Raw genomic sequence first — 46,985 nt, forward strand, 5'->3', positions numbered from 1 at the left:
ACCATCGAGAAGGACAAGGGTATCGCGAGACAGTTGCCGCCCAAGGAGCCGCCTACAGACGAACAAGTAAAAATCAAGGAAAAAAACCTCTTTATCGTTAATGTTAACAGAAGCGATCAATTGCTTGTAGAGGAAAAACTGATGGAGCTTAAAGATCTGCGCCAAGCAGCAATTGCTTTTCTGGATAACGGGGGAGCACCGGCCGGAACTGCAGAGTATTGCGATTATTGCAAGGGTAAAAGAGATCCAGAATCTTCCGATAATCCCGATAAAGCGGTTATTTCCGTTCAGAATGATAGGCTTACTTCCTATAAAATGTACATCGCCGTACAGAATGAATTGGTGGCGGCATACAATTTTTTAAGAGATCGGGAATCGCAAAGACTTTATGGTTGGAAATTTACCGAAAAGACCAAAGACCTTGATGAAGGAAAGATAAAAGGCGAAGCAGCAAAAGAAGCATTACAGGAAAAACTGGAAACCATTCAAAAGTTATTTCCTCAAAAACTTTCCGAAGCAGAACCTAAAAAATCCGGACAATAATATTTAGAATATGTCAAAATTTAAAAAGAAAAAAGACGGCGGATTGCCAGCCATTTCTACAGCATCCCTTCCGGATATTGTATTTATGCTCCTGTTCTTCTTTATGGTTGTAACAGTACTGCGCGATGACAATCTGCTTGTTCAAAACAAATTGCCGAAGGCCGATCAAGTTGAGAAACTAAAGAAAGACCGATCTGTATATATTTACGCAGGAAAGCCAAGTTCCAGATATCAGGACAAATACGGCACCGAGCCTAAAATACAAATAGGCGATAAGTACACCGATCTTTCCAATATTAAGTTTGCATTGACCGAAGCCCGTCAAAAACTACTTCCTGAACTTCAGGACAAAGTGATGGTGGCCCTCAAGGTTGATGAAAAGACAAATACTGGAATGGTTACCGACATTAAACAGGAATTGCGCGATCTGAACATGTTAAAGATCATCTACATTACCACTCCTGGAAATGAAATAACGCAATAGCGCTATTAAACGCTGTTTTGAAAACGCCTTGTCCTGAGGTTTTTGGGATCAAGGCGTTTTTTTGTCTCTTTTATTCTGAAAAATACATTTATCTTTATGGGTATGCAAAAGGTATTTAGAAGCTGCTTCACATTTTTTATGGGATTTGTTTCCCTTGCAGCCTTGGCGCAGGATAGCATTCGCCATGCTTCAGTCGATTCACTTTATAGAGAGGATCAATTTTATATCGGTCTAACGTATAACGCCCCTTTAAATATGCCTTTTGGGGTGAATACCCGGGGTCTTTCAGGCGGTGTTCAATTTGGATTTGTTAGGGATATGCCTATTAACAAACAACGAAATATTGCGGTTGCCATAGGCGCCGGAATCGCAATCGACCAATTTGGGGAGAACCTTTTTATAGGAGAAACTTCAAATGAAGAAACAATTTTCAGGGTTCTGGACGGGAATGTAGATTTTACCCGGAACCGATTCAATATGGCTATCATTGAAGCTCCCCTGGAGTTTAGATGGCGAACCTCAACACCTTCAACCTATAAGTTTTGGAGAGTCTATGCCGGGTTTAGGGTAGGATATGCATATTGGTACAAAGCAACTTTCAAACAACCGGGAAACAATATAAACCAAACAAAAATCCCAGAGTTTGACCCGCTTCGACTGTCTGCCACCCTCAGTTTTGGGTACAGCACCTTCAACTTATTTGCTTCCTATAGTATTAATCCCTTCTTTAAAGATGCAAAGACTATTGAGGGAGAAACGGTTGATTTTAGGACGCTCAAGCTTGGGTTAATGTTTTATATTCTATAGCCAAAGATTGAAAAGAATCAATTGCGGCAGTGCTCCCAAAAACAATCCCACGCCTAGTTCGGGGTACGTGTGCGAATCGTTGTTAAGCCTGGAAGAAGCAACCCAGCCATTTACAAAAAGGAAGAAACTGATAGTAACAAGCAGGTTAATCTTGAAATGTGCGCTCAGCCCCACCAGAAACATCAAAATACCCGCAACGCCCATTTGGTGAAGGCTGACTTTCAATTTAAAAAAAACCATTACCAGCGCGCTGAAGGCCGAAAAAAGAATTCCCACAAAAAAATAATACAGTTCAGGGTCTTCGTAAGGATCAAAAACCATTTTAATGATAAGCAACAACAGAATGCACTGTATCATCAATGGAAATTTACGTTCCTTGACTTCTTTTAAATAGATGGTTTCCACAACCCGTAAATTTTTCAAAAGAAAGAATATTACAATGGGAATTAGGATGGTAATAATAGCAATTGCAAAAAGTTCTACCCGGACCAATTGAGGGTCTATATATCTGGGCGTAACACTGTAATAGAGAATGGTGCCCAAAATAGGCATCAACAAAGGGTGAAATAGATAGGAGGCGGCTTTTAGAAATAAATTCATCAAATTTCTTTTCTGAGTCTTGCCACTGGCAAATCCAATTGTTCCCGGTATTTGGCAATGGTCCTGCGGGCAATGGGATAGCCCTTTTCCAATAAAATTTTAGCGAGTTTATCGTCAGTAAGCGGTTTCCGTTTGTTTTCTTCGGAAATGGTAATTTCAAGAATTTTCTTGATTTCCTTGGTAGAAACATCTTCGCCCTGATCGTTTTTCATCGATTCGCTGAAAAATTCCTTTATCAACTTTGTTCCGTAAGGCGTGTCAACGTATTTACTGTTTGCAACACGCGAAACCGTGGAAACGTCCATATTTATTTTGTCGGCTATATCTTTCAAGATCATCGGTTTCAATTTCCGCTCATCCCCGGTCAAAAAATACTCTTCCTGATGGTGCATAATGGCGTTCATGGTAACGAAAAGCGTTTGCTGTCGCTGTTTTATGGCATCAATAAACCATTTTGCGGCATCGAGCTTTTGTTTGATGAACATCACAGCATCTTTCTGCGCTTTCGATTTGTCTTTGGATTCCTTATACCCCTTCAGCATGTTGGTGTAATCGTGGCTCACGTGAAGCTCGGGAGCGTTTCTGCCGTTCAGGGTTAAATCCAATTCGCCATCCACAATTTTTATCGCGAAATCGGGTACCACGTGCTCCACGATCCTATTGTTTCCGGAATAGGTGCCGCCCGGTTTTGGGTTCAGACCTTCAATTTCGTGAATGGCATCGCGAAGCTGATCTTCGGTAATATCAAATTTCTGAATGAGTTTTTTATAATGCTTTTTGCTGAAATGATCGAAGGAATCATCCAATATGTCAATAGCCAACGCAACGGAAGGCGTTTGTTCCCTTCGTTCCAATTGAAGCAATAAACATTCCTGAAGATCGCGGGCCGCAACGCCGGCGGGATCCAGCTCCTGAACCACTTTTAATACTTTTTCTACTTTGTCCTCGGTGGTGTAAACATTCTGGGTAAAGGCCAAATCATCAACAATATCCTGGATTTCACGGCGTATGTAACCGCTTTCGTCCACGCTGCCCACCAAAAACTCCGCTATTTCTTTTTCCTCTTCGTCAAGGCGATAGGTACTCAATTGCTGCATTAAATGCTGGGTAAAGGAAGTACCCGCCGCATAGGGCATTTGGCGTTCCTCGTCATCTGCGCTGTAATTGTTTGCGGAAAGCTTGTAGCTCGGCACTTCGTCATCGCTCAAGTAATCATCAACGTTTATATCCGTTTCAATTACTTCGTTGCCTTCGTCGTAGCTATCGTCAAATTCATCATTGCTAAATTCATCATCAAAGTTTTCACTTTCCTCTTTTCCGCCTTCCAAAGCGGGATTTTCTTCCAATTCCTGCGCAATCCGCTGCTCAAAAGCCTGCGTGGGCAGTTGTATCATCTTCATCAACTGGATCTGCTGAGGCGATAATTTCTGGGAAAGTTTAAGATTTAATTGCTGCTTTAACATAGGTCTAATTACTACTTCATAAAGTTAGGTAAAAGCCCCCTAACCCCCAAAGGGGAAACCAGACTAAATTTATAGTGCATATTTCTTTCCCTTGGCTTTAAAACTCTGCGTTACCCGGAGTACGTGGGTAAGGAATTACATCGCGAATGTTGCCCATTCCCGTCGTGAACTGTACCAAACGCTCAAAACCGAGCCCAAAACCACTGTGGACCGCGGTTCCAAATTTACGCAGGTCTAAATACCAATACAGTTCCTCGGTGCTAATGTCCATCGCTTCCATTTTTTGTTTTAGCACGTCATAACGCTCCTCACGCTGTGAGCCGCCAACGATTTCACCGATACCGGGAAATAGTACGTCCATGGCGCGAACGGTCTTGCCATCGTCATTCAAGCGCATATAGAAGGCCTTGATCTTTGCGGGATAATCGAAAAGGATAACGGGGCTTTTAAAGTGCTTTTCAACCAAGAAACGCTCGTGCTCGCTCTGTAGGTCGGCGCCCCATTCCTCGATTATATATTTGAATTTTTTCTTCTGGTTTGGTTTCGAACGCTTCAAAATATCAATCGCTTCGGTGTAGCTTACCCTTTTGAAATTATTCTCCAAAATAAAACGAAGCTTTTCCCGTAGTTTCATTTCGCTGCGTTCGTCCTGCGGTTTGTTCTTCTCCTCTTCCAGCAAACGGTTTTCAAGGAATTCAAGATCGTCGGCACAGTTTTCCAACGCATAATTGATTACATACTTGATGAAATCTTCCGCCAAATCCATGTTCGCGTCCAAATCATTGAAAGCAACTTCTGGCTCGATCATCCAGAATTCGGCCAAGTGGCGACTGGTGTTTGAGTTTTCAGCCCTAAAAGTAGGGCCGAAGGTATAAACCTTTCCGAGCGCCATTGCATAGGTTTCGGCTTCCAATTGCCCGCTAACGGTAAGATTGGTTTCCTTTTCAAAGAAATCTTCCTTAAAATCTACGTTGCCGTTTTCATCGAGCGGTGGATTTTTGGCGTCCAAATTTGTAACGCGGAACATTTCGCCTGCGCCTTCGGCATCGCTTCCGGTGATGATGGGTGCGTGCATATAATTGAACCCGTTTTGCTGGAAATATTCGTGCACTGCAAAAGCAAGCTTTGAACGTGTACGCATCACCGCGCCAAAAGTATTGGTACGGACCCGCAAATGTGCCTGCTCGCGCAAGGTTTCAAGGGAGTGTCTTTTCGGTGAAAGAATGGTAAGCTTTACGTCTTCAGGGTTTGCTTCGCCCAAAATGGTCAATTTTGTCACTTGTATTTCCACGGTTTGGCCTTGGCCTTGGCTTTCCACAAGTGTGCCCTTAACTTCTATGGCCGCGCCAACGGTTACTTTTTTAAGGAGTTCTTCTTCAAAATTTTCAAAATCCACTACACATTGCAGGGTTTTGATTGTTGATCCGTCATTTAACGCGATGAACCTGTTGCTTCTAAAAGCGCGCACCCAACCACGAATTATTACTTCCACGTGGGTTTTTTCGCTTTTCAACAGTTCGACTATTGTTTTGTCTTGCATGGTCGTTTTTTAAGAGGAGCAAATATACTTTTAAATAAAATTCAAAAAAAGTAAAAGGGCCAAATTCCAAAATGGGCATATCGCAATTGGAAAACCGATTTCAAAACCCAAAGCAGGGATTTTGGAAAGATTTAACTGAATATTGCCATAGAAAATTGATTACTCATTTTCATCGTCATCACTCAAAATCTCAATCGCAGGTTTTTTCATTGTTTCCTTATTTGCGATACTTCTTTCAAGTGAAAGTAGGAGCGTGGGCAGCAATAGCAGATTGGACAGCATTGCAAAAAGCAAGGTTATCGAGACCAAAGCCCCCAAGGCCACCGTACCTCCAAAACTGGAAATGGTAAATACTGAAAACCCAAAGAAAAGTACGATGGAAGTGTAAAACATACTAACGGTACTCTCGCGAAGTGCGGCAAAAACCGACTTCTTGATCTTCCAGTTATTGGCTATGAGTTCCTGCCTGTATTTTGCAAGGAAGTGAATGGTATCGTCCACCGAGATTCCGAACGCAATGCTGAAGACCAAAATAGTGGATGGTTTTATGGGAACGCCTACAAAGCCCATCACTCCGGCGGTTATAATCAGAGGTAGCAAGTTTGGGATAAGTGAAATAATAATCATTTTAAAACTTCGGAACATCCACGCCATAAATAGGGCTATTAATAAAATGGCCAAAGAGAGTGATAAAATCAAATTGTTTACCAAGTAGTGTGTCCCTTTCTGAAAAACCAACGCCTTTCCTGTTACCGAAACATTGTAGCGTTCCGGCGGAAAGACTTTATTGATTTCTTTGTGAAGATCTTCCTCAATCCGGTTAAACCTATCGGGCTTGGTGTCCTTCATAAAGGTGGTGATGCGCGCAAATTGCCCCGTACTGTCCACATAGCTGCTCAACAAATTTGTGTTCGTATTGCTGCTTTTGGCGTAACTGAGTATAAAATTCTTCTCTTGGTTGTTCGGAAGTTGGTAATATTCAGGATTGCCGTTGTAGTATGCCTGTTTGGAATACTTTACCAATTCCACCACCGAAATAGGCTTCGCAAATTCCGGAATTTCCTTAATATGGTCTTGCAGCTCGTCAATTCGTTTTAAAGTGGAAAGGCTCATCACCCCTTTTTTCTTTTTCGTGTCCACCATTATTTCCAGCGGCATAATGCCTTCATATTCCTTTTCGAAAAAGCGGATATCGTCAAAAAACCCTGTATTCTTGGGCATATCCTCCAGAAGGCTTCCTGAAACCTTAATTTGGAAAATGCCCACGATACTTGTGCAAAGTAGCAGTAGTGCCACAATATAGATGGTAATGCGGCGCTCCCGGACCATCCGTTCAATCCAGTGCATAAACTTGTTTATCCACTTCTTGTTTAAGTGTTTTAGGTGCTTGTCCTTCGGCACCTGCATATAGCTGTAAATAATGGGAATGATCAGCAAGCTCAACAAAAAGATAGCTACAATATTTATGGAGGCAACGATACCAAATTCACTCAACAGCTCACTCTTTACCAAAATAAAGGTAGCAAAACCCGAAGCGGTCGTCAGGTTCGTCATTAAGGTCGCGTTCCCTACTTTCGTGATTACGCGCTGCAACGATTTTGCTTGGTTACCGTGCAGTTTTATTTCCTGTTGGTATTTGTTGATGAGAAAAATACAGTTCGGAATCCCGATGACGATTATCAGAGGCGGAATCAAGGCCGTTAGTACCGTAATTTCATAATGCATCAGCCCCAAGAATCCGAAGGACCACATAACCCCGATAATCACGGTACACATAGAAATAAACGTGGCGCGCCAAGAGCGGAAGAAGAAGAAAAAGATGAGCGAGGTAACAAAAAGCGCCGCCCCAATAAACAATCCAATCTCGTCAATGATACTTTGCGAATTCAGCGTGCGTATGTATGGCATCCCCGAAGTATAAACCTTTACGCCAGTTTCCGCCTCAAATTTTTTGATCAGGGGGATCAAATCCTGAATCACAAAATCCTTCCGTTCAGAAGTGTTTACAATATCCTTTTTCATGTAAATCGCCGAGCGGATGCTCTGTTTGTCCGGGCTGTAAATAAGCCCGTCATAAAAAGGAAGTTTGTTGAAAAGCTCGTCTTTGTATTCCGCAAGATTTGCATCCGTAAAAACCGAATCTTTTATAAAGGGCACCAACTCAAAGCCCGTCGTGTCGGTTTTCTTCTCCAGCTTTTTCAGGTTGCCCACGGAAAGTGTAAGTTCCACCTCGCTGAATTTGCCAATGTCTTTTGAAAGTTGGTTCCAGGCCTTAAATTTTTCAGGTGTAAAGATGGAGGTGTCCTTTACCCCCATAACAATCAGGTTGCCTTCTTCGCCAAAATGCGAAAGAAATTGATCATACTCAAGATTGATGGGATGATCGTCCGGCAGCAAATTCGCCTCGGTATAGGTAAAGCGCATATTCTTCCATTGCAGCGCCAGCAGTACCGTAACACTTATGATAACCAATAAAATCCAGGTACGGTTCCGCAAGATAAAGCGGGCCACCCAGCTCCAAAACCCAATGCTGAAAAGTTTGTTCAAAGCAATTTTTTAAAAACTCCACAAAGGTACGTATTTGCGATAAGTGGAAGAGTTTATTTTTCAGGGTATTTTGGAAAGGGTAAAAGTGTTGCAAAAACATTTTTGTAGATTTACGGGAATAACTATATAAGCGTGTTGTAAAGCAAAAAAAATGAAACAAATAGGAATCAAAGCAATAACTTAATTATGAAAAAGATAATTTTTACTTCAATTTTTATAATATTGCTAATTTCGTGTAGCAAAAGCGACAATGACAATGATAATCAAATGCTTATTGATTGTGCTAACTTTAGAATAGCATTATTGAATTTTGATTCGGAACAATTGAATATTGAAGTGAATAAATTAACTTCAGATTTGGCTCCAAGTCCAGATATAAATGATAGAATTGGACATTTAAAGAATCTTGATATATTAATAGAAAGGTTAAATTCTGAATGTACAGATATTATTGCTGCGAAGGAATGTTATGCCTGTATTGAAACTAACCCTGTTCAATCAGAAATTAAAGTTAAATTAGATTCATTCGGAATCCAAATTGACAGAATAATAGATATCAATACTTCCGAAGCTGACATTCTAAAATCAGTCCGTGTTCATCCCAAATTATGATTTCGTAAGAATAACGATTTACTACACTGGTAATAGTTGCACAACCTTCGCTAAGTCATGTTTACAACGTGTGCCCGCAAAGTTGCTTAGAATGTGCAGTTTTGCCAAAGGCAAGGTACGCATTGCAAACGCGCACCAGCCGAAGTGTTGTTTATGAACATGTTGTGATTCATTAAAAGAAACTAAAATTTGAAATGGTTAACTGACATATTCGGGAGTAAAAAGCAATCTAAAAGGAAGGTTGACTATTTTCAAATTACAAGTGATTGGAATGCTCACCCAGTATCTCCAGAAATTCAATTAGAGATTAATGGAGATAGCTTGACTATGGAAATATCTGTCAATCATTTGGTATTTGACGATTTTGAAGAAGGAGATAAAGCAAAAATTACATTTCAAAACTGTACTATTTATTCCCTGAATCACTGTAATGATGAAGGATATTATTATGGTCAATATCGGACAAATCCAAACGAATTACCTTGGGGGGAATTCTACGAAATAAAAAGTGGACTGGATAGAATATTCCCTGAGCCTGTAACAATAATGAATAAGGAACAAGAAGGGAAAAGACACTATATTTTCTTCTTCAAAGATGAGACTTTTGAATGTTTAGCCGACGATTTTAAACTTGAACTACAAGACGAGAAGGGTAATCGAAAAAGATTGAATTATAGCTACAAATTAAGACCAGCTTATAATTCAAGTGAACTGCTTATTGAATTTGTTAAAATCGGAGATGCGGACAGATTTATTGAAAGGTTACTTGACTTGTTATCCAAGAACGGATTTTCATTTGATGATATAACAGATGTCTGGATGAATGATGAAGTTTGGATTCATTTAAGGTCTTCTAATGGTAAAACGACAATTACCAAAGACATTTGGGATATGATTTTCATTCTCGGGGAAGAGAATCAAACGGATATCAAAAAAATAAATCAAATATTAATAGATTCTGGAGAATTTGAAAAGGTTGAGGTAAATCCAGAAGATTATAAAAAGAAAGAAAACGAAAGCACAACAAAGAACTGAGGTAAAAAACAAGTCTTTTCTTTTCTTCAAAAATTTTACCCTGCCAGCGCACGTTTGCAACGTGTGCTAGCAAAGTTGTTTATTGCTCGCAGTTTTGTAAATGTCAGACGCACAGCAGCTCAAGGTAGCTGACAACCGCCTAAATCTTCAAATTAAAAGTAAACTTAAAGGAGACATTGTCCTCAAAGCTGGGCAAATTGTAGTAGCCGTATCGATAAGCAAAACTAAGCCCAAAGCCAAGTGCAATCTTGTTCAGTTCTAACCCGGCTTCATTATAAGGGTGGTCCAGGGTATTAAAGGGAATCCCAAAATGGCGGGCCGGATCGCTCATATCGCCGATGGCGTGGCGGGAAATTACCACCATTTCCGGTTTCCAGTTTTTGGCCAGCTTAAACCTTCTAAAGGTGTGCTTTATCTGTAGCATCGCCAATTTATCCGAATAAAATTCCCCAAAATACATCGTCTCAAAACTCTGTACCCCGGCCACCGAAAAGCGTTTGGAAAGTTTCTCCTTAGTAGGCTGATTTGGGAAAGCGTGATACAAATGCGTCAACGGAACATCGCCCGTGGCCAGGACTCCCTGCAACAAAAAGCTCGTGTTGGATAGGTTCTTCCGTTCAATTTCATAATCAAACTTCAGCCCAAATTTCGCATAATCAAAGTCGCTTCCTGCAATTCCCTTAAACCCTTTTGTGATTTGGGCACTTACCTTCGGCAAAACATCGGTAGCCACCTTCTTCCCATCATCATTCACAATAGAGTCTGTCTGCAACTTTATCCGAAACGAAAGGACAGCTTCCGCAAGTTGATACGTTTGATATCCCTTGCCATCTTTTATAAAATAGTAATCCTCAAAATTGCTAACATCGCTATGCTGCACCCGCAGTTCCGTTAGTATTTTTGGTGAAAGTTCGCTCTGTATGTTGGCCTGCCATTGCGTGTATTTGTAAAACTGGGTAATATTCAGCAACCGTGGCTCAAAAAGGGAATAGAACCGGGCATCCGTCAAAAAATCATAGGTGCCGATCTCCTTGATGTCGTCCGTGTAATACAAGCTCACCCATGCCTTTTTTTCTTTGTTCAAAAGCACGCTCCCACCCAGGCTATACTTATAAGTTTCGTCCTTAAATCCGTAAGCGATGTAACCGCCCAATTTGTAGTTTTCAAAAAGTTTTTCATTGGTCACGCCGCCGATGCCCAAACGCAAACCTTCGTGGACATTATATTTAAAAAGCGATTTAAGATCAATATCAAAAAAACCAACGGGAAGGTAGCCGGTTGTAAAGGGATGCCCCTTTTTCTCGGAAAATTCAGAAATGGTTTTCTTTATTCCGGAAACCGAATCATTTTTGGTTTCATTGTTTTGTTGCGCAAATGCCGAAAGTCCTATCAGCAGTGAAAGTAGATATAATATTTTGCGCATAGCGTTTAACGGGAAAGGTTCAATTCACCTAAAAGTAAAAAGAAAGCGGCACAGCTGCCGCTTTATTGTATTTAGTTTAACGAAAACGCCTATTATACCGTCATTATTTCCTTTTCCTTTTTCGCCAAAATCTCGTCAATCTTTTTAATGTGCTGGTCGGTCATTTTTTGGATGTCATCTTCCAAGCTCTTTTTGAGATCTTCTGAAATATCCAAACCTTTAAGATCGTTATTGGCGTTTTTTCGATCGTTGCGAACCCCAATCTTTGCTTCCTCGGCAGCTGCTTTGGCCTGTTTTGCCAGTTCCTTTCTGCGTTCCTCGGTTAAGGGCGGCACGTTGATGATCACGCTTTCCCCATTGTTCATTGGGTTGAAGCCAATATTTGCAAGATGGATTCCCCGTTCAATTTCAGGAATCATTGCCTTTTCCCATGGCTGGATGGTAATGGTCATCCCGTCTGGCGTACTTACGTTCGCAACTTGGCTCAATGGGGTCTGGCTTCCATAATAATCTACCATTACGCTCCCAACCATAGCGGGTGAGGCCTTTCCGGCACGAATGTTTATCAATTCCTTTTCAAGATGCCTTAGGGCATTGCCCATTGCTTCTTTTGTGCCGTCAATTATAAAATCTATTTCGTCTTCCATGGGATTCGAGATTCAAAATTTAAAATTCAAAATTCAAGGTTTTTTCGCCACGAACCCGCCTGCCGGGCAGGTTCACGAATAAATTATATAAAATTCGTGAATTCGTGGCAATTTTTTTACAAATTCACTTTTGTGCCAATTTTTTCTCCGGAAACCACTTTCAGCAGATTTCCCTTGGTGTTCATATCAAAAACGATGATTGGCAATTCATTTTCCTGGCTCAAGGTAAAAGCGGTGGTGTCCATCACTTTCAAACCTTTCTGCAGCACATCTTCAAAACTGATAAAATCGAATTTGGTTGCAAGCTTGTCTTTTTCAGGATCGCTGGTGTAGATTCCATCTACGCGGGTTCCCTTTAAAATAACATCCGCACCAATTTCAATGGCCCTCAGAACCGCTGCCGAGTCTGTTGTAAAATAAGGATTTCCCGTTCCCCCGCCAAAAATAACAACGCGCCCTTTTTCCAAATGTCGGATTGCTTTTCTGCGGATGAAAGGCTCCGCAACTTCATTGATGTTGATGGCGCTCTGCAAACGCGTTGGCACATCTTCATTCTCCAATGCGCTCTGCAATGCCAGTCCGTTGATTACGGTTGCAAGCATTCCCATATGGTCGCCCTGTACGCGGTCCATGCCGCTGCTCGCTCCAGCCAAGCCTCTAAAAATGTTTCCGCCGCCAATAACGATGGCTACTTCTACCCCTTTTTCGGTAATCTGTTTTATTTCGTGGGCGTATTCTTTCAATCGAACAGGGTCAATGCCGTAATGTTGATCGCCCATCAAGGCTTCGCCGGAAAGTTTCAAAAGGATTCTTTTGTAGTGCATAGCAGATTTTTACAGCGCAAAAATAAAGAAAATTATTGATGCGGTGGAAGGAATTGAAAAAGTAGTTTTTGGGAAGTAGCTGGTAAGAAAAACATAAAGAATATTTTTTATGATGACATTTCCCCGATCATTCGATATATAAATAATGCAATACAACTAATCCTTAAAAATTTCAAATTATGAAAACACATCTATTTTATTTATTGTTGGGCGTTTCTGCCCTTACGTTCGCCCAAAACAAGACATTAACCGCCCCTGCATCCTCGGTTACTTTCCATCCTGTCGAGATGCCGAAAACAGAATGTATTACAGATGTGCAAAGACAAGAAGTTATGCAGGAAATTGAAGCCAACAAACAGATAATCCTTCAAAAGAACCCGAATGCCTTTCAGCATCGCGGCGGACATCCGCTATTTATATTGCCCTTCCGCCCAAAAGCGGGATTTGGAGATTATGGATATTATTCCCTTTTCAACCAAGTGGACCAAGACTTGACCCCGAATAACCATTTGCTGGATTACAATTGCGGAGAAAGGACTTATGACTGGGTAAACGGCAACCACGCAGGAACCGATTATGTGCCCTGGCCGTATCCGTGGAAAAAGATGGAGGAAAACGTTATGGAGGTAATTGCTGCCGCGCCAGGAATAATTATAGACAAACGCGATGGAAACTTTGATCGTAATTGTGAGAATAACGGAAATCCGAATTGGAATGGGATCATTTTAGAGCATCCCGATGGCTCACGCACTTATTACTGGCATTTTAAATCGGGCTCTCTAACTTCAAAAGTGATAGGCGATTCAGTGGAGGCCGGAGAGTTCCTTGGCACTGCAGGAAGCTCTGGGAGCAGCACGATACCCCACCTTCATTTTGAAGTGCATGATTCAAACGCAAACCGGATAGATCCGTATTCCGGACCTTGCAACAGTATGAACCCTGACACTTGGTGGATAGACCAACCTGCTTATTTTGTTCCTGAAATATTGACGCTTTCCACCCACAATTCAGATAATTTTGATTCGGAATGTGCCGTTGTTGAGAATACGTACCAAGAGCTGAACTTCGATACAGGTGAAATGATACGGTTTAGAATATTCTATCGGGATATCCAAACGGGTTCCACTACACATATAACGGTAACCAAACCCGATGGAAGCATCCTTTACGATTATGATTTTGTATCTACCTGGCCAGATTCTGTGGTAGGCTGGGGGCAGTGGAATTTTCCAGTGGATAACACTTGGCCAACAGGAGTCTATACCGTTACGGCCCAATTTGGCGGGAATAGTTATCAAACCATTTTTGGCGTACGAACAAATTTGGGAATCCAGGATTTGCAACAAACCGAAATAGCACTTTATCCGAACCCTGCCTCAAACAAGGTATTTGTTGAAGCAAATTCACAAATTGAAAAGATTGGGGTTTTTGATATTATGGGAAGAAAAGTTTTGGAAGTTTCCCCTTTAGCTGAAAAAGGGGAATTGAACCTTTCCGAATTGAAAACTGGCGTTTATATGGCCGTTATTTCTTCCGAAGGGAAACGGGTTGTGAAGAAAATTGTGAAGGAATAGTCATTTTAAGATTTTAAAAGCATAAAAAAAGTAGGCGCGCGATTCATCGCACGCCTACCTATTTTAAAAATATGTTCAAAAGCTTACGCCAAAGAAACCCTCTTAAAGCCCACAACTTCAACATCGCCATACGTTTTTACGTACTCGGCAACGCTCTTTTTGTCGTCTTTAATAAAGTTTTGGTCAAGCAGTGCCTTTTCGTGGTCCAGCGTGGTGTTGTCGCTAATGAAACGCTCCAATTTTCCGGGAAGGATCTTGTCCCAGATTTGCTCTGGCTTGCCTTCCGCTTTCAGTTCCGCTTTTGCATCCGCTTCGGCCTGTGCCAAAACCTCAGGAGTCAATTGCGCTCTTGAAATGTATTTAGGCACGTTTTTAAGCGTTTTGCCCAAACGGCCCAACTCGATATTCTCTTTTTCGATAACAGCGATTCTCGCCTCGGTTTCAGAAGCCACAAACTCTGGATCAAAATCTTTGTAAGATAGCGTGGTTGCACCCATGGAAGCCACTTGCATAGAAACGTCCTTCGCCAATTCCTCAGCATTGTCAACCTTCTTTGAAAGACCCGTTAAAGCAGCAATTTTGTTCCCGTGAACGTAAGAGCCTACAAACGGAGCTTCCAAAATTTCATATCCGCCAATCTCGATTTTCTCACCGATAACGCCAGTTTGCTCGGTCAATTTTTCGGCAACGGTAATGGTATCAAATTTAGAATTCAAAAATTCTTCCTTTGAAGAAGTGTTCAGAGCAATCTCGGCCATTTTGTTTGCCATTTCAACGAAAGAGTCGTTTTTTGCAACAAAATCGGTTTCGCAGTTCAATGAAATAGCAACACCTTTTGTGTGGTCGCTGTTCACTTTTGCGGTTGCAACCCCTTCACTGGAGTCGCGATCTGCTCTTTTTTCAGCAATTTTTTGTCCTTTTTTTCGAAGGATAGAAATTGCTTCTTCCATATTTCCACCTGCTTCAACCAAAGCGTTTTTGCAGTCCATCATTCCGGCGCCGGTGGTTTGTCTTAGTTTATTTACTTCTGCGGCTGTTATGTTTGCCATTTTTATGAATTTTTATGGTTGAGGTGCACGAGCCGTGCGCCTTTACTTACTTTTTTTATTATGGTTTTCGTATGAGATGCACCTCCGTGCTTCCCTTATTGAGACGCACGTCCGTGCTTCCCTTTTGAGACGCACGTCCGTGCGTCTCTTCTATTCTTCTTCTTTAAGAACTTCTTTTTTCGATTTTTGACGTACGGGCTTTTTTGCTTCTTTCATAACTTCTACGTCATCTTCGTCAGTTGAAGGAACTTCAACCTTTGCTTTTTTTGCAGGCTTGGCATCCTTGTCTTTCTTAGGTGCTTTCGCCTTTTGCTCCATTCCCTCTTCATCGTCGCTATCGTCTCCCCCAGATTTTCTTTCGGAAAGCCCTTCAATAACGGCTTCTGAAACAAAACTCATAATTGCTTCAATAGATTTTGAAGCATCGTCGTTTGATGGGATTACGTAGTCAATAACGCGCGGGTCGCTGTTGGTATCTACCATGGCGAAGATTGGAATGTTCAATTTCAACGCCTCTGCAACTGCAATGTGTTCGCGGGTCGTGTCCACCACAAAAAGTGCCGCGGGAAGGCGGCTCATATCAGAAATGGAACCAAGGTTCTTTTCCAATTTAGCGCGAAGACGATCTACCGCCAAACGCTCTTTCTTTGAAAGGGTGTTGAAAGTTCCGTCCTGCTTCATTCTATCAATAAAGGCCATTTTTTTAACGGCTTTACGGATAGTTACAAAGTTGGTAAGCATACCGCCCGGCCATCTTTCAGTGATGTAGGGCATGTTTGCGTTCTTTGCTTTTTCAGCAACAATGTCCTTTGCTTGTTTTTTGGTAGCTACAAAAAGGATTTTGCGTCCACTGGCTGCAATTTTCTTAAGGGCGGCATTAGCCTCCTCGATTTTTGCAGCGGTCTTGTAAAGGTTGATAATGTGGATCCCGTTGCGCTCCATATAGATATACGGCGCCATGTTTGGGTTCCATTTGCGGGTTAGGTGGCCAAAGTGCACACCAGCTTCAAGTAAGTCTTTTACTTCTACTTTTTTTGCCATTTTGTTTTAGTTTACGTTCTGTGAAAGGATAGCAACCTGTTCCTAAATTTTGGATTTGGTTTAGATGCTAAACTAACTCCCGGATTTTTCGGGATAACAGCTTTTTTAATTAATAATGAATATGAACTTATAAAATGTCGTACCGCGCTTGTCGCGGTACCGCAATAAATGCGGTACGACAAGTAATTTAAAATACTATCTCTTAGAGAACTGGAATTTCTTACGCGCTTTCTTCTGTCCGAATTTCTTGCGCTCTACCATTCTTGGGTCTCTTGTAAGCAAACCTTCTGGTTTAAGAATGCCGCGATTTTCATCGTTAAGCTCGCACATAGCGCGGGAAATTGCAAGACGGATGGCCTCTGCCTGTCCTGTGATTCCACCTCCAAATACATTTACAGAAATGTCGAAAGTTGTTTCGTTATCGGTAAGTGTTAAAGGTTGTTTTACTTTGTACTGAAGGGTTCCAGTAGGAAAGTAGTTTTCAAACTCACGCTTGTTGATAGTGATGTTTCCTTTACCTTCTTTAAGGTACACACGTGCAACAGCGGTCTTTCTTCTGCCTATTTTGTGAATTGTCTCCATTACTTGTTGTCGTTAAGGTTAATAGTTCTAGGTTTCTGTGCTTCCTGTCCGTGGTTTGCATCTGCATACACTTTTAGGTTTCTGAACATTTCTGCGCCCAATTTGTTTTTAGGGAGCATACCTTTCACAGCTTTTTCAACAAGCCTTGCAGGGTCTTTTTTGTACATTTCGGTAGCGGTAAGGCTACGTTGCCCACCGGGATAACCTGTGTGGCGAATGTACGTTTTGTCATTCCATTTGTTGCCTGTAAGCTTTACGTTACCGGCGTTAATAATAATTACGTTATCACCACAATCTACGTGAGGGGTGAAACTTGGCTTGTGCTTTCCACGAAGTAATTTAGCAACTTCGCTGGCAAGACGACCCAATGCCTGGCCGTCCGCATCTACTAGCAACCATTCTTTTACAACGGTATTCTTGTTAGCAGATACTGTTTTGTAACTTAATGTATCCATTAGTTTTTTGTCAATAGGTTAATAAATCATTGTTTCTCACCCTTTAAACAAAACGGATTTTGTCTAAGAGGGGTGCAAATGTAGTGTTATTTATTTGAAAAGCAAGGGGTGGAATAAAATTTTAGACATAAGACTTAAGACCGCTTCGCTAAAAGACTTAAGACTTTTGGGGAAGAACGTAAAACTTCGCGTCTTTGCGGCTTGGCGAGAGAAAAGTTTCACGCAAAGCCGCGAAGGCGCAAAGCGTTTCCTTTCAACTTGAACTTCGATTTCAGTTTAGATTTCCAAACATTATTCCTTCACAAACTTCTTCAACGCCACATTTTTCCCCGAATAGAGCTGCACGAAATAAACCCCTGAGGCTAAGCCGGAAACATCCACAGTCGGGGAAACGGTGTCAACATTTAGTTGCAATACTTTGCTGCCCGTTATGGTGTAAATATTCACTTGGTTTATGGTTTTATCCTGAGTGTTGATTTGTAATTTATTTTTTACGGGGTTGGGGTAGAGGGTTATTGCTGTTGCGAAAGGGTTTTCTTCTATTCCTAAGGTTTGGGCGTGTTGCACTATCCAATAGTCATAACCTCCTCTTGAATTTTCGGTTTTATCTAATGAAATATCTGATTCTGATTGCCCCGCAATAAAATAGCTGCCATCATTTGCCTGAAATGCTTTAGGAATTCTTTCAGAAAAGGATCCGCCAATGGTATTTTGCCATACAATAATTCCTACACTATTTAATTTAATTACCCAATAATCTGCCTCGTACGCAGGTTCATTTTTATCTCCAGATATATCTGAATCTGAATAGCCAGTTATAAAATAACCACCTTCAGCAGATTCAATTACTGAATAACATGCGTCTCCATTATTACCTCCAATAGTATTTTGCCATTCAATACTTCCATTAGAATGAATTTTCAAAATCCAATAATCATCCACCCCATTAGAGTCTTCTGTTTTATCATTAGCAGCGTTGGAATCTGAAAAGCCGTTAACAATATAACCGCCGTCTGAAGTAGAAGTTACATTAGTAAGAGTGTCAAAAGAATCTCCTCTATAACTTCTTTGAAATGTTTGAGTACCAAATTCATTTGCTTTGATTACATGATAACAATATCCATTGCTTGTGGGTATTGTTCCTCCCAATATATAACCACCGTCCAGCGTTTTGGTAAATTTATTTACGGTGAAATTAGCTCCATGTGCTTTTTGGTGAATAATATTGCCAGATGCATCAAGAAAGACCACCCAACCATCCTGAAAGCCTGAAAGACCAACGGTTCTATCTCCTGAAAATCCTGAGCTTGATGATCCGCCAATTATATAACCGCCATCGTTTGTTAATGAAACACCTTGTGCTCTTTCATAAGAATCGCCACCAATAGTATTTTGCCAAGTAATATCGCCTATAGTATTTAATTTGAGAATCCAATAATCTGTTTCTCCTTGTGAAGCCTCTGTTTTATCACCCGAAATTCCAGAAGCCGACGTGCCAACCGCAATGTAGCCGCCGTCTGGAGTTTGTTTAATTTCATTTAATCTATCATCTTGATCGCCACCATAGGTTTTTTGCCATTCTATTTCATTGACATTATTTAACTTTATAATCCAATAATCAACTCCTCCTCTTGAATCTTCAGATTTCTCGCCAGAGATATTTGAATCTGAATAACCTCCTATTATCATTCCGCCATCGTTGGTTTTTTCAATACTTGTTAGAAACTCAGAACCACTCCCCCCAATAGTCCGCTGCCAAAGAATGTTTGGGTCTTGGGCTTGTGTAATGATCGTTGAAAGGAGAAAGGCTAAAAGGGTGATTAATTTTTTCATAAGAATCGGATAGGGGTTTATCTCAGTTTTCGGGGTGCAAAATACATATTTCCTACTATAGAAAAAGCACAAAAGTTAAAAATCTCTTAAAAGAAAAGATCCTTAAATTCTTCGTAAAAACCCTTAAACCTTTTATAAAATAGTAGTTCCTGATTGGTGAAAGTCTTTAATTTGGAATTCCTAACAAGTAAAACGATAGTATTATGAAACGATTAATGAGTGTATTGCTTATCGCAATTTTGTTCGCGTCCTGTTCCTCAGATGACGATAACAATGACCCTCCCCAAGCCACTATCGTAGGCGCATGGACACTTACGGAGGCCAATGTTGAAATCCCTATGGACCTGAACGGCGATGGCACAGCCGACCGTAATTTTATGAACGAGGTTCCGTGTTTTGTGGGTACTGTTGCCTTCACGGGAAATGGTACTTTTTCCCAAACTTTTAGCACGTTGGAAGAAGTGGTGGTAAACGGCCAGACTACCTACACCTGCAATGGCACTACCGCCACCACGGGAACTTATACCTTGAACGGCAACCAGCTTACAACGACCACGGATGAACCAGATCCCGTGACCACTACCACAACAATCAATTTAAGCGGAAATACCTTGAAAGCCACTATTGAATTTGGTAATTTTGGCGATGTGGAATTGGTTTACAGTAGAAATTAAAACCAATTTTAAAACCTTAAATAACAAATCCCAACTTCCAACGTATCTTTTTGGAATTTGCTATTTGGAATTATTATACTGTCAACTGCTGCTGAAAACTTACAACTTTTTTATTGTGGTCTTTTTTTATATGAAATTGGATTTATAAATTCTACTCCAATTTTACTGTCTCCCGAAGTATAGTATTTTTAACATCTTCCCAATTTAGCGGTTTGGTCATTATGGGCATTCCCTCTTTCTCGGCATCTTCAAAATAAGCCAGGCTTTTCAGAACTAAAAATTGGGAGCCATCTTCATATTTTTCATTATAGAGCCCTATCATTTCTTTTAGGGAAAATGTTTTTAGTAAAAAATATAAATCAATAAAATCCTTTTTGCTCCCGCGTCCCGAAATGGCGTTGAGCTTCATTGCGGCAATATCTTCCAAGGAAAGCAAACGGATTGAATCTACTTTTTTGGTTTTTTTCAAAAGAGGATAATGATAGTTTACAAAATCCACTTTTATACCATTTACGGAATAAACTATGATGTTTTTACTTTTTTTTAAAACAAGGGGATTCCCAAATCTGGAAAGTTCTCGATTAAATTCCAGTTCGTTTATTTCAGAATTTCCAAACATGTCAATATCCACAGAAAGACGGTGTCCAATCTGAAGTGCCAGTGCCGTGCCACCCACAAGATCGAAACCCTTAAAAATTTCAGATTTCATAAGCCCTTTTAAGAGTTCCAAAAGCCGGGCGTTGACATTTTGTTTGTATAACATCTAAATTCTTTTTTGTCAATATTGAAGATGGCCGAAAGAAAGGCGAGCGTTACATCGTCCAATTCCCTAAATTGAAGTGAGATTTGCTTGATGGTTTCGAGGCCGTATATTTCTTTAATTAGGTTCCAATCTTTCATCAGCCCATACTCCAAAACCCGATGGATAATGAATTCCTTGGATTTTTCAAAATCAAGTTTTTCACTGTCCACATCCCAAAAAAGATGCTCGGAAAGTTCGGATATGGAATGTGAAGTTGTCATTTATAGGCTATGGAATTTACGTATCAAAAATACCAAAAATAATAAGGATGGAAGCCTCTTTTGAAATTTGGAACCTGGAATATAATGCGATTCCTCCTGCGTCGGAATGACACAATCAGCATTGACTTAATTTTTTGACTAATTTCGGACAATCATTTTTTTTTGGTCACTTAGTTCCCCCCTTTCGGGGGTTAGGGGGCCTAATGCGCCTCCAGCCAATTTGCCCCCACGCCCAAATCTACATCCAACGGCACGGTAAGTTTATAAGCGTTTTCCATTTCATGCTTTACCATCGTTTTTAGTTTTTCAAGCTCAGGTTTGTAAACGTCAAAAACCAATTCATCATGCACTTGAAGCAGCATTTTGCTTTTGTAATTTTCCGCTTCCAACTTTTTGTGGATGTTTATCATCGCAATTTTAATAATATCCGCCGCACTTCCCTGGATTGGGGCGTTTACGGCGTTTCGTTCAGCGGCACCGCGCACCACTTGGTTTCTTCCGTTGATGTCCTTTAGGTAGCGTCTTCTTCCCAAAACCGTTTGCACGTAGCCATTTTCGCGGGCGAAATCTATTTGCTCGCTTATGTAATTGCGAAGTTTTGGATAGGTTTTATAATAGGTGTCAATCAAATCCTTCGCCTCTGTTCGGGACAGGTCGGTTTGGTTGCTAAGGCCGAAAGCAGAAACGCCATAAATAATCCCGAAGTTTACGGTTTTGGCATTGCTTCGTTGCTCGCGGGTTACTTCATTTAAAGGCACATTGAACACTTTTGAAGCCGTCGAGGCGTGAATATCCTCGCCATTTTTAAAGGCCTCAATCATATTATCCTCTTCGCTCAACGCGGCAATAATGCGGAGTTCTATTTGCGAATAATCCGCTGCCATTAACACGTAATCCTCGTTTCTGGGGATAAACGCTTTTCGCACCTCACGTCCGCGTTCGGTACGGATTGGAATATTCTGCAAATTTGGGTTGTTGCTGCTCAAACGGCCCGTGGCCGCGACGGTCTGCATATAATCTGTGTGAACCCTGCCAGTCGTTGGTTCCACCTGTCCGGGAAGCGCATCAACATAGGTGCTTTTCAGCTTGGTGAGTCCACGGTATTCCAAAACATCGCGGATTATTTTATGGTCTTTCGCCAAATAGGAAAGCACGTCCTCGGCGGTGGAATATTGGCCGGTTTTAGTTTTTTTCGGCTTGTCTATCAGTTTCATTTTTCCGAAGAGAATATCGCCCAGCTGTTTTGGCGAGGCGATGTTGAAGGTTTCGCCGGCTTCTTCATAAATGTGTTTTTCAAGTTGAAGAATGTCCTTGTCCAATTCCACGGAAAGTTTTTTCAGAAATTCTTTATCGAGGTTGATGCCTTCCAGTTCCATGGCTGCCAAAACCCGAAGCAGCGGCACTTCAATTTCATCAAATAACTTTTGGGTATTGGCCTCGCCCAGTTCTTTCTCGAAATGTTCCTTCAACTGAAATGTTACGTCGGCATCCTCCACGGCGTATTCGGTCTGTTTTTCAATTTCAACATCGCGCATATTGAGTTGGTTCTTTCCTTTTTTTCCAATCAATTCGGTGATGGAAACGGGTGTATAATTCAAATACGTTTCGCTCAAAACGTCCATATTGTGGCGCATATCCGGATTTATGAGATAATGCGCGAGCATGGTATCGAACAATTTTCCTTTTACCGAAATGTTGTATTTCGCCAAAACCTTGATGTCGTATTTTAAATTCTGACCAATCTTTTCAATGGATGCATCTTCAAAAAACGGGCGGAGTTCTTCCAAAAGTCGTTGCGCTTCTTCACGATTTTCGGGAAAGGGAATGTAAAAACCTTTTCCTTTTTCCCACGAAAAAGCGATGCCAACAAGCGCTGCTTCCAAAGGATTAACGCTCGTGGTTTCGGTGTCAAAACACACACTTTGCTGCTTCATCAAATTCTGAAGAAAGAGCTTGGTGCCCATCCCCGGTTGTACGGTCTGGTAAAAATGTTCGGTGTTTTCTATGGTTGCACGCGAACTGTAGTTTTTTATGGTTTGGGCAGTATCGCCATCATTGCCGAAAAGCGAGAATTGGCCTTCGCCTGCCTTCTTTCCACTTTGAAGGGGGGTTGAGGGGGATGTTCTGCCAGCGGTTTCTTTTACTGATTTGTCTTGACGATCCGTGCCGATGGAAGCCATTCCTTCTATGGAAAAAGCATTCAGGAAATTATCTTTCAGCCTTCTAAATTCAAGTTCATCAAAAATTTCCAAAACCTTTTGAGTATCTGGCGGGCACATCTCAAAATCGGCTTCGTTGAACTCTACGGGCACGTCCAGCATAATGGTTGCCAACTTTTTGCTGAGCAGACCAATTTCGCCATTGGCCTCAACCTTTTCCTTCATTTTGCCTTTTAACTGTGCAGTGTTTGCCAGTAGGCCTTCCATAGAGCCAAATTCAGCTATAAATTTCTTGGCGGTTTTTTCCCCAACGCCCGGAAGCCCGGGGATGTTGTCGCTACTATCGCCCATCATTCCCAGGAAATCAATTACCTGTAATGGGTCTTTTACCTCAAATTTTTTCTGGACCTCTGGAATTCCCCAAGTTTCATAGCCGCCACCAAAAACGGGGCGATATATAAAAATGTTTTCGGAAACCAATTGTGCGAAATCCTTGTCTGGCGTAACCATATAGGTGGTGTAGCCTTCTTTTTCGGCTTTTTTTGCCAAGGTGCCAATAACGTCATCGGCCTCAAAGCCATCCTTTACCATGATTGGAATATTCATGGCTTCCAGAATATTATAAATGTAGGGAATGGCAAACCGTATGGCATCTGGGGTCTCATCCCTATTGGACTTGTATTCGGGAAACATTTCGTTTCGGGCTTCGCTGCCGCCTTTGTCAAAACAAACGGCCAGATGGTCTGGGCGTTCCCGTTTCACAACGTCTATGAGTGAGTTCATAAACCCCATAATGGCTGAGGTATTTTGACCTTTACTGTTTAAGCGCGGGTTTTTTATTAAAGCGAAATAGCCCCGGAAAATAAGAGCATAGGCATCAACAAGAAAGAGGCGTTTTTTTTCTGACATAATTTTGGATAAGGATGTGCTTCAAAAGTAAAAAGAAGTATTTGGAAAACGTGCATGATACCAATAAAAAAAGCCGCTCCCCAAAGCGGCTTTCTTTTCACAAAACTAGTTGAATCATGAAATCGCAACTATTCTTAATTATCTGGACAAGTAATTTCCTTACCGACCAAATTACCTTTGTCATCAGTCTGAAAACGGAAACATTTTCCTGCCGCGCTCTTCATAATGATGCCACGGTGTAGGTTATTTATAAATACATCGCCATCGGTTACTTCCAATACGCTTTTGGGGTCTGTGGTGTTTATCCCCACACCGCCGCCACTGCTTCCGGTATTTGTTGTGGGGTCGTTTTCACAGGCATCACCCACGCCATCATTATTGGTGTCGGTTTGAGAGGCATTGGCAAAGGTGGGGCAGTTGTCGCACACATCGCCCACGCCGTCGGCGTCGGTATCTAATTGGTCATTGTTTGCCGAACTTGGACAATTGTCTTGGGAATCAAGAATGCCATCATTGTCGCTGTCTATTTGGGTGTTCTGGCAATAGGGTATAATGGCCGAAAAATAATTGCAGTTGGTACTGTTTCCAAAAGCACTAATGCTCCCATCCACGTGCGAAGTGCCATTTATAAAATTGATAAGTACACAGCATTCATCCAGCAAAGGGTTGTTTTGGAGTATGATATTGCTCTTGATATAATTAATGGCCTCCATGCTGGATATATCAACCAATAGCGCATTATTAATAGCAATAAAGCTACCATTTATATAACTCAGGCTCGCCATACTGGGAAGGATGGTTAGCGCATCGTTATTATTTATGTTAAAGTCGCCTCCTATGGTTTCAAGTGAAGAAATTTCCAGAGTAGCCAATGCGCCATTATTTTGAAGAGTAAGACCAGCGGCCACTGATGAAAGCGCGGGTAAATTAAGGGTGTTCAGGGAGGCATTGTTATTTATGTTAAGGTAATTGCCCACCGTTGAAAGCGCATTGAAATTAACAGTCGTTAAATTTGGATTGGCAGCAATATAAAAAAAATGGCCAACGGCTGTGAGTGCATTGAGGTTTAAAGTGGTTAAGTTGGTGTTGTTGTCAAAATCCAAATAATTTCCCACGGTGGCCAGTCCCGTTAAATTTACGGCACCGGCACTGTTGCCGTGTATCCATAATGAATTTCCCACGGTGTTTAATCCCGCTAAATTGATGGTGCCTCCAGAATAGGCCGTTACCTCTAAATTATTGCCGACGGTATGAATATTTTGTAGCCCATTCAGTGAGATACTTGAGGTTGTAATCGTAAAATTTCCCGTTATTGTCGTAAGAAATGAAAGCCCAGAAAAATCGGTTGCTGAACCACCTATGATCAAGCTTCCGTTAATAGTATTGCAACCGGTGCCGCCATAGGTTGCAACAAAAGTATTCACCGCGGCCTGGTTTGGCAAACTTATGTTTCCGGTAGCACAAACTTGTGAAATTGCAATTTGTGCAAAAAGCAAAAGGCTTATTAAAATAGTATTTTTCATAATCACTTCTTTTAAAAAGCAAGGGCAGGTTAAGTTCTATGGACAGCCTCTTTTTGAGCAAAAAGGGATGATTAATTACTATAAAAATATTGCAGTTGATCTTTGATGGGAAATTTATTTAGCGGAGCGGGCCCTTTTTTTAGTGAAAATCCTTTTTGATGAAAAAAGCTACTATTCTTGAAGTCGAGATAGCAGCATATCTTTATGGGAAGCACTTACAGGAATTTCTTCTTCACCTAAATAAACGGTTGAAGGAGTAGTGGAAGAAATTTTTTTAATATTTACCCAATATGAGCGGTGGGTCTGTATAAAATTATCGCGGTTTAGTTTTTCGGAAGTTTTCTTTAAGGTGTGCGGCACCAAAAAAGTATCTGAAGCCGTAACCACATAGCAATAATTGTCAAAGGCTTTCAAATACAGAATGCTGTCTTGGTTTATTCTATGGGTGCGCCCTTCGGTTTTTAGCAGTATAAAATCTTGATTGGTCAAAGAAAAATTATGCCAAGCCAGTTCAATGTTGCTCCGCAATCCATTTTCGGTAAAAGGTTTTACAATATAGCCCAACGGTTGCGTTTCCTTAACTCTTTTTATGGTTTCAGGATCGGTTTGCGATGTGAGGTATAGATAAGGAATGGCGCGTTTGTCCAGGGCTGAGGCAAGGTCTATTCCGTCTTTTGCGCCTTCCAGTTGAATGTCCACCAAAACCAGATCGGGTTGGGTGTTTTCTATTGCGGGCAAGGCTTCGTCATATTCATCGCTATCGCCAAGCACATGAAAGCCGTGCTTTTTTAAAGCCGAAGTTATCGTGGCTACAATAAGCGGCTCGTCCTCTACGATATAGATTTTTAATGCTTTCAATTTTTTGCTTTTCTGAAAGGGAAGCTATGGTTAACAGATAGAATAGGCTTTAAGTTTTTAGTGAAGTTAATTCTTTTTTTAGTGAAACGGATCTTCGGAATGATTTAAAGTCATGCGAAATATCATATTAAAGCTCATTGAACCGATGAATTTCAATAGTGGCCAAAGTTCCTTTTAAAGTCCCTTTTGAGAAAGCTACGGTCGCTTTTAATTTTTTTGCCAAAGCCTTTATTAGCTGGATGCCAAATGAATTTTCCTTAACCTCCGAAGGCATCCCTAAACCGTTATCCTCCACTTGAAGTTGAAGTGATTCTCCACTTTTTTTGAACCTAATTTGCATTTCGCTTTTTTCGGAAACTGGCTTAAAGGCGTGTTTTAAAACATTGGTAATCAGTTCGTTCAATATGAGGCCCAATGGCGTGATGGTTTCTATATCCAAGACCAAGGGCTCCACATTTAAACTGTATTTTATTGCGCTTTCCTCAAATTGGTGGCTTTCAAAAATATCCTTGGTCAAATCGATAAAATATTCTTCGGTGCTAATGCCCACCAATTGCTCTTTGCTATACAATTTTTGATGGATCAAAACCATGGAGCGAACCCGGTTCTGCGCTTCCTTCACGGCCAATTTCGCCTCTTTGTCCACAATATTCTCAGATTGCAGATAAAGCAATGAGGACACAATTTGAAAACTGTTTTTTACACGGTGGTGCGTTTCCTTCAACAACACATTTTTTTCATCTACGGTAGCTTCCAAGAGTTTTTTCTGTTTTGAGAGCTGCTTGTTTTTACGTCTGTTTTTAAGAAAAAAGAAAACCAAAAACCCAAACAGAACCAAAATGGAACCCAAAACCCAAAACAATAGTTTTTGGGCCGCTTCCTTTTTGTCCAACTCGCGTTGTTTTTTTTCGGTTTCATATTGTGCTTCCAGTTCAAAAACAGTTTCGTCGCGTTGTTTTTCTTTTATTTCCTCAAAAACGTTTACATAGGCATCCCTATATTCAAGTGCTTTTTTATAATTTCCGGTGAAAGTGTAATAGTCCGCCAAGCTCCGAAGCAACAAGCTTTTATCTCGTATTCCCACGGTATTTACGGCGGCCTCGGCACGTTTTAAAACGCCGTTCATGTTTGTGCTGTCCCGTGATTTTGCTTTGGCGGAAAGTAAAAAATAGAGGTTCAATTCAGAATCTGGGTTGTCAGGATTTATTTCCGTGGCTTTTTCAATGTAGGGCATGGCCTCGGCAAAATTTTCCTGTTTGGTCAATAGATTTCCCAAATTGGCGTAAATACTGTAATCCAGTTCTTTGCGCACGGCTATTTCCAAACTTTCGCGCATGTACTTTTTAGCTTCCTCAAAATTTTCAAGGGAAGAATTAACGGAGCCCATGTTTATCAAGCACTTTTTCTGAAGCTCCAAATCATTGCTGTTCTTCGCCAGGTCATAGGCAATGGTGTAATATTTTAAAGCGTTTTCATAACTGTCCGTTGTGTGGAACATAACGCCCAATGTATGGTAAATTGAAGCCGAATAAGGCAACTTATATTCCTCGCAAATAGCAATGCCTTCAAAATAAAACTTGCTCGCCTTTTCATAATTACCGTCCACAATTTCGTGGTAGAAGCCTTTGGTTTCCAGTGCGATGGCTTGGCCCAAAGGGTATTTTTTTTCTTTGGAAAGTTTAAAGGCCTTGTTGGCATAAATTAGCGCACTGTCGTTTTGGGTATTGATGTACTCCCAAGCCAGATCGGTATAATGCTGCACTTTTTCTGAAGTATTGCTGGTTGCCTCTATTGCAAGTAAAAGGCTTTTCTTTTCAGAAAGCGCACTTCCGTTTTGGGAAAAACCGAGACATCCGAAAGTAAGAAAAATACAAAGCGCAGCTATTTTCAATAGAGAATCAATTGGTTAGAATTTTCAAGGTACAATTTTTTTTCAATTTCTTTTCGGAAGATATTTGATCGCAATTCGTATTTTTCGCCTTTAATAAATAATAACAATAATGAATAAAAAATATTCCATAGCCATCCACGGCGGTGCCGGAACGCTCGTAAAAGGATTGATGACGCCCGAAAAAGAGGAACAGTACAAAGCCGCTTTAAATGAAGCACTTGAAAAAGGATATGCCGTTTTGGAAAACAATGGCTCTGCAATGGAAGCCATTGAAACTGCCGTGATCCATTTAGAAGATTCCCCGCTTTTCAATGCCGGAAAGGGAAGCGTTTTTACAAACGACGGCACCCACGAAATGGATGCCGCCATTATGGACGGGAAAACTTTGGACGCAGGCGCAGTTTCATTGATAACGGGAATTAAAAACCCAATCTCCTTGGCGCGCGATATAATGGAAAAAACCGAGCACGTTTTTTTGGCAGGCGAAGGCGCGATGCGGTTTGCAAAAAGCTTGGGCTATACATTGGAAACCCCGGAGTATTTCTATGACGAACACCGCTACCAGCAATGGCAAAACATAAAGGATAGCGACAAATTTCAGTTGGACCACAGCATGAAAAGGGAAGGCAAGTTTGGCACCGTGGGGGCAGTGGCCTGCGATAAAAACGGAAATATTGCCGCCGCAACCTCAACCGGCGGAATGACCAACAAGCGCTGGGGCCGTGTGGGCGACAGCCCGATGATTGGCTCGGGAACCTATGCAAACAATAAGACCTGTGCGGTAAGTTGTACGGGCAGTGGTGAATACTTTATCCGCGGCGTGGTTGCTTATGATGTTTCCTGTTTGATGGAATACAAAGGCATGACCGTGGAAGAAGCTGCCACCGAAGTTATCAATAAGAGAGTTTTGGAAATTGGCGGCGATGGCGGCCTAATTGCCGTTGATACCGAAGGAAACATCGCAATGCCCTTCAACACCGAAGGGATGTACCGTGCTTTTAAAACATCCGAAGAAAAAAAGGAGATAAGTATCTATAAGGATTGATGCTGTGGATCCAATTGATTTTATCGTAATTAACAATTAACAATTACAACGTTTCAACATCTGTCATTTCCAGATGGATTGGGGAGATATGAACGCGCTTCTCCTTAATGTCCAGTTTGTCACCGTGGGCCAAAATATGTACTTTCAGATTCGTTATAGACATAGGAGAACCCTCTGGTATCGCCTCTCGGTTGTTGTGTATCAGCCTGCGAGGATCAAAAAGAATGACCATTCCTGAACCTATCACTTCACAATTGTTGCGGTTTTTTATTACCAAACCGGTGTCTTCGGCCAGTCCGATTCCTATTTTCATAGGAAATCGAGCTACCGCTTCAGCCAATCGGCCAAAACGCCCACGGCGGATAAAGTGTGAATCAATAATAAAATTTGGTATAAAACCCATTCCTTGGCCCATGGTTACCGCACCTTTGGTAAATGCTTCCTGCACGCCACCGCCAGTTATCATTTCTTCACTCATGCACATGGCTCCTGCGCTTGTTCCGGCAATTACGAACGCTTCGTTTTCGTATTTGTCTTTTATAATCGCATCTAACGCAGTGCCGCCAATATATCTTACGATTTTTGATTGGTCCCCGCCAGAAAACATCACACAGTCGGCTTTTTTCATCAGATTGAGGAAGTCTGGATTTTCGGCTTCCTCACGGCTTCTAATGTCCATAATATGAACGTTTTTACAGCCCAGCTTATTAAAAGCATCCAGATAATTTTCGCTTACCTCCACCGGAATACTGGAGGCGGTGGGAATTACTATAATCGTCGCATCTACGCCACCGCTCTCGCGAACCACGCGGGAAAGAATACCGCGTTGTATATATTCTAAAGTATATCTTTCGTTTTCTCCATTTCCTTTGTCTTCATTTCCACCTATGGGGATCAGGGTGCCTTTTACGCTCATGAATTTATTTGATTTGCGGACAAAAATACGGTAATTGTTAGAAAAATTAATCATATATTTATCAAATTCATACGAAACCAACAAATCCGTCAACTTATGCGAATTAGAGAAATCAACGCCATGCGGGGGCCAAATTACTGGTCTATACGCCGCCATAAATTAATAGTAATGGTCTTGGACCTGGAGGAAATGGAAGCGCTTCCCTCCAATAAAATTGAAGGATTTAGTGAGCGACTTAAAGCTATGTTCCCGAGTATGTACAGCCACCGCTGCAGTGTGGGTGAACCGGGCGGATTTTTCCAGCGTGTGGAAGAAGGTACGTGGATGGGGCACGTTATTGAGCATATAGCGTTGGAAATACAAACCTTGGCCGATATGGACACCGGCTTTGGAAGAACGCGCGGTTATGGCGAAAAGGGCGTTTATAATGTGGTTTTCAGTTATATTGAGGAAAATGTGGGCCGCTATGCCGCAAAAGCCGCCGTTGAAATTTGTGAAGCATTGATTGCTGGGAAAGATTACAACTTGGAAGCCGATATCCAAAAAATGCGCGAAATCCGGGAAGACGAACGCCTGGGGCCAAGTACAGGTTCCATTGTTGAAGAGGCTGAAAGCAGAGGAATTCCATGGATTCGTTTGAATAAATATTCGTTATGCCAATTGGGCTATGGCGCCAACCAAAAAAGAATCCAGGCCACGGTAACTTCCGAAACCAGCAGTATTGGCGTGGAATTGGCCTGCGATAAAGAAGATACAAAATACCTTTTGGAACAGGCTGAAGTACTTGTGCCTCGGGGTGATATTATCGGTCGCGAAAGCAGTCTGGAAGAAGCCTGCAGATATGTTGGCTTTCCTTTGGTAGTAAAACCCGTTGGCGGAAATCACGGCCGCGGCATTACGGTAAACGTTAAAAACTATGATGATGCTTTGGTGGCATTTCACGCCGCGAAAAATGTTTCCTCAAAAGTGATTATCGAAAAATATATTACTGGCGAAGATTACAGATTGCTCGTTATAAACAATGTGCTGGTAGCAGCGGCAAAACGCACTCCCGCAAATGTTGTGGGCGATGGAAAATCAACCATTAAAGAACTGGTGGAAGAAGTGAACAAAGACCCGCGTCGCGGGTATGGCCACGAAAATGTACTTACCAAAATCACGATCAATGATTTAACCAGAACAATCATCGCTGCCAAGGGCTATACCGAAGATTCTGTTCCCCCAAAAGATGAAGTGGTAATTTTAAAAGATACCGCGAATCTCAGTACGGGCGGTACGGCGGAAGATGTTACGGATATCGTTCATCCTTCCAATGTTTCCATGGCCGAACGCATTTCAAAAATAATAGACCTCGATATTTGTGGTATAGATATTATGACCACAGACATCAGCCAACCTTTGGAGGAAACCGGGGGCGCTGTGCTGGAAGTGAACGCAGGTCCTGGCTTTAGAATGCACTTGGCCCCAACCACAGGTCTGCCCCGAAATGTAGCTGCTCCAGTGGTAGATAAACTTTTTCCAAATCACGGCGATACGGGGCGTATTCCTATTATTTCCATAACCGGAACCAATGGAAAAACCACCACTACCCGCTTGATCGCGCACATTGCAAAAATGAAAGGCTATCGCGTGGGCTACACTACCAGCGACGGGGTTTATATCCAAAATAGATTATTGATGAAAGGCGATTGCACCGGTCCCGCAAGTGCCGAGTTTGTGCTGAAAGACCCAACGGTAAACTTTGCCGTTTTGGAATGTGCCAGAGGCGGATTGTTGCGCGCCGGCCTTGGTTTCAAAAAATGTGATGTGGGTATAGTTACCAACGTTGCGGCAGACCATTTGGGATTGAAGGGAATCCACACGGTGGAACAACTGGCAAAGGTAAAAGGCGTAATCCCGGAAACGGTATTGCCCGATGGCTACGCAATTCTAAATGCCGATGACGATTTGGTCTATGAAATGCGGAGAAGCATCAATTGTAACCTCGCGCTTTTCTCCATGGATGAAGAAAATCCGCGGATAAAAGCACTTCAAAAACTTGGCGGAATTACGGCTATTTATGAAAATGGATATATAACAATTTGCCGCGGCACGTGGAAAATGCGCATTATGAAAGCTGAAAATATTCCGTTGACGTTTGGCGGAAAGGCAACTTTTATGATACAGAATATTCTTCCCGCCGTTATTGCAGCGAACGTTCGCGGAATCGGAATTGAAGATATGAAAGTGGCTTTGGAAACCTTTATCCCTTCGGCTTCGCAAACACCCGGCAGGTTGAACCTTTTTAAGTTTGAAAATTTCACTATTTTACTTGATTATGCCCACAACCCGGCGGGAATGAGAGCGCTCCAGAAATTCACGGACAACCTGGAGGCGACGGTTAAAGTGGGTATCATTGCCGGAGTAGGCGATAGAAGGGAAGAAGATACCAATGAACTGGGAAGCATTGCCGCCGAAATGTTTGATGAAATAATTATCAGGCAGGACAAGCATTTGCGCGGAAAATCGGAAGAAGCACTCATCAAAATGCTCAATGACGGTATCAAAATGAAGGATCCGAACAAAAAAACGACCGTGATTCCTTCAGAAAAAGAGGCCATTACGTATGCGGTTAAAAACGCAAAGAAAGGATCACTCATTATATGTTGTAGCGACGTAATTCCGGATGCTTTGGAACTTGTAATGAAATTCAAGGAACAGGAAAGCAAGGGCGAAATAATCTTTGCGCAATAAAAAAGCAAAAGCCGCTCCTCCTCAAAAGCGACTTTTCTTTTCAATACTGAAATTTGAGGTTAACGTGATCAATGTTACTTTCAATTTCAAAAATAATACCTTGGCATTACCTTCTCCTTAATTCAGTATCGACAATAAAATATTTTAAAAAGGCCGCACCCCACAGCGGCCTTTTTAATTGAATTCAAATAAAACAATTGACACTAGGCCCAAAGCCAATGCGGTAATTTCTTTATTTGAAAGTGTTTCACTATAAACCATCCAGTTTATAAGAGAAAGCAGAATTACGTTAAAAATTAAAAACATTACTGAGGCTACAACAATATTTTTAAAGGTAAAACTGTAAGCTAAAAAACTTAACCCAATTACATAAAAGAGCATCCCTCCCGCAAAATGTATTTTACTATTGCTGATTACCCAAGTTTTCATCAATAAATCGCCAAACGTGTCAAAAAGAGCTCCCGCGGTTATATAGATAAGTGCATTGTTCATGAGCGAAAATTTAAACAATTCGGGAGTTAAACTTTCTCTAAATGTATTGCATGGATTTTTTTACAGCGATAAATTTTTAGTGAAGGGCACGATTTTTTTAGTGAATGAAAATTTACGGCCTAACTATTTGAGTGTGCGGCTCTTTATTCTTCCAAAAATAAAAATGTAGCCATAGCAGGCAATTATAAGTAGAAGCGCAACTTTAAAACCTACATTGTCAGTTAAAAAACCATAGGCAGGCGGAATAACCGCTCCGCCCACAATGGCCATACAAAGCAGCCCGGAAGCTTGCGGTTTTAAATCGCCCAGCCCGTCAATCGTTAAAGCAAAAATGGTCGGGAACATAATAGAGTTGAAAAGTCCTACTGCCAGAATGGACCACATAGCCGTTAAACCTCCCGTGTTCATCGAGATTAGCAGCATTATAATTGCCAAAAAGGCAAAGATGGAAAGCACCTTTGTAGGTTTCATAATTCGCGTGAGATAAGCGCCTACAAACCTGCCAACCATCGCGCCGCTCCAATAGAAAACTACAAAGGCACCCACAATGGCCTTGCTGTCAATTGTGCCCAAATCGGTATTTAAAAGATTCTCGGCAAGGTATTTCATGCTTTCGTTCTGAAGAATTATTTCAGAAATATTCATGCTCATAAAATAATTCACCAAATAACTGCCAATGGCAACTTCGGCGCCCACATACAGGAAAATGCCGAGCGCGCCGAGCATAACGATTTTGTTTTTCAGCAATTTTCCATAGCCGCCCACAGGGTTTTTTTCCAATATCTTCGGAAGTTTTATAAATACGAATAACAAAGCCAGAAGCCCGATAAACGCTGCGATAAAAAGAAAGGGTGTCTGCACTGCGGCGGCTTCGGAAACGTAATAGGAACTTCTGTCCACATCTGTCAAAACCGAAATTTCTTCCGAAGATTTAATCGTATCGCTCAACAAAAACGACGCTCCTATCAATGGCGCGATTGCCGTTCCCAAGGAGTTGAAGGCTTGTGAAAGATTCAATCGGCTGGAGGCGCCATCCTCACTTCCCAAAACCGAAACGTAGGGATTGGCGGCCACTTGCAGCACGGTTATTCCGCCCGCGAGCGTGAAATAGGCCACCAAAAATATCCAAAACACCCTTTCGGATGCGGCCGGATAAAATAGCAGACAACCCACGGCCATGGTAACCAGGCCCACAATTATTCCTTTTTGATACCCGATTCGCGAAAGCAAAGCTCCCGCAGGAACCGAAATTACCAAATACGCCAAAAAGAAGGCAAACTGAACCAGTCCGGCTTGAAAGTAACTCAATTCAAAAACGTCTTTTAAACGGGGAATCAAACTATCCACCAAAACGGTAATGAATCCCCAAAGGAAAAATAGCACGGTAACGGTTATAAAGGCGGAGCGGAAGGATTTCTTTTCGGTCATGGTTAGTTGTTGCTGTTGATACAATTGTTTCTACCTCTCTGCGATCTTTGCGTCTTTGCGGTGATCATTTAACCGCAGAGGCGCAGAGAACGCAAAGCAAATTAATATTTATCATAAAAATCCGAAGGGATATTTTCGTTTTTGCCATTTTGGTATTTCGTTACCCAAAATCCGTCGTGGATGGAATAATAGCCTGTTTCACCTTTTTTGTTCACCGCGATATACCCCACTTGAAAATCTTTGTAATTCGGGCTTTTTTTGATGATTCTTCCAATGGCTTCCTCGCAAGCCTGTTGCGGGGTTTTACCCTGTCGCATCAATTCCACAATCAAAAAACTGCCGACGGTTTTTAAAACTTCCTCGCCAAGACCGGTTGCCGTTGCGCCCCCCACTTCATTATCGATAAAAAGACCGGAACCGATTATTGGCGAATCGCCTACGCGGCCAGCCATTTTGAATGCCAAACCGCTCGTAGTGCAGCCACCCGAAATATCGCCGTTTTTATCGATGGCCAGCATCCCGATGGTGTCGTGGTTTTCAATGTTGATAATTGGTTTGTATTGTGAGGTTTTTTTCCACTCCTCCCAAGCTTTTTTGGATTTTTCCGTAAGCAAATCCACAGGCTTAAAACCTTCGGAAATCGCAAATTGTTCTGCGCCTTTCCCTGCCAAGATTACGTGCGGCGTATCTTCCATAACTTTTCGCGCCACCGAAATGGGGTGCATAATATGCTGAAGATAAACCACGGCCCCATAGTCGCCATCCTTATTCATAATACAGGCGTCCAGCGTAACGTTGCCATCGCGGTCGGGCAGGCCGCCAATGCCGACCGATTGGCCTTCGGCGTTTGCTTCTTCAATGTTGCAGCCTTTTTCCACCGCATCGAGGGCAGATTTTCCTTCCTGCAAAACACGCCAAGCCTCGGCGGTGCTTTCGTTTACGTTCCAAGTGGCGATTACCATTGGAAAACCGGAAGCTTCGTTTTTTGGGCTCTTTTCTTCTGAAATGGAAGTTTTGATTTCCGAAGCAAAAACAGAGGTTCCCACTGCAATTCCCAAAGTGGAAAGCGAAGCGTTTTGGATAAATTTTCTGCGTTTCATAAAGATAGTTTCAAGTTTATGGTTTGGAGTTTCTCTCAAACCTAACCGGTTTTTAAAACCTGTTAGGTTTAGTTCTATTTCAAGGGTTCTACTTTCCCCCTTCGGGGGTTAGGGGGCTTATTTCATCCACAAAAAGCCACGCTTTTCCGCCAAAGCCCAAATGTCCTTTTGGAAGAGCTCCGAAGTTTTTAGCTGAAATTTTAATGAATTGGATATTTTTATCTACTTCAAATTCTATTGTTTTTATTTCAGTTTCGTCCGAAGGTTTTTCAACTTCTATTTTTTGGATTGGCAAGTCGGTAAAATCCGTTCCATTTTCCGAAACCGAGCAGATAACTTCCGTGGGATAAAAAATCCAGCTCCGTTGGTCCTGCAGAAAATTTACCGAAACCGTTTTTACTTCCTTTAAAGAGCCCAAATTCAGGGTCGCTTTTAAATCTGTATCATGGTAGCCCTGCCAAGTTCCGGTTCTAAAATCATTGGTGCCGTGAATGCCATCAATCAACGCGTTTTCGCCGCCGCCGTTGTATTGGTTGGCGTATTCGGTTTCCAAAGTAATGCTGAGGTCTGGGTCTATTTTGTAAAAATGGGTTTTGAGCAGAGCGCTCCGTTTTCCGAGATTTCTGGCAGATGGCTTTTGGGGAAGCTCCTCCGAATAGCTTCTCAAAATAGTTTCTTCCGAAATAGTAAAAGGTTGTGTGTATTTCTTGAATTCTGAATCATTTAGCGAGTAATAAATCTCGGTCCGGTTGCTGGGCCCTTCGACTGTGCTCTGGATAAACTTTACCGGGGCAACGTCGAGTGAAATTTCAGTTTCATTTTTAAAAGCCACTTCCCCTTTTGCGATAAATGGTGCGGGAACAATCAGGTTTTCGATAATTTCGGTTTTGGGGATTTCGTCATCTTTCGTGGCCCACTTGGAAGGCTTATCGGTCATTTTGAAAACCAATTTTCCGCCAGCCATAATTTCGGAATGGGTTATAAAACTTCGGTGCAACGATTTTCCGTTCAGTTTTGCCGAAGCGATATATTTGTTGGCTTCGGAAAGATTTTCAGCTTCAATTTTAAAAGTTTTCCCTCCCGACTTTTCTCGGGATTCCAGATTGATTGTAGCACTTTCAAACAAAGGCGTCCCGATTATATACTGATTGCTCGCGGGCGTTACGGGATAAAAGCCCAACGCGCTAAAAACGTACCACGCACTCATCTGTCCGCAGTCTTCGTTTCCCGAAATTCCGTCGGGAGCGTTTTGGTACAATTCAGTTAAAATTTGATGGACTTTTTCCTGTGTTTTGGCAGGCTTGTTCACAAAATTATAGAGATAGGCCATATGGTGGCTGGGCTCGTTGCCGTGGGCGTATTGGCCAATAAGCCCCGTTATATCTACTTGATGGCGACCGGAAGTTTCTTGCTTGGCTGTGAAAAGTTTATCGAGCTGGTTTTCAAATTCGGCCTTTCCGCCCATTAAATTTATCAATCCCGAAATGTCCTGCGGCACGTAAAAACTGTATTGCCACGAATTGGCTTCGGTATAGTTGAAATTTACCTCGTACGGGTCAAAAGGCGCAAACCAAGTGTTTCTGAAACGCCCGCGCATAAATTTGGTTTCGGGGTCGAAAACGTTTTTGTAGTATTGCGCCCTTTCAGAAAAAATCTCGTAATCTTCAGTCTTTCCCATTGCCTTTGCCATTTCGGCGATGGTCCAATCATCGTAAGCGTATTCCAGCGTTTTTGAAACCGATTCGCTTTCTTCTTCCACGGAAATAAAGCCAAATTCCTTATAACTTTTCAGTCCCAACTTGTCCTGCGTTGCGCTGTGTTTCATCGCCGTAAATGCTTTTTCGGCATCATAGCCGCGAATTCCTTTTAAATACGCATCGGCAATAACGGGCACGGCATGGTAGCCAATCATACAGCCCGTGTAATTGGCCGCCAATGGCCAAATGGGAAGAATTCCGCCTTCGTCATATTTTGCCAAAAGGGAATTTATAAAGTCGTTGGTGCGTTCTTTTTCTATGATTGTATAAAGCGGATGCGCCGCACGATAGGTGTCCCAAAGCGAAAAGACGGTGTAGTTTTCAAAATCGTGGGATTGATGGATTTCCAAATCCATACCGCGGTAACGGCCATCAACGTCTTGATACAGATTTGGTGCAATCATCGTATGATAAAGCGCCGTGTAAAAAATGTTCTTTTGACTTTCAAATTTGTTCTCCCTTTGGGGGGCGGGCGGGCTTTCGATTTCGATTTTGCGCAGCTGGTTTTCCCAAGCAGTTTCGGCTTCTTCTTTTACTTGCTGAAATGTTTTATTGCCAATTTCGGCTTCCAGATTTTTCTTTGCGCCAGCTTCGTCAACGGCTGAAATTGCTATCTTAATTTCGAGTTCGTTTCCTTCGGAAGGGTCGAATTCAAAGGCGATTTTCGTAGCTTGGGGATTACCCCCCTGCCCTTCTAAAGGGGAAACACCCCCCTGCCCCCCTAAAGGGGAAACACCCCCCTGCCCCCCTAAAGGGGGGAATTGTTTGGAATTTTTAAAAGGCCGGGAAAACTGGATGTTGTAAAAAAGCCGCTGGTCCTTTGCCCAAGCTTCGGAATGGCGATGGCCGGAAATTTCGGTTTTTGAAAGAATTTTTATTTCAGAACTCAACACTTTGTCGCGGTGTTCCAAATCGAGGATTACAATCTGTTTTGAATTCTTCGGAAATGTGTAACGGTGTATTCCGCTTCGTTCGGAAACGGTAAGTTCCACTTCAATATTGGTTTCATCCAAAAACACTTTGTAATATCCGGGGGAAGCGGTTTCGTTTTCGTGCAAAAAATGTGCGCGATAGCCCCTTTTCCCATCGGCTCCATTATTGAAATTAACAGCATTTGTAGGCATTAAGAGCACATCGCCATAATCGCTCACGCCCGTTCCGCTGAGATGCGTGTGCGAAAAACCATAAATATATTCGTCGCTGTAATGGTAGCCGCTACAGCCGTCCCAGCCGTCCAAACGCGTGTCTGGGCTTAGCTGCATCATTCCAAAAGGCATCGTAGCACCGGGATAGGTGTGGCCGTGGCCGCCCGTGCCGATAAAGGGATTTACGAAATTGATAAGCTTTTCTTTTGAAGGATTTTCCTGCGAAAAACAGAAAAAAGAACAGAGAATAAAGAGAAAAGACAGGGATATTCGCATTTCAGGAAATTATTCGGAAAAGATACTAAAACCGTTAAAATAAAGTAAAGAAGCGGTTCACTTTTTTGAAACGCACTATCTTTAAAAATTCTTTCTACCCTATGCGCTGGTTCATTTTTATTGTCTTTTATATTCTTGTTGATATTTACGCCTTTCAGGCTGTAAAAACACTTACCAAAAATCCGTGGATTTATGGAATATATGTGTTTTTGTCCGTAGCTATTTTAGCTGCCTTGCTATATCAGGTCTCCAATTTGGGGGCAGGGAAAGTGTTGGACATCCATACGATGTATGTTTTTGGAATTTTTCTCACATTTTTTGTTCCGAAGCTAATAATAGTAATCTTTATGTTCGGCGAAGACATTGGCCGTTTTTTCGTGGGAATTTTTATGAAGGTGGCCGGAAGTGACGAAGCGCAATTTATGGCTTCCCGCAGGAAATTTGTGAGCACCATTGCTTTGGGAATTGCTGCAATTCCTTTCGCATCGCTGCTGTATGGAATGATCCAAGGGAAATACAATTATAAAGTACTGAAATACGCTTTGGAATTTGAAGACCTGCCCGATGCATTTGACGGTTTCACCTTAACACAGATTAGCGATATACACAGCGGCAGTTTCGATAACCGAAATAAGGTGGAATATGCCGTAAACCTTATAAACGAGCAGCAAAGCGACGTAATTCTTTTTACAGGCGATTTGGTGAACAACATCGCCGATGAAATGAACGATTGGAAACAACTTTTTTCTACTTTGAAAGCCCCAGAGGGTGTTTTTTCAATTTTGGGAAACCACGATTACGGCGATTATGTGAAGTGGGAAAGTGCTTCGGACAAAGCTGAAAACCTTCAGAAATTGAAATCCATCCAAAAGGAAATGGGTTGGACCCTGTTGCTGAATGAAAGCCGATATTTTGAACGGAACGGGCAAAAAATCGCTTTGGTGGGTGTAGAGAATTGGGGCGAAAACGGGTTTAAACAGGCAGGCGATCTGGACAAAGCCTGTAAGAAAATTTCAGAAAGCGATTTTAAAATTTTGATGAGCCACGACCCTTCGCATTGGCAGGCAAAAGTTAAAGAGGATCCGCGCCATTTCCATCTAACCTTGAGCGGGCATACGCACGGGATGCAGTTTGGCATTGAAATTCCCGGGATTCTAAAATGGAGCCCCATAAAGTACAGATATAAAAATTGGGCCGGAATTTATGAGGAATTTGGAAGGTACATAAACGTGAACCGCGGCTTTGGGTTTTTGGGCTATCCGGGGCGTGTGGGAATTTGGCCGGAAATCACTGTTATCCAACTTAAAAAGAAAGTAGTCTAATTCGCCGCGGCGGAGAATTAATGAGGTGTAAAATGCTGGTTACGCAATATGCTTTAGAACCTTTTAAGGATTATTATGTCTTGGTTCTTGAGTCCCTTGAGTCTTGTTTCCAAGTAGTAAAAACTCAAAACTTTAGGCACTTTAGCGCACTCAACGTACTTTAGGCACTTATTTTATTATATTTGTAAATACAATTGTTCCACTAACACATCAGGCAAATGTCAAAATTTGGAGAATTAATTGAAACCCGCATCCCGGTTCTGTTGGACTTTTATGCAGAATGGGACGAGGCCTGCAAGGAAATGCACCCGGTATTGAGGGATGTTGCCGCCGCACTTGGCGACAAAGCACGGGTTATAAAAATAGACGTTGATAAAAATAAGGAACTTGCCGAAGCACTTCGCGTGAAAGGCCTGCCTACCTTGATGATCTACAAAAATGGCGAAATGAAATGGCGCCAAAGCGGCGAACAGGATGCCAATACGCTTATTGGGCTTGTTAATGAATACGTTTAAGGTTTACGTCCACTTTTCCCCAACATAGATTTATATTCTTCAAACTTGTAAATTGTTGTGTTTAAGCATTTTAAATTCTTCTTCTTTTTTAATTTCTTACAAAAAAGTTAAAATAGATCGCCAAAATCGTTAAAAAGTGTGTTTTTTCTGATAAAGCAATTATTTTTGTCGGAAAAACTTTACTTTATCCCCAACTGTTATGAAAAATTCCTACAGACTACCTTCTCTATTGGGAAGGTTATTTCTCTTTACAATTTTATTTTTCCCATTGACCATTCAGGCGCAGGTGGGAATCGGCAATACAAATCCGGATGCCTCATCCGTGCTTGATATCACTTCTACCTCAAAAGGACTTTTGCTTCCACGGATGACTACTGCCCAGCGCTTGGCAATTACGACGCCTGCAAATAGTTTGATGGTTTATGACACCACTGTAAAGGCATATTTTTATTACGACACGGTTTCAGCAACATGGGTGCGTATAAATTCAGCGTTTAATCAGCGCAACAATTATGTTTTGGTGAAGACAGCCGCTGATTTACCTGCGCCATCGGGAGGTAAGATTACTTTGGTTTCAAATACTTTATATGAAATAAACGGCACCATTACAATTACCGCGCCTATAGATTTGAACGATGCTTACGTTGCTGGTTTGGACGCAAATGAAGATATTCTTTATAAAGCAACTGGCCCCGTCTTCCAAGGAACAACGGGAGGAAGTATTAGGAACGTTACCATAACGGGTGGGGCTGGCGCAAGTGCTTTCAATATTACTGGCGGTAATTCATTGTTGGTCCAAAATACGATTGTCGCTAATTTATCAAGTGTTGGAACAATTTCAAATATTGGCCTTTATTTTGGGAATATTGTGCAATTTGTAAACAATACTACAGGAATTACCTATAACAATATTGGGAATCTACTTTTGAGCAACCAAGCTTGGCTGGACTCCAACAACGGTACTTTTGAAACCTTTACAGGTACCTTTGGATTGATTGAAAAAGTGAGCGGGTTTAGCACGATGAATGGCGCCGATATTGCCATTGATGTAAGCTCCAACCCAAATGTTGGCAGTGGCGTATTGCTAAGTACCGTATTTTCGGGAACAACAACTGCTCCGGGAGGATTTATTAAAAAATATACAACAGGATCTTATCCCGGCTATAATTTTACAAATGCCTGGGCAGTAAATTGTCCGGGAATCCCTCGTGAGTCTGATGATGTTGCTACGGGGGATATTAATTTGGATGCCGCCGTTGGCAGTGGAGAATTAACAACATTTACCGGCACTGGCTCTGGTAGTAGAATTAAGGTTGCCGGAACGACTACCTCAAATAATCTGTTCCGTTTCGAAAGAGTTGGAAATAACAGAATCGTGTATCGTGGCGCAAAGAGAAGGTTTTTTCAAGTAAATGCTTCCGTATCCTATCAGGCCAGTGGCGATCCCACTATCATCCTTTATATTGCGAAAAATGGAAGCGTTATTACACAAACAAAAGTATATGGCCGCGGCGCGACTGGTTTCTTTGTAAATGCAGGTATCCTCGCACTGCCAATAATTGGGACCGTAGAGCTTTCAAATGGCGATTATATTGAGATTTGGGCAGAACGGTATTCGGGCACCGGAGATATGAACACCGTTTCATTAAACTTAACCGCGCGATAAATTTATTGGCTTGCAAAGCCAATTTTTCTCCCCAATAAACCCCAAAACCTTCGGCAGCACATAACGAAGGTTTTTTTCTGCCTTTAAACTGTCGTGGAATACAACGACACTTCCGGGCTTTATGTTTTTCAGTACATTTTGAAGGCATTTTTCTTCGGAAATAGCGGCGTCATAATCATAGCTGATGATATCCCACATCACAATTTTGAAACCTTTCCGCTGAAGGATTTTAGCTTGTTTTGAAGTGATTTTTCCATAGGGTGGCCTGAATAATCTTGAATCTTGAATCTTGAATTTTGAATTGTTTCCCATCTGTCTTTCGGCTTTTTCAACATTCTCAATATATGCTGAAGTTGCTGTTTTCCACCCGTTCAAATGGTTAAAGGTGTGATTGCCGATGGAATGGCCTTCGGAAATTATTCTTTGGAAAATCTCGGGATGCTTTTGAACATTTTCGCCTATGCAGAAAAAGGTGGCTTTGGCATGGTGCTTTTTCAACTCGTCCAAAACCCAGGGCGTAACTTTGGGAATTGGGCCATCGTCAAAAGTTAGATAGACGGAATGTTGTTTACGTGAAAACGCCCAAATCCGTTCAGGGTATAACCGCTGAATGAACTTGGGCATTTTTACCAAATTGAACTTCAATATTTTTAGTTTACGGGGACTTCTTTCTCGATTTCTTCCGATGGATCCCGTTCCATTTTCTTCAAAAGGTTTGAGTCCAAGGGAATTTGAATTGTCGAATCCTTTTTGAGTTCCTTGTCCAAATCCATCGCTTCATCTGGCGAGTAGAAATGACGGAAAAGCTTCAAATAATCATTGAATTTTTTTGCTTCTGCTCTGGCAAAAGTTTCGTCATCATACATTACCACAAGTTGCACCAAGCTTCGGTACCGTTCCATATCACTTATAATATCTGAAGCAATGGCGCGCTGTTTATTGAATTTTAGACTGTTATAATATAAAAGATGCTCTTGGTATAATTTGGTAACATCGTCATATACCTTTCTGGCCTTTTCGGGTTTGTCCAATTCATAATAGCCTATAACATAGGGTTCCAGCAGGCTGTAATATTCAAAATATTTCACGGGCATTTTCTCCATTGCAAGGTCCAGTACCTTTTCGGCCTTGTCTTTTTCGTCATTGTTTATTAGGGCTTCCGCAAGCCGCGCCAGGTTGCTTCGGTAAGTGATGCCGTTTCTGCGGGTTTCGGTGTCGTGATAGATTTCTGGACTACCACTATTGCCCCAATCCCAAGACATAACGATATCGTACATTTTATCGGCATCAATTCGGCCCATATCAAAGGGGCTTCTTTTGTTGATTGGGGTTTTTATTGGCACCAATTTATAGACAACGCCGTCCAATTGCAGATAATCTTTCATCCATAGATAATCGTCATCGCCAAAACTTCCTCCGCTGAAATATATAGGGCGTTTCCAATTATTGTTGGCAATAATGTCCAGCATCATCATTCTATTCTTGTAAATGATATCGCTTTTCACGTTAATGTCAATGTAAGGAACGATTTTATCCGCATCCTTTGGATCCACGATTCCGTTTTTCAAAACGGCTTCCTTGTCAACAGGAATGCGAATCACTTTTGAAGGAAAGGTATGCACTTGCTGGCCACTTGGCAGCTCCATTTGTGTTGCAGGGCTGTTGTTGGCAACAAAATTCATCCACGTTTTAATGTCTATAGTGTCCTTCGTGGTTTTTTGATAGATCAAAAAGTCGCGCGTGCCCCAGCGGTATTTGTCGTGTGTTAACTGCGAAGGAATTGGATCGCTGGTAAAGGCTTTCTTCTTCATATCGTCTATGTACCAATCTGTTTGGAAAAGACTGGTATTCACAATACGCACGTCCTGGCGATAGCCCTCAACATTCTGGGCGTACCAAAGTGCGAACGTGTCGTTATCGCCAATGGTGAAGAGGATTGCGTTTTTGTCGCACGAGTCCAGATACATTTTGCCCATGGATTGTGCGGTATAACGGTTGCTTCGGTCGTGGTCGTCCCAGTTTTGGGTAGCCAATAATACCGGCGCGGCCAAAGCTGTAACAATAAGCACAAGGGGAAGTGCGATTTTTGGCTTCAAATAATTTTTCATCAGGTCGAAAAGTGCATACACGCCATAGCCTATCCACATTGCAAAAACGTAGAAACTTCCCACTAGGGCATAATCTCTTTCCCGAGGTTCAAACGGGCGTTCGTTCAGATAAATTTTTAGCGCAAGCCCTGTAAATAGAAACAGTACCAATAATACCCAAAAACTTTTTTGGTCATTTTTAAAGTGAAAGACCAAACCGATGATTCCTAAGATTAAAGGAAGAAAAAAATAGGTGTTTCGGGCTTTGTTGTTTTTCATATCGCTCGGTAAATTGTCCTGATTGCCCAAACGAAGCTCATCTATAAATTTGATGCCGCTGATCCAGTTTCCGTGCAGATCTGTGTATTGGCCTTGCACGTCGTCCTGCCGTCCGGTGAAATTCCACATAAAATAGCGCCAGTACATATAGCCAAACTGGTACTCGAACATAAATTTCATATTCTGAAAAAAGGAAGGTTTTTTGATGTCGAGATACTCCCCAAAATTCTTTAGAAACTTGTCGTAACCATCTTTATCTACCAAGTCCTGGTTGTAGGCTTGCTTGAATTTGTTCACTTCCTCAACAAGTCTGGGCTCGCTTAAATATTCACTTTTAATGGAAAAATCCAAACCTCCGGTAAATTCCAAATAGTTGGTACTGTGCTCTGTGCTCCACATTCTTGGGAAGAAACCTTTCTGTGAATCATCAGTGTTTTGGCTGGCGTTTTTGTAGTTGTTTACAATCACATATTTGCCGGTAGCCTCATCCTTTTCATAGTTTGGCTTATCGTCCTTATATGGATTGTCTTCATCAAGACCAACATATTTTTCTGTAAATAGCGGGCCGTAAAATAGATGGGTTTCTGGATATTGTTCACGGTTGTAATAGGCCAGAAGCTCGCGGGCGTTGTTCGGGTTGTTTTCATTGATAACAGTACCGGCATTGGCGCGAATGGGCAGCATCAACCAACTTGAAAAACCTATAAATATAAAAAGCACGCACAGCAGCAGGGTATTCAATTGTACATATCCTTTTTTACGGGTAAAGCGCAAACCGTACACAAAAAGAACGATAAACAAAAGTGCCGCAAAGATGGTCCCGGAGTTAAACGGGAGCCCGATGCTGTTTACAAAAAACAATTCCGAAGCACTGAAAAACTTCATCGTCCAAGGCAATAAAAGCTTAAAGATCAAAAGAAGAATAGCAACGGTAACAATATTGGCTATGATGAAATTTTTTATCGTGACTGTTTTATAATGTTTGAAGAAATAAAGAAATCCAATGGCGGGAATAGTCAGCAATGCCATAAAGTGAACCCCAAACGAAAGCCCGATAATAAAGGCGATAAGTATAACCCATCGATTGCCACGGGGTTCCAGCATTTCGCGTTCCCAGCGCAGTGCGGTGTAAAACAATACGGACATTAAAAATGCAGCACTTGCATATACTTCGGCCTCAACGGCATTGAACCAGAAACTATCCGTAAAGGCAAAGGCGAGGGAGCCTATTGCGGCACTTCCAATAATGGCAATAGCGGTGGTCTTTTCTATTTCTTGATGTTTTGAAACTATATTGGTAAGCAAAATGGTAAGCGACCAAAACATAAACAGAATGGTAAAGGCACTGGCAAAAACCGACATTAGGTTAATGGTAAGCGCAATATAGGAAGCGTCTGGCGCAAAAATGGAGAAAAACGCTCCCAAAAGTTGAAATAATGGCGCTCCAGGCGGATGGCCAACTTCAAGGTTGCTGGAGGTGGCAATATATTCACCGGCATCCCAGAAACTTACCGTTGGTTCCACGGTTAGCCAATAGGTAGTGAGGGCGATCGCAAAGACAAGCCATCCCGTGATTTTGTTCCATTTTGTAAAGTTGAAAGAACCCATAAGTGAAATTAAATTTGAACGGGACGAATTTACTAATAATATACATAGCCCCAAGTATGTAATTGAGGTAACGTGCAATATGATATGATATTTTTAACTAAACAAGACATTGGGAGGGCTGAATTAATTTTTTGCAACAAAATGTTTGTACAAGCCAAACTTTGTATTAAATTTGCCACCTCATTATGGCTCCGATAGCCATCGGGGTGGCAATAATGGCCCATGGTGTAACTGGCAACACGTCTGGTTTTGGTCCAGAAGAGTCTAGGTTCGAGCCCTAGTGGGCCAACGAAAGTCTCAATCTTTTTTAGGTTGGGACTTTTTTATTTAAATAGATTTACGACGAGAAGTTTACCCTGAGCGCAGCCGAAGGGAGCCCAAGTGGGCCAACAGAAAAAGAAGCCGTCTCAAAACCTGGGGCGGCTTTTTCTATTAAAAAGCTTGCTTAAAAATTGGTTATTTTTTATCTTTAAGTACTGACAATCAAAGATATGAATACCAATTTTCAATCCTACAACCA

The 46,985-nt window shown here is 41.8% G+C and carries 37 protein-coding genes and 1 tRNA gene (1 of these 38 only partly in view); 13 read left to right on the forward strand and 25 right to left on the reverse strand.

Going from position 1 to position 46,985, the window contains the following annotated elements; all coding sequences use genetic code 11:
* The 3 genes from POV26_RS13625 to POV26_RS13635 all read left to right on the forward strand — a co-directional run.
* Window positions 1-543, forward strand: partial view of an ExbD/TolR family protein gene (locus POV26_RS13625; RefSeq protein WP_272857017.1) — the 3' portion only. 87 nt of this gene lie to the left of the window's left edge; only the last 543 of its 630 coding nucleotides appear in the window; its start codon lies off the left edge, out of view; it ends in the stop codon at window positions 541-543.
* Window positions 544-553: 10 nt separating this feature from the next.
* A complete protein-coding gene (locus POV26_RS13630) occupies window positions 554-1,027 on the forward strand; it encodes an ExbD/TolR family protein (protein ID WP_272857018.1) in 474 nt (157 codons plus the stop codon).
* A gap of 102 nt (window positions 1,028-1,129) precedes the next feature.
* Entirely contained in the window at window positions 1,130-1,834 is a 705-nt protein-coding gene (locus tag POV26_RS13635) for a porin family protein (RefSeq protein ID WP_272857019.1), read from the forward strand.
* On the opposite strand, the gene POV26_RS13640 is transcribed toward POV26_RS13635, so the two are convergent.
* The 4 genes from POV26_RS13640 to POV26_RS13655 form a co-directional block, all read right to left on the reverse strand.
* Window positions 1,829-2,434 (reverse strand): hypothetical protein, encoded by a 606-nt coding sequence (locus POV26_RS13640; protein WP_272857020.1) that lies wholly within the window; start codon window positions 2,432-2,434, stop codon window positions 1,829-1,831. The two genes, POV26_RS13635 and POV26_RS13640, sit on opposite strands and share 6 nt — an antisense overlap.
* Window positions 2,434-3,897, reverse strand: coding sequence for an RNA polymerase factor sigma-54 (gene rpoN, locus POV26_RS13645; RefSeq protein ID WP_272857021.1), 1,464 nt, complete (start codon window positions 3,895-3,897; stop codon window positions 2,434-2,436). The genes POV26_RS13640 and rpoN overlap by 1 nt, the downstream gene beginning before the upstream one ends.
* Before the next feature lie 97 nt (window positions 3,898-3,994).
* Window positions 3,995-5,437 (reverse strand): asparagine--tRNA ligase, encoded by a 1,443-nt coding sequence (gene asnS, locus POV26_RS13650; RefSeq protein ID WP_272857022.1) that lies wholly within the window; start codon window positions 5,435-5,437, stop codon window positions 3,995-3,997.
* 159 nt (window positions 5,438-5,596) lie between these two features.
* The gene (locus POV26_RS13655; protein WP_272857023.1) at window positions 5,597-7,984 is read right to left on the reverse strand and encodes an efflux RND transporter permease subunit; all 2,388 of its coding nucleotides are present in this window, start codon (window positions 7,982-7,984) and stop codon (window positions 5,597-5,599) included.
* A gap of 186 nt (window positions 7,985-8,170) precedes the next feature.
* On the opposite strand from POV26_RS13655, the gene POV26_RS13660 reads away from it, so the two are divergent.
* Window positions 8,171-8,596, forward strand: a complete 426-nt coding sequence (locus POV26_RS13660; protein WP_272857024.1) for a hypothetical protein — start codon at window positions 8,171-8,173, stop codon at window positions 8,594-8,596.
* A gap of 189 nt (window positions 8,597-8,785) precedes the next feature.
* The gene (locus POV26_RS13665; protein ID WP_272857025.1) at window positions 8,786-9,631 is read left to right on the forward strand and encodes a hypothetical protein; all 846 of its coding nucleotides are present in this window, start codon (window positions 8,786-8,788) and stop codon (window positions 9,629-9,631) included.
* Between the two features lie 139 nt (window positions 9,632-9,770).
* Here POV26_RS13665 and POV26_RS13670 read toward each other — a convergent pair whose 3' ends face one another.
* The 3 genes from POV26_RS13670 to pyrH all read right to left on the reverse strand — a co-directional run bounded on the left by POV26_RS13670 (window position 9,771) and on the right by pyrH (window position 12,525).
* Entirely contained in the window at window positions 9,771-11,054 is a 1,284-nt protein-coding gene (locus POV26_RS13670) for a DUF5686 family protein (protein ID WP_272857026.1), read from the reverse strand.
* A gap of 92 nt (window positions 11,055-11,146) precedes the next feature.
* A complete protein-coding gene (gene frr / locus POV26_RS13675; protein WP_272857027.1) occupies window positions 11,147-11,701 on the reverse strand; it encodes a ribosome recycling factor in 555 nt (184 codons plus the stop codon).
* 116 nt (window positions 11,702-11,817) lie between these two features.
* A complete protein-coding gene (gene pyrH / locus POV26_RS13680; RefSeq protein ID WP_272857028.1) occupies window positions 11,818-12,525 on the reverse strand; it encodes a UMP kinase in 708 nt (235 codons plus the stop codon).
* Window positions 12,526-12,704: 179 nt separating this feature from the next.
* Between pyrH and POV26_RS13685 the strand changes: the two genes are divergently transcribed.
* On the forward strand, window positions 12,705-14,099 hold the full coding sequence (locus POV26_RS13685; RefSeq protein ID WP_272857029.1) for a T9SS type A sorting domain-containing protein: 1,395 nt from the start codon (window positions 12,705-12,707) through the stop codon (window positions 14,097-14,099).
* A gap of 83 nt (window positions 14,100-14,182) precedes the next feature.
* Here POV26_RS13685 and tsf read toward each other — a convergent pair whose 3' ends face one another.
* The 5 genes from tsf to POV26_RS13710 form a co-directional block, all read right to left on the reverse strand.
* Complete coding sequence (gene tsf / locus POV26_RS13690) at window positions 14,183-15,148, reverse strand: translation elongation factor Ts (RefSeq protein ID WP_272857030.1); 966 nt, start codon at window positions 15,146-15,148, stop codon at window positions 14,183-14,185.
* Between the two features lie 150 nt (window positions 15,149-15,298).
* Window positions 15,299-16,189 carry a 30S ribosomal protein S2 gene (gene rpsB, locus POV26_RS13695; protein WP_272857031.1) on the reverse strand — a complete coding sequence of 297 codons (891 nt, stop codon included), beginning with the start codon at window positions 16,187-16,189 and terminating at the stop codon, window positions 15,299-15,301.
* Between the two features lie 195 nt (window positions 16,190-16,384).
* The gene (rpsI, locus tag POV26_RS13700) at window positions 16,385-16,771 is read right to left on the reverse strand and encodes a 30S ribosomal protein S9 (protein WP_272857032.1); all 387 of its coding nucleotides are present in this window, start codon (window positions 16,769-16,771) and stop codon (window positions 16,385-16,387) included.
* Window positions 16,771-17,226: a 50S ribosomal protein L13 gene (rplM, locus tag POV26_RS13705; protein ID WP_045078936.1), complete on the reverse strand. Its 456-nt coding sequence runs from the start codon at window positions 17,224-17,226 to the stop codon at window positions 16,771-16,773. Before rplM ends, rpsI begins: the two co-directional genes overlap by 1 nt.
* Window positions 17,227-17,517: 291 nt before the next feature.
* Window positions 17,518-19,059, reverse strand: coding sequence for a T9SS type A sorting domain-containing protein (locus tag POV26_RS13710; RefSeq protein ID WP_272857033.1), 1,542 nt, complete (start codon window positions 19,057-19,059; stop codon window positions 17,518-17,520).
* A gap of 203 nt (window positions 19,060-19,262) precedes the next feature.
* On the opposite strand from POV26_RS13710, the gene POV26_RS13715 reads away from it, so the two are divergent.
* Window positions 19,263-19,733: a lipocalin family protein gene (locus tag POV26_RS13715; protein WP_272857034.1), complete on the forward strand. Its 471-nt coding sequence runs from the start codon at window positions 19,263-19,265 to the stop codon at window positions 19,731-19,733.
* 151 nt (window positions 19,734-19,884) lie between these two features.
* Here the strand turns inward: POV26_RS13715 and POV26_RS13720 are convergent, their stop codons facing one another.
* The 6 genes from POV26_RS13720 to POV26_RS13745 all read right to left on the reverse strand — a co-directional run bounded on the left by POV26_RS13720 (window position 19,885) and on the right by POV26_RS13745 (window position 28,096).
* A complete protein-coding gene (locus POV26_RS13720; RefSeq protein WP_272857035.1) occupies window positions 19,885-20,442 on the reverse strand; it encodes a nucleotidyl transferase AbiEii/AbiGii toxin family protein in 558 nt (185 codons plus the stop codon).
* Window positions 20,443-20,450: 8 nt separating this feature from the next.
* Window positions 20,451-20,756: a DUF6922 domain-containing protein gene (locus POV26_RS13725; RefSeq protein WP_272857036.1), complete on the reverse strand. Its 306-nt coding sequence runs from the start codon at window positions 20,754-20,756 to the stop codon at window positions 20,451-20,453.
* 200 nt (window positions 20,757-20,956) lie between these two features.
* On the reverse strand, window positions 20,957-23,824 hold the full coding sequence (gene polA / locus POV26_RS13730; RefSeq protein WP_272857037.1) for a DNA polymerase I: 2,868 nt from the start codon (window positions 23,822-23,824) through the stop codon (window positions 20,957-20,959).
* A gap of 134 nt (window positions 23,825-23,958) precedes the next feature.
* Window positions 23,959-25,347 (reverse strand): thrombospondin type 3 repeat-containing protein, encoded by a 1,389-nt coding sequence (locus tag POV26_RS15405; RefSeq protein WP_272857038.1) that lies wholly within the window; start codon window positions 25,345-25,347, stop codon window positions 23,959-23,961.
* 171 nt (window positions 25,348-25,518) lie between these two features.
* Window positions 25,519-26,205: a LytR/AlgR family response regulator transcription factor gene (locus POV26_RS13740; RefSeq protein WP_272857039.1), complete on the reverse strand. Its 687-nt coding sequence runs from the start codon at window positions 26,203-26,205 to the stop codon at window positions 25,519-25,521.
* A 127-nt stretch (window positions 26,206-26,332) separates the two neighbouring features.
* A complete protein-coding gene (locus POV26_RS13745) occupies window positions 26,333-28,096 on the reverse strand; it encodes a tetratricopeptide repeat-containing sensor histidine kinase (protein ID WP_272857040.1) in 1,764 nt (587 codons plus the stop codon).
* A gap of 109 nt (window positions 28,097-28,205) precedes the next feature.
* On the opposite strand from POV26_RS13745, the gene POV26_RS13750 reads away from it, so the two are divergent.
* Window positions 28,206-29,141 (forward strand): isoaspartyl peptidase/L-asparaginase family protein, encoded by a 936-nt coding sequence (locus tag POV26_RS13750; RefSeq protein ID WP_272857041.1) that lies wholly within the window; start codon window positions 28,206-28,208, stop codon window positions 29,139-29,141.
* A 43-nt stretch (window positions 29,142-29,184) separates the two neighbouring features.
* Here POV26_RS13750 and POV26_RS13755 read toward each other — a convergent pair whose 3' ends face one another.
* Entirely contained in the window at window positions 29,185-30,057 is an 873-nt protein-coding gene (locus POV26_RS13755; protein WP_272857042.1) for a cyanophycinase, read from the reverse strand.
* A 96-nt stretch (window positions 30,058-30,153) separates the two neighbouring features.
* Here POV26_RS13755 and cphA point away from each other — a divergent pair, with 96 nt between their 5' ends.
* Entirely contained in the window at window positions 30,154-32,790 is a 2,637-nt protein-coding gene (gene cphA, locus POV26_RS13760) for a cyanophycin synthetase (protein WP_272857043.1), read from the forward strand.
* 174 nt (window positions 32,791-32,964) lie between these two features.
* On the opposite strand, the gene POV26_RS13765 is transcribed toward cphA, so the two are convergent.
* From POV26_RS13765 to POV26_RS13780, 4 genes are all read right to left on the reverse strand, one after another.
* Window positions 32,965-33,282 (reverse strand): hypothetical protein, encoded by a 318-nt coding sequence (locus POV26_RS13765; protein ID WP_272857044.1) that lies wholly within the window; start codon window positions 33,280-33,282, stop codon window positions 32,965-32,967.
* A 123-nt stretch (window positions 33,283-33,405) separates the two neighbouring features.
* Window positions 33,406-34,710 (reverse strand): sugar MFS transporter, encoded by a 1,305-nt coding sequence (locus POV26_RS13770; RefSeq protein WP_272857045.1) that lies wholly within the window; start codon window positions 34,708-34,710, stop codon window positions 33,406-33,408.
* 101 nt (window positions 34,711-34,811) lie between these two features.
* The gene (locus POV26_RS13775; RefSeq protein WP_272857046.1) at window positions 34,812-35,810 is read right to left on the reverse strand and encodes an isoaspartyl peptidase/L-asparaginase family protein; all 999 of its coding nucleotides are present in this window, start codon (window positions 35,808-35,810) and stop codon (window positions 34,812-34,814) included.
* Window positions 35,811-35,898: 88 nt separating this feature from the next.
* Window positions 35,899-38,988, reverse strand: coding sequence for a GH92 family glycosyl hydrolase (locus tag POV26_RS13780; protein WP_272857047.1), 3,090 nt, complete (start codon window positions 38,986-38,988; stop codon window positions 35,899-35,901).
* Window positions 38,989-39,089: 101 nt separating this feature from the next.
* Here POV26_RS13780 and POV26_RS13785 point away from each other — a divergent pair, with 101 nt between their 5' ends.
* The 3 genes from POV26_RS13785 to POV26_RS13795 all read left to right on the forward strand — a co-directional run bounded on the left by POV26_RS13785 (window position 39,090) and on the right by POV26_RS13795 (window position 42,491).
* Window positions 39,090-40,310, forward strand: coding sequence for a metallophosphoesterase (locus POV26_RS13785; protein ID WP_272857048.1), 1,221 nt, complete (start codon window positions 39,090-39,092; stop codon window positions 40,308-40,310).
* 218 nt (window positions 40,311-40,528) lie between these two features.
* A complete protein-coding gene (locus tag POV26_RS13790) occupies window positions 40,529-40,825 on the forward strand; it encodes a thioredoxin family protein (protein WP_272857049.1) in 297 nt (98 codons plus the stop codon).
* Between the two features lie 199 nt (window positions 40,826-41,024).
* Window positions 41,025-42,491, forward strand: coding sequence for an autotransporter outer membrane beta-barrel domain-containing protein (locus POV26_RS13795; RefSeq protein WP_272857050.1), 1,467 nt, complete (start codon window positions 41,025-41,027; stop codon window positions 42,489-42,491).
* Here POV26_RS13795 and POV26_RS13800 read toward each other — a convergent pair.
* Complete coding sequence (locus tag POV26_RS13800; RefSeq protein ID WP_272857051.1) at window positions 42,477-43,115, reverse strand: polysaccharide deacetylase family protein; 639 nt, start codon at window positions 43,113-43,115, stop codon at window positions 42,477-42,479. The two genes, POV26_RS13795 and POV26_RS13800, sit on opposite strands and share 15 nt — an antisense overlap.
* A 26-nt stretch (window positions 43,116-43,141) precedes the next feature.
* Window positions 43,142-46,465, reverse strand: a complete 3,324-nt coding sequence (locus tag POV26_RS13805; RefSeq protein WP_272857052.1) for a glycosyltransferase family 117 protein — start codon at window positions 46,463-46,465, stop codon at window positions 43,142-43,144.
* A 216-nt stretch (window positions 46,466-46,681) separates the two neighbouring features.
* On the opposite strand from POV26_RS13805, the gene POV26_RS13810 reads away from it, so the two are divergent.
* Window positions 46,682-46,754 (forward strand) — tRNA-Gln (locus POV26_RS13810).
* Window positions 46,755-46,985: the final 231 nt, after the last annotated feature.

Source organism: Aequorivita todarodis (genome assembly GCF_028561335.1).
In the GTDB taxonomy this organism is placed as follows: Bacteria; Bacteroidota; Bacteroidia; order Flavobacteriales; family Flavobacteriaceae; genus Aequorivita; species Aequorivita todarodis.

What these genes read in the sequence shown, in the direction of transcription:
- POV26_RS13635 (WP_272857019.1), top strand. Translation starts at nt 1,130, where the DNA reads ATGCAAAAGGTATTTAGAAGCTGCTTCACATTTTTTATGGGATTTGTT.
- POV26_RS13805 (WP_272857052.1), bottom strand. Translation starts at nt 46,465, where the DNA reads ATGGGTTCTTTCAACTTTACAAAATGGAACAAAATCACGGGATGGCTT.
- POV26_RS13790 (WP_272857049.1), top strand. Translation starts at nt 40,529, where the DNA reads ATGTCAAAATTTGGAGAATTAATTGAAACCCGCATCCCGGTTCTGTTG.
- POV26_RS13800 (WP_272857051.1), bottom strand. Translation starts at nt 43,115, where the DNA reads ATGCCCAAGTTCATTCAGCGGTTATACCCTGAACGGATTTGGGCGTTT.
- polA (WP_272857037.1), bottom strand. Translation starts at nt 23,824, where the DNA reads ATGTCAGAAAAAAAACGCCTCTTTCTTGTTGATGCCTATGCTCTTATT.
- POV26_RS13640 (WP_272857020.1), bottom strand. Translation starts at nt 2,434, where the DNA reads ATGAATTTATTTCTAAAAGCCGCCTCCTATCTATTTCACCCTTTGTTG.
- rpoN (WP_272857021.1), bottom strand. Translation starts at nt 3,897, where the DNA reads ATGTTAAAGCAGCAATTAAATCTTAAACTTTCCCAGAAATTATCGCCT.
- rpsB (WP_272857031.1), bottom strand. Translation starts at nt 16,189, where the DNA reads ATGGCAAAAAAAGTAGAAGTAAAAGACTTACTTGAAGCTGGTGTGCAC.
- POV26_RS13750 (WP_272857041.1), top strand. Translation starts at nt 28,206, where the DNA reads ATGAATAAAAAATATTCCATAGCCATCCACGGCGGTGCCGGAACGCTC.
- POV26_RS13785 (WP_272857048.1), top strand. Translation starts at nt 39,090, where the DNA reads ATGCGCTGGTTCATTTTTATTGTCTTTTATATTCTTGTTGATATTTAC.
- POV26_RS13685 (WP_272857029.1), top strand. Translation starts at nt 12,705, where the DNA reads ATGAAAACACATCTATTTTATTTATTGTTGGGCGTTTCTGCCCTTACG.
- POV26_RS13780 (WP_272857047.1), bottom strand. Translation starts at nt 38,988, where the DNA reads ATGCGAATATCCCTGTCTTTTCTCTTTATTCTCTGTTCTTTTTTCTGT.
- POV26_RS13670 (WP_272857026.1), bottom strand. Translation starts at nt 11,054, where the DNA reads ATGCGCAAAATATTATATCTACTTTCACTGCTGATAGGACTTTCGGCA.
- POV26_RS13660 (WP_272857024.1), top strand. Translation starts at nt 8,171, where the DNA reads ATGAAAAAGATAATTTTTACTTCAATTTTTATAATATTGCTAATTTCG.
- cphA (WP_272857043.1), top strand. Translation starts at nt 30,154, where the DNA reads ATGCGAATTAGAGAAATCAACGCCATGCGGGGGCCAAATTACTGGTCT.
- POV26_RS13715 (WP_272857034.1), top strand. Translation starts at nt 19,263, where the DNA reads ATGAAACGATTAATGAGTGTATTGCTTATCGCAATTTTGTTCGCGTCC.
- rplM (WP_045078936.1), bottom strand. Translation starts at nt 17,226, where the DNA reads ATGGATACATTAAGTTACAAAACAGTATCTGCTAACAAGAATACCGTT.
- asnS (WP_272857022.1), bottom strand. Translation starts at nt 5,437, where the DNA reads ATGCAAGACAAAACAATAGTCGAACTGTTGAAAAGCGAAAAAACCCAC.
- POV26_RS13710 (WP_272857033.1), bottom strand. Translation starts at nt 19,059, where the DNA reads ATGAAAAAATTAATCACCCTTTTAGCCTTTCTCCTTTCAACGATCATT.
- POV26_RS13630 (WP_272857018.1), top strand. Translation starts at nt 554, where the DNA reads ATGTCAAAATTTAAAAAGAAAAAAGACGGCGGATTGCCAGCCATTTCT.
- rpsI (WP_272857032.1), bottom strand. Translation starts at nt 16,771, where the DNA reads ATGGAGACAATTCACAAAATAGGCAGAAGAAAGACCGCTGTTGCACGT.
- POV26_RS13725 (WP_272857036.1), bottom strand. Translation starts at nt 20,756, where the DNA reads ATGACAACTTCACATTCCATATCCGAACTTTCCGAGCATCTTTTTTGG.
- POV26_RS13755 (WP_272857042.1), bottom strand. Translation starts at nt 30,057, where the DNA reads ATGAGCGTAAAAGGCACCCTGATCCCCATAGGTGGAAATGAAGACAAA.
- POV26_RS13775 (WP_272857046.1), bottom strand. Translation starts at nt 35,810, where the DNA reads ATGAAACGCAGAAAATTTATCCAAAACGCTTCGCTTTCCACTTTGGGA.
- tsf (WP_272857030.1), bottom strand. Translation starts at nt 15,148, where the DNA reads ATGGCAAACATAACAGCCGCAGAAGTAAATAAACTAAGACAAACCACC.
- POV26_RS13795 (WP_272857050.1), top strand. Translation starts at nt 41,025, where the DNA reads ATGAAAAATTCCTACAGACTACCTTCTCTATTGGGAAGGTTATTTCTC.
- POV26_RS13720 (WP_272857035.1), bottom strand. Translation starts at nt 20,442, where the DNA reads ATGAAATCTGAAATTTTTAAGGGTTTCGATCTTGTGGGTGGCACGGCA.
- frr (WP_272857027.1), bottom strand. Translation starts at nt 11,701, where the DNA reads ATGGAAGACGAAATAGATTTTATAATTGACGGCACAAAAGAAGCAATG.
- POV26_RS15405 (WP_272857038.1), bottom strand. Translation starts at nt 25,347, where the DNA reads ATGAAAAATACTATTTTAATAAGCCTTTTGCTTTTTGCACAAATTGCA.
- POV26_RS13770 (WP_272857045.1), bottom strand. Translation starts at nt 34,710, where the DNA reads ATGACCGAAAAGAAATCCTTCCGCTCCGCCTTTATAACCGTTACCGTG.
- pyrH (WP_272857028.1), bottom strand. Translation starts at nt 12,525, where the DNA reads ATGCACTACAAAAGAATCCTTTTGAAACTTTCCGGCGAAGCCTTGATG.
- POV26_RS13765 (WP_272857044.1), bottom strand. Translation starts at nt 33,282, where the DNA reads ATGAACAATGCACTTATCTATATAACCGCGGGAGCTCTTTTTGACACG.